Here is a 46,839-nt window from a genome sequence, read left to right as displayed (position 1 = left end):
CCCTGCAGAAAAAGGACGAGCGGCAACGCCCGCGAGTTTTTCTCATTTGAATTGATGATGATTGACTATGGATGCAGGAGATTGTCCGGCTGCTCCGGTGCAGCCGCATTTGGCTTTTCAATAGGAAAGGTTAATGTGATGGTGGTGCCTTCATTTTCCTCGCTTGTTATTTCAATTGTTCCATGAGCTCTCTCGATTAACCGTTTGGCGATGGAAAGTCCCAGCCCGTTTCCGCCCCGCTCCCGGCTTCTGTCCTTGTTGACTCTGTAGAACCGGTCAAAAATACGCGGCAGGTCTTCTGCAGGGATGCCAAGTCCAAAATCCTGAATGAGCAGATGTGCGCCCTCATCGGTTACTTTCCCTGTAACAACGACGCGTTTATCATCTTTGGAATATTTTACCGCATTGTCAAGCAGGATGATCAGAATCTGTTTTAAGTGCTCCGCGGAGACAGGAAGGGAGATGTCCTCAAGAGAAGCAAGGTGCTGTTCGAATACAAAGTCGGGATGAAGAGAGTGGAAATCGTGGCATACGCCCGAAATTACAGCCGCCGGATTTTGGGTTTGTTCGCTTTTAAATGATAAATCTTCTGTTCGGTTTAGGTGCAGCAGTTCTTCCACCAGTGAAGCCAGGCGGCGAATTTCCTCCAGGGAAGCTTCGAGAGATTCTTCCAGTACGCGCGGGTCCTTTTTCCCCCATCTCGCCAGAAGTGAGAGATGTCCTTCAATGATCGCTACCGGTGTGCGAAGTTCATGCGAGGCATCTTCCACAAACTGCTTTTGCTGGTGAAAGGACGCTTCCAGCCGGTTCATCATCTGATTAAAAATATGGCCAAGTCGTGACAGTTCATCACCGTTATCATAAAAAACAAACCGCTTGCTTAAATCTTCTTCATGAATGCGCTGCATCGTTTCCGTAATCGATTGTATCGGCATTAACAGTTGGCGCGAAAGAATGTATCCTCCCAGTCCGTTAAGAATGATGGCACTCAAGCTGGCGGCAAACAAAATTAATAGAATGTTATCCACGAGTTCGTCAGTAGGTGCCTGGTTTCGAACGATTTCAATCGTTCCCGTAAAATATGCGCTCTTTAGCGGGGCGCGAACAATAAGCAGATGGGTGTCGTCATCATTAATTACATTTTTTATTTTGTGGATTGGGCTGTATTCGGGCTTCACTACATTCAATGGCATCTGATTGGAAACTCTCACGATTGGGTTGGAATGTTCATCAACAATCCAGATAATCTGCCCTTTTTCGTTAATGTCTTTAAGAAAGCCGTGGCTGTGTCTGATGTCGGACTCGTTTAACCGGTTTCCTTTATCTGAGTAATAATCTTTGATATCATTGATGGTCTGCTCGATCTGGCTTTCTGCTTGTCCGTAAATCCAGCGGTTAATCACTATATATTGAAGGCTGTTATATAAGAAAAATAAGAGCGTAAGCAAGAAGGTAGACCAGATGGCGAGCTTCCATTTAATCGGCAGACGGAGAAAATGAGAATACAATTTCCTCATTTTCGAATCACATAGCCCATCCCGCGAACGGTTTGAATGAAGCTATCCTCGCCGGGTAAATCAAGTTTATTGCGTAAATATCGAATGTAGACATCGACCACGTTGGTCTCGACAGCACTATCATAGCCCCATACCTGATCCAGCAGCATGTCCCGTGTCATGACCCGGTTAATATTGCGGAGCAGAGTTGTGAGAAGCTCGTATTCGCGCCGGGTCAGCATCACATTCTCGCCGTTCCGTTTAACGGTCTGTGATTCCGTGTTGACCTCGATATGCTTGTACATAAGCAGAGGTGTTTCCTCGGCCTGATTTTCCACTCGGCGGAACAAGGCGCGCATCCGGGCAAGCAATTCTTCAATGGCGAAGGGTTTCGGTATATAGTCGTCTGCCCCGCTATCGAGCCCGGATACCCGGTCGAGCACACTTGTTCGCGCCGTGAGCATAATAATCGGAGTCTTCTTTACCGTGCGCACCCGGCGGCAGATTTCGATCCCGCTTAATCCGGGCAGCATTAAATCAAGCAGGATAATATCCCAGTTTTCTTTTAACGCTTTCTCTACCCCCTGGCGCCCGTCGTAACATACACTAACGTTAAACCCTTCATGTTCAAGTTCCAGTTCAATAAATCGCGCCAAATTTTTTTCATCCTCGATAACGAGTACCTTTTTCATGAATTCTCCTCCGAATGTATTTTCGCAAAAAATAAAAACCGATGGCTCCGGCAGCCGCAGCCCCAATGATTTCACATGTAGGTACAATCCGGCCGGCAATGATTGGCCATTCGCTGATAAAATGATGTGGAAAAACATTCATTATACTTAACATTATCATAAAAACAAAGGAAAAAATAACAAGTGACATTATTGTAATCAGAAAAAGGAATAGATTAGAACGTTTGGCAAGAAAGGAGTGTTTCATAAAGGTTCCCCTTTTCTACTCATGATATAAAAAAATACTAAATAAACATGAGAATACGTTAAATACCATCTCATGAAAATTTCATTTTTCTCACACTCCATCTTTAATGTTTTCCCCGTACGCTAATAACACATCATATTGAAACATTTCGGTGCAACAGCTTAGGGGGGAAACCATGAGAAAAAAATATACGGTTACTGCGCTGTTTGGTATGGTGCTCGCTCTGGGAACACTGGTTGCCGGATGTTCACCGCTTAACCATAAAGTGTCCGCTGCCGAGCAGGTTTCTATGCGGAAATTTCCTTATCCATACCGGGCCATGTTGTCTTTAACTTCAGATATTGACGGTACAACACCGGAAGAATTTGCCCAGTATCACAGATTTTTAAATACATTGGAACCCACTCCCGTCGGTAAAGGGCTGGGGTTGGATGTAGGGGACAGCTTCTGGATGTATAACGGCACGAAATACTCCCATCCTTATTTCGTAGATGATAAAAAAGATACAAACAAGGCGGTTATGACTTATTTTCAGGGAATGGATACCGCACAAAAGAAAGATGCGGCTAAAATTAAATATTACTGGAACGCCGGGTGGATCGATTCCATGCACGGATACGGAGATTTTAGCCAGCCCGATCACAGGCTGGCGTACTGCACCCGCCAGTATGCCGAGGCTGCGTGGCAGCATTTAAAGGCGGATGGAATTATGCCGGAGATCTGGATTAATCATGGAAACGAAGCGAATAAACAGAATTTTGGAGACTATAAACCGTATGGGTTTTCAAGCTACCAGGAAGGGGATAACCCCAAATCGCCTTATTATCATACCGACATTTTGCTTAAAAATGGGGTTCGGTTTGTCTGGAATTCCACTTCTGATTCGGCCTTTGGCGAGAATAATGCACTGTTTCCGATTCATTTGCGGGATGGCCGCTCAGTATGGGGATTTCACCGGTATGCTTTTGACAAAGGCAAGAAAAATCGGGCGAACTGGACATGGGGCCCGGGTGCCCTCTATATTCAGTTGACGAAAAACAGGCTGGATGAGTTGGTAGCCAAACGGCAGTACGCGATTGTCGCCCAGCACTTTGGCGGAGGGAACCGGGCGTTTCCTTTCTACGGGAAAAATGTAGCTGCACTCCGGCTGCTTGCCCGGTATAATGACGACGGAAAAATTCTCGTGGCGCGCACAAGCCGTCTGCTCCGTTACAATCTTGCGCAAAACTGCTTAAAATATCATACAAAGCAGGCTGGTGATGAAAAGCATATTATTTTGGATACAATAGATGATCCGATTTTCGGAAAGTCTCCTGTTACAATTGACGAAATTCGGGGAATAACTTTTTATGTAGGGAATTCACAAAAGGCGAAGATATTTATCGGTAATCAACCGGTTCCGGAAAATCAAATTCAGCGAAATCCTGCGGATGAGACAGGGAAGCAAAGCATTGGCATTAAATGGTTTGCCCCAAATGTGTATGACTATTCCCGGACCGCACCGTAAGTATTTTAACAAAGGGGGGGCACCTAAACGTTCGCAGATGCATCTCACCCGAATGTTTGGGCCCTCCCGTGTCTTTATTTCACCCCATAAAAATAAGCTAACGCCGCCGGCAACTGGCTCTGCCAGAATCCCCAGTCATGCCCCCCGTCCTGCTCGGTATATTCCACCTTTGCCCCCTTCTCTTCAAGCAGTTGCTTCATCTCACGGTTATACAGCAGAAAATCCGCTTTTTTTGTGCCTACTGCGACCTCTGTTTCCTTTCGCCCGACTACCATGTAGATATTCAGATGATCTAATGAGGTCTGCTGCAAAACATTTTTCATCGTATCAGGATAGAAGGCCCCGGATAATGAAAGAACATTAGGGAAAAGATCCGGCCTATCTATCGTCAGATCAAGGCTTACGGTTCCACCGAGTGAATCTCCTGCAAGGGTACGTTCCCCGGTGAGAAATTCATTCTCGACTGCGGGGAGCAGTTCTTCTATAAAAAAAGATTTGTAAGCAGCGTTGCGGGAGCGCCCGGTGCCGTATTCTTCGGTACGATTTTCGCGCGACACTGTAACAGCAGCAATAATAAAAGGGAACAGTTCCCCTTTTATGACCCGCTCATTGGCGATGGTGGCAATGCGTCCAAAGTTGAGGAACTGCTCACCATCCTGGGTATAAAGAATAGGATAGGGGCGTGTCAGGATGTGATTCGTTGGTAAATATACTTTGTAGGATCGCTTCTCGGCAAGATATTGACTGTCGATTTCGCGGCGAATAATGGTGCGTTTTCGGATATTGGCGTCCATCTGTGAAATTCCCTCCGTTTTTTTATGTATGTGCAAAAAAATTGGACATCATAATGATGAGGTGCTATACTCTTCGCGGGCAAGAAATGGCCAAACTGTACTTGTTGTGTAACAAAGGGTGTTCCATTTTAGGATTGTACTATTACAGTAGTGGAAACCTTCTCTATAATGTATATCTTATCAAAAAGGAGTTGTTATGATGTTACAAATTCTTTCTCCTGAAGGCAAGGTCGTCGATAAAAAACAAATGTCGGAGATTGCCGATGAAAAGCTGCAGGAATTAATGCGGAAAATGGTTTATACCCGTGTATGGGACCAGCGTGCGATTAGCCTAAACCGCCAGGGACGGCTCGGGTTTTATGCGCCGGTAGCCGGCCAGGAAGCAACGATGATAGGAAGCCAGAGCGCGCTCGATAAACAGGATTTTATCCTGCCAAGCTACCGTGATATTCCACAGATCGTGTGGCATGGATTGCCGCTTTATCAAGCTTTTTTATATTCAAAAGGGCATTTTCATGGCGGGCAAATCCCTGAAGATGTAAACGTACTCATGCCGCAGATTATTATTGCCGCTCAGATTACGCAGGCAATGGGTGTTGCCATGGGTTTTAAACTTAAGAATGAAAAGAGAGTCGCCATGACATACATAGGCGATGGCGGGACATCCCAGGGGGATTTCTACGAAGGGTTAAACTTTGCGGGCGTATATAAAGTACCGGCGATTTTCTTTGTACAAAACAACCAGTATGCGATCTCCACTCCGTTCACTAAACAAACAGCGGCTGAATCGATCGCAGCCAAGGCGCAGGCGGCTGGAATTAAGGGAGTTCGAATCGACGGGATGGATGTGCTGGCGGTATATCAAACCGTTCGTGAAGCGAAGCAGCGCGCGGAAGCCGGTGAAGGGCCTACTTTAATTGAAGCTATTACATTCCGCTACGGTCCGCATACGATGGCCGGTGACGACCCGACCCGCTATCGCAAACAGGAAGAAATGACGGAATGGGAGCAGAAGGACCCGCTTATTCGATTCCGTTCCTACATGGAAGAAAAAGGCCTCTGGTCTAAAGAACAGGAAGACAAAACCATCGAAGAGGCAAAAGCGGATATTGCGGAAGCTATCAAAAAAGCAGACGCTGTTCCTAAACAAAAAGTAACAGACTTAATTGAGATCATGTACGAAGAAATGCCTCCCACGCTGAAAGAGCAGTACAATGAGTACAAGCAGAAGGAGATGAAATAATCATGCCACAAATGACAATGATTCAAGCGATTACGGACGCATTACGCACAGAAATGAGAGCCGACGAAAAAGTTCTCGTCTTTGGTGAAGACGTCGGCGTTAACGGAGGGGTATTCCGTGCTACGGAAGGACTGCAAAAAGAATTCGGGGAAAATCGCGTGTTCGATACTCCACTTGCCGAATCCGCTATCGGCGGGATGGCGGTCGGTTTGGCTCTGCAGGGATTCCGCCCTGTGCCGGAAATCCAGTTCTTTGGATTCGTTTTCGAGACGATGGATGCGATTGCCTCGCAGGCTGCACGCTTGCGCTATCGTTCGGGAGGTAAATACCATGCCCCAATCACATTCCGCGCACCATTCGGAGGCGGGGTAAAAACACCAGAACTTCATGCGGACAGCCTGGAAGGCTTATTCCTGCAGACCCCAGGTTTAAAAGTCGTTATCCCTTCTAATCCATATGATGCAAAAGGTCTGCTCATCTCCGCTATCCGTGACAATGATCCGGTTATTTTCCTGGAGCATATGAAGCTGTACCGATCGTTCCGCGCCGAAGTTCCGGAAGGTTCCTATACGGTTCCGCTTGGCAAAGCGAATGTTGTGAAAGAAGGAAAGGACGTGACCATCATTACATATGGTGCTATGGTTCAAACCTCTCTGAAAGCGGCGGAACAAATTGAGAAAGACCGGGAGGTTAGCGTAGAAGTCATCGACCTTCGCACGATCAGCCCGATTGACTATGAAACAATTATCGCTTCCGTTGAGAAAACAAACCGGGCCATTGTCGTACAGGAAGCCCAGAAACAAGCCGGCGCCGCTGCCGAGATTATTGCACAGATTAATGAACGTGCCATCCTTTCCCTTGAAGCGCCGGTCCTTCGTGTAACGTCACCCGATACGGTATTTCCATTTGCCGCTGCGGAAGATGTATGGCTTCCTAATCCTGACCGCGTGATCGAAGCGCTTACTAAAGTACTAGATTTCTAATCAAGAGGAGGGTATGAGTATGGCATATCAGTTTAAGCTGCCGGATATCGGTGAAGGCATCCATGAAGGTGAAATTGTTAAATGGCACATTAAGGAGGGCGATCAGGTAGAAGAAGACCAGATTATCCTTGAAGTGCAAAACGATAAAGCTGTTGTTGAAATTCCCTCTCCCGTTAACGGGAAAGTTCTTTCCATTAAAGTAGAAGAAGGAACCGTCGCTGTCGTAGGCGATGTGCTTGTCGAGTTTGATGCAGAGGGGGCAGCAAATGAAACACCGGCTGAGGCTCCTGCTGAACCGTCTGCTCCCGCCCAGTTCCAGGCAACACCTGCACAGCAGCCGCAAGCTGAGTCAACTCCTGTTTCCCAGGCGCAGGCGCCTGTCCAGCAGAACAATCAACCTGTAGATGAAAATAAAAAAGTACTGGCGACGCCGTCTGTGCGGAAGTTTGCCCGCGAATTGGGCGTAAACATTCGGGCCGTGAACGGAACCGGCAAAAACGGCCGAATTACAAGAGAAGACGTGCAGCAATTCGCAAACGGCGGCCAGGCGGCCCCGCAGGCTCTACAGACTGGCGCTCAAGCTGCCCGGGAAACGCAAGCTGCACCTGCTGCACAGGCTGCAGTGACAACAGCTGCCGGCCTGGAAGAACGCAAGCCGCTCAAAGGCATTCGCAAAGCGATTGCTGCAGCGATGGTTAAATCCGCGTATACGGCTCCGCACGTAACGGTAATGGATGAAGTGGATGTAACGAAGCTTGTAGAAATGCGCGAGCGTTTCAAACCGATTGCGGCGAAGAAAGAAGTTAAATTAACGTATCTGCCATTCATTGTCAAAGCTGTCATCGCAGGTCTGCGTGAATTCCCGGAAATGAACGCAAGCATTGACGATGAGAAAAACGAAATCGTTTTGAAAAAATACTACAACATTGGCATTGCAACCGCCACAGACGAAGGGTTAATGGTTCCCGTTGTAAAAGAAGCCGACCGCAAACCTATCTGGAAGATCGCCAGCGATATTGCCGAACTTGCCGCGAAAGCACGCGACCGCAAAGCGAGCGCTGATGAATTAAAAGGCAGCACCTTCTCGATTACTAACATCGGGTCAGCCGGCGGAATGTTCTTTACTCCGGTTATCAATTATCCGGAAGTTGCTATTTTAGGGGTTGGACGCATTGCGAAGAAACCGGTTGTCAATGAGAACGATGAAGTTGTGGTGGCACCGGTATTGGCCCTGTCTCTCAGCTTTGACCACCGCTTGATCGATGGAGAAATGGCGCAACTGTTCATGAACTATATTAAGCAATTGCTGCAAAACCCGGAATTGCTTGTGATGGAGGTGTAAACCATGGTAGTAGGTGAATTTACCATCGAACTGGATGTTCTCGTTATTGGAGCGGGTCCGGGCGGCTATGTGGCCGCTATCCGGGCTGCACAGCTTGGGAAAAAAGTAGCCGTTGTTGATAAAGCGGAAGTGGGCGGCGTTTGTTTAAACCGCGGCTGTATCCCTTCCAAGTCTTTAATTTCCGCCGCTCACCGTTATGAAGAAGCAAAAGATGGCAGTGACATCGGGGTTAATGTACAGGGCGTCACGGTCGATATGAAAAAAGTGCAGGAATGGAAGCAGTCGGTCGTTAATAAATTAACCGGCGGTGTAGCGTCCCTTCTGAAAGGAAATAAGGTGGAAGTGATTGAAGGGGAAGCCCTCTTTGTCAATGAAAATGAAGTGCGCGTATTCCACGGGTATGAAGTAAACCGCTACCGTTTCAATCACTGCATTATTGCGACGGGTTCACGCCCGATTGAAATCCCGTCGCTTCCGTTTGGTGAACGCATTCTGTCTTCCACTGAAGCTCTTATGCTGGATCACATTCCCGAGAAACTGCTGGTTGTCGGCGGTGGATATATCGGGATTGAACTGGGGACCACGTTTGCAAAATTTGGGTCTAAGGTAACCATCCTGGAGGGTTCGCCTAACATTCTTCCAGGTTTTGAAAAAAATCTTACGGCAGCCGTTAAGAAAAAACTCAAAAATCTTGGTGTGGAAATTAAAACCGAAGCCTTTGCGTCGAAAAGTGAAGTAACCGCAAACGGTGTAAAAGTTACCGCCTCGATTAAAGGAACGGAAGAAACATTTGAAGCGGATTACTGCCTTGTGACGGTAGGTCGCCGTCCGAATACGGATAATCTCGGTTTGGAAGCCATCGAAATGAAGATGAATGAACGCGGCTTCATCGAGGTTGACAAACAATGTAAAACAAGTGTGCCGAATATTTATGCGATCGGGGATATTGTAGCAGGCCCTGCCCTAGCGCATAAAGCATCTTATGAAGGAAAAGTTGCCGCCGAAGTCATTGCCGGTCATCCGAGCCAAGTGGATTACCTGTGCATTCCGGCTGTTGTCTTCTCCGACCCAGAAATCGCGTCGGTTGGTCTGGATGAAACACAGGCAAAAGAACAGGGCTATAAGGTGAAAACAGGCCGCTTTTCGTTCGGTGCCAATGGGCGTGCGCTCAGCCTGAATCAGCCGGATGGTTTCTTAAAAATCGTAGCCAATGAAGAAGACGGCCGTGTACTTGGTGTCCAAATCGTTGGAGCAGGTGCCTCCGATTTGATTGCGGAAGCGGGTCTTGCAATCGAAATGGGCGCTACGTTAGAAGATATCGCCCTCACGATTCACGCGCATCCAACGCTTGGTGAAGTCGTAATGGAAGCTGCGGAAAATGCGCTCGGTCAGGGCATCCACTCGATGTAAGTGTAAAATCGGTATTTGAAAACCAAGGGGGCTGTCCCAAAGGGGCGTCCGATATTATCAAATCCCAAAAAGGATTCTTATCACTATAAAAAGTGGTAGGAGTCCTTTAATTTTTAAGGCTATTTTAAGGTAAAAGTGGGGCTGAAATTTTAGAACTTTTGGGTCAGCCCCGATTTTTACGCTTATTTATGTCTTTGTACAATAAAAGAATCGCTCTTTTTGTTATCATTGAGTTACCACACAACAATCAAACAAGGAGCGATTCTTTTATGAAACATGATCATATTTTCTTTATCGATTATACCATGAACCAGCTGATGCTTCCAATGGATATCAGCGAATGGATTCCGGCACATAGTGTGGCTCGTGTCGTAAATGAAAGGATCGAACGGATCCCCGACTCTCACTTCCTTTGTTATTATCCTGGCGGTGGTCGCAGTAGTTTTCACCCGAAAATGATGACCAAGATTCTTGTATACGCCTATACGCATAAATACAACTAAGGCTATAACCTGCGCCTTTGGCTTGGCTTATCCTACGCTTCCTTTAACAGCAGCGCGTTTGCTTTCCGCTCCCGTACCTGTCGTGCAGAGCCCTGGCAAAAAAGTCTTTCTTAGATAATGGGTTTTCACCGCCGGAAGAGTGAGAGGCATGCCAGTAATCCAGGTAACGTTCATAATCAGGAATCCCAAATATGAGGCGTAATCCGGAGCGGATTCGGCGAAGCAGGCTATAGCCAGCCTTTATTCTTTCCAGCTCCTCCGTAGAAACATGGACTTCATAGGAATGTGAACACTTTTCCAAAAAGATTCCCCCTTTCTTTCTCTTTTTCTTTTAAGCACTGTGGGAATGACCCCTTTCGTAATCAGCCATGTCTCCTTTGGATTCAATGTATGGAGACTCCTGCAGGGTACCCCGGTACGTTCCGCGCAGGATAGAGTTCCACAGGCGAATACAATCCAGTAAAAGCCCGATAACAATGAGCATGAAGATCGCTGTTAACACCGCATCTACCCGGTCGTTAAAAATCATCTGCCTGGCGGCTTCCACTGTCTTAGCCGGTTTTGGAAGCTGGCCTTTGGAAAGCATACCGGAAAATTTGGCAGCATGGGACAGGAAGCCAATATTTACGTTCGGGTCAAATAGTTTTTGCCATGAAGCGGCCATCGTTACGGTTGTCAACCATGCAAGCGGGACAAGGGTAACCCAGGCATATGCTTTTTTGCCCATCTTGAAAATAATCGTTGTCGCAACAGCAAGGGCGATGGCGGCGAGCATTTGATTGGCAATCCCGAACAGGGGCCATAATGTTTTAATGCCGCCAAGCGGGTCGATTACCCCGGCATAAAGAAAGTACCCCCAGCCTATACTAATGGCAGCGCTTGAGAAAATCGTTCCGGTCAGCCACGTGGTTTCTTTGAATTTTGGAATAAAATTGCCGATTAGGTCGCTGACCATAAAGCGCCCGACCCTCGTTCCGGCGTCAATTGTCGTAAGGATAAACACGGCTTCAAACAGGATGGCGAAGTGATACCAGAATGCCATGAGCGCGTGTCCGCCGACAAGCTGCGAGAGAATATGGGACATTCCAACCGCAAGAGAAGGAGCTCCTCCTGTCCGTGAGAGGATCGTGCTCTCCCCTACGTTTTTGGCAAGCTGATCAAGGTCGGTTGACGATACGGTAAAGCCCCATTCCGTAATCGCCTTCGCAGCGGAAACCGTATCGTTACCAATGGCGGCTGCGGGGCTGTTAATGGCAAAATACGTTCCCGGCGTTAAAATACAGGCGGCAATCAAAGCCATAATCGCCACAAAAGATTCCATAAGCATTCCGCCATACCCAATGACCCGGCTGTGGCTTTCTTTCGCAATCAACTTCGGCGTTGTTCCGCTGGATACAAGAGCATGAAAGCCGGAAATGGACCCGCACGCGATGGTAATAAAGAGGAACGGAAACAGATTACCTGTAAAAACCGGACCGCTGCCGTCGATAAATTTAGTTAACGCTGGTATGTGAAGGGCAGGCAGTGTTAAAACGATGCCGACTGCTAGTAAACCGATCGTTCCGATTTTTAAGAAAGAGCTCAAATAATCACGTGGAGCGAGCAGCATCCACACAGGCAAAATAGAAGCGATAAATCCGTATACGATCATCATAATCGCCAGCGTTTCCGGTTTTAATGTAAATAAAGGCGCCAATGCAGGTGATTGCGCCACACCCTGCCCGCCAATTAGAGCGGCCATCATCAGAACAAAACCGATAAGTGAAGCCTCGCCCACGTGGCCTGGACGAATATACCGCATATAAAATCCCATAAACAACGCAATTGGAATCGTCATCGCAATGGTAAATGTTCCCCACGGGCTTCCTGTAAGCGCATTCACAACAACGAGTGCGAGAACGGCTATGAGAATAATCATAATCGCCAATACACCAATTAAGGTAAGAAATCCACCTACAGGCCCGATTTCTTCTTTTGCGATTTGCCCTAAGCTTTTTCCGTTTCGGCGCATCGACGCAATAAGAATAATAAAATCCTGAACTGCCCCTGCGAGGATAACGCCGGCGACAATCCAGATCGTACCTGGCAAATACCCCATCTGCGCGGCCAGCGTCGGACCGACAAGCGGACCTGCCCCAGCGATCGCGGCGAAATGGTGTCCAAATACGATCCATTTATTTGTTGGAACAAAGTCTTTTCCGTCATTGTTGATCTCTGCCGGTGTGGCGCGCCTGTCGGTCAGTCCAAAAATTTTATGTGCGATAAAGCGGCTATAAAAACGATAAGCAACGGCATAGCTTGCAAGAGCGGCAAACAGAAGCCAGGCGGCATTGATTTCTTCCCCGCGGGCGAGAGCAAGCCACCCCCAGGCAACAGCGCCAAATATCGCGATGCCTGCCCAGATTAAAATCGACAGCATTCGATTTTTCACCTATATATCCCCCTTATTAAAATATTCTAATAATTGTATAGATTATAAATCAAGGGGGCCGATCTCTCCATACGTTGCGAATCAACTGTAGAAAGTTCTGCGTAAATGGTAAAAAACACAACATGAATGGAAACATCTAAAAACCGAGCCTTGTTTTTACCTCACGAACGAGATTTCTGCTTACAGGAAGAACTGTTTCATTTTTGTCGTTCATTTTTACCTGTACGCTACCTTTAAACCAGGGAATAAATTCGTTCACACAGTTAAGGTTGGCAATATACGTCCGGTGAATCCGAAAAAAATTAGGCGGCAGCTTTTTTTCTAATTCCTGCAGGCAAAAAGATGTGAGGTAGCTGGATGCATTTGTGTATACACGGGAGCTTCTTTCTTCTGCCGCCGCATATATAATCGTGTCGGTGTCGATAAAGGCAATGCTTGTGCCGTTGTCAACCGGCAGTCGTGCGTGTGATGATCTCGGCGCCTCTATATCTGTCAGCAGCTTTTTTAATGTGGATTCGAGAGAAGCAGCTGTTATTTTTTCTTCGTTTTTTAGCGCGGTTTGTTTGCGTATACGGTGTATTGTCCTTTCAAGCCGATCTTTGCTGAATGGTTTTAAAATATAGTCGACAGCCTCTGTTTCAAATGCCTGGATCCCGTAATTTTCATAGGCCGTAGCATAGACAATGATGGGAGGGGGAACTACCTTCCCTAAGTGAAACCCGATGTCAATACCATTTCCATCATGGAGATTAATATCAAGAAAAATAACATCCGGCTGCAGCCGGCTTGTAAGCTGAACGGTCTCTTCCCCACTATCCGCTTCACCCACAATTTGTAAATCGTCATATTGTTCAAGAAGAAAACGCAGCTCTGAACGGGCCGGTGCTTCATCATCGACAATCAATACCCGAATCATGAGGCCATCCTCCCTTCCCATGGAATAGTAATCGTACACAGTGTGCCGCTTCCCGGCTTGCTTTCAATAACAACGTTATAGGGAGTTCCATATATTGCCTGCAGTCGGCCGCGGACATTTTGTAACCCTATGCCGGAAAGCTTGTTTTGCATCGTTTTATTAAAGCCGATACCGTCATCTCTCACTTCGATGGTAAGGTTGTTTTCCTGTTTATATATTTTTATTTCAACCGTCCCCCCGCTTCGTTTGGGCAGTAAACCGTGTTTCACCGCATTTTCCACAAGCGGCTGCAAAATAAGCGAGGGCAGCGAATGGTCCCACGTCTCGGGAGAAATGTCTATTATTACGTTTAATTTGCTTCCGAATCTGGCCTGTTCTATTTCCAGATAGGCCTGTATATGCTGAATTTCCTCACGCACGGTTACCATCTGGCTGCCATTGTGCAGGTTTCGCCTGAAGAATTCCCCGAGTTTTACCGTTAATAAGCGCGCTTCTTCCGGTTTAGTACGAATGAAGGAAGAAATGGTATTGAGCGCATTAAATAAGAAGTGCGGGTTGATCTGGGCTTGAAGCGCACGGATTTCAGCGTCGGCCAAAAGGGACGCCTGTTTCTCCAGATCGGCAATCTCAAGCTGGGTAGAAAAAAGCTGAGCCAGACCCCGCGCCAGCTCCAAATCCACAACGGATACTTCACGCTGGCGTTTGAAATACAGTTTAAGGGTGCCGACACTCGTATCTTTTTTCATGAGCGGAACAATAATAGCGGAGTGAAGCGGACAGCTTTTGCTGCTGCAGCCAATTTCCTCCTTATTGCGGGCCCACAGAATTTTGTTTGTATGAAGTACCTCCTGGGTGGCTTCGGTCTGGAGATCATGCCCTTTTTGGTGGTGGTCGCTGCCCTGGCCGATATGAGCGAGGATTCGTTCTCTGTTTGTGATGGCGACCGCTGCAGCTTCGGTCATGTTGTAGATGACGAGTGCTGCCTGTTCCGCGGATGCTTCATTTAGCCCCTGCCGGAGGATAGGGAGAGTAATATCCGCGATTTGCAGGGCGCGTTGGGCCTGCATGGATCCGATCCGATCTTCTTCGGACTGAGCCGCCTGAACGATCATAATGAAAAGAGCGATACCCGTAGCATTGACCGCCATCATAGGAAATGAAATAATTTCTACAAGGTGTAAGGCACTTGAAAATGGTTTTGCCAGAGCGAGGATAATAAGCATTTGAATACCTTCGGCGATAAATCCGATGAGCCAGGCGGTTCCCCAATGCATCTCGCGTTCATGATAGCGCAGATAACACACGCCTGCCAGCAGCCCTTCAACGGTAGTGGAAACGGCACACGCGAGATCGGTAAATCCTCCAAGCATATACCGGTGCAGGCCTGCCAGTAAACCGGTAATTGTGCCAACAACCGGGCCGCCAAGCAAACCGGCCATAACCGGGCCGATGACCCGCGAGTTGGCCAATGCACCTTCAATCGGGATCGCCGCATATGTTCCATAGATTCCTATAAAAGTACATACAATAATGGTAATAAATTTATCGAAGGGTCCGTCTTTTCGGTGGAGCATTCTGCGAAAGAAACTGAAGCGGGACAGGAAGAAAGCAGCGACAACCAGCGTGGCGGTACGTTCCGTTAAAGAAAGGAACAGCGGATGTTGTGATACCATAATATTCCCCTTCCTCAACAATTTATGGTATAAAAAGTATAACATCCGCTGAAGATACGTCAATTTTTGAATTGAAAGAAACTAATGGGAAAAAGGAAGTATTTAAGATGATAAAAAATTTAACACTCAGTACAGATTTATATCAAATCAATATGATGTATGCGTACTATAAAAAAGGAATGGAAACGACCCGGGCTGTGTTTGATGTCTTTTTTAGGAAAACTCCGTGCGGCGCCGGTTACGCCATTTTTGCAGGATTGGAACAAGTTCTTGACTATATTACATCCATTCAATTTACAGAAGAGGACCTTGCTTACCTGAGAAGTGTATATCCTTATGAGGAAGATTTCCTTGACAAGCTGCGCCATTTTCGTTTTACAGGAAGTGTTATAGCTGCAGCGGAGGGCGAAATTGTTTTCCCGGGTGAGCCATTACTGATTGTAGAAGCTCCCATTTTTGAAGCGCAGATGATTGAGACCGCGATCCTTACTATCATTAACCATCAAACGCTTATTGCCACAAAGGCAGCAAGAATTGTAGGTGCGGCGAAGGGGGATGCGGTGCTTGAATTCGGCCTGCGCCGTGCTCAGGGAACGGAGGCCGGTTATTATGGTGCACGCGCCGCGTACATTGGTGGTGTGGCGGCTACGTCGAATGTGCTGGCTGGCCGGGATTTCGGCATTCCGGTTAAAGGGACGCACGCCCACAGCTTTGTCCAATTATTTGACAACGAACTGGAGGCGTTTGACGCTTATAGTGAGTCGTTTCCGGATGAAACTGTGCTTCTTGTCGATACATATGACACGCTGACGGTTGGTATTCCGCATGCAATTAAAATTGGCAAAACTTTAAAAGAACAGGGGAAGCGTCTGTTGGGTATTCGGCTCGATTCCGGCGATATCGCATATCTGTCCAAGCAGGCACGGACCATGCTGGACGAAGCGGGCCTTACAGATGTCCCGATTGTCGCTTCCAGCGATCTCGACGAATATTTAATCCAGGATTTAAAAAATCAAGGAGCCTGTATCTCTGCCTGGGGAGTCGGGACAAATTTAATCACGTCAAGCGATTGTCCGGCGCTGGGCGGGGTCTATAAACTGGCGGCGATTTACCAAGACGGGCGTTGGATTCCGCGCCTGAAAATCTCCGAAAATCCGGCTAAAATTACAAACCCTGGCTTTAAGAAAGTCATCCGGTTTTATGACGAGAACAGCGGAAGGCCGTTGGGAGATTTAATCACCCTTCAGGAAGAATCAATCCCGCGTGATAAAATTACAATGTTTGACCCGCTTTTCCCGCATAAACGAAAAACCATCCGGCATTACCGTGTTCGTGAGCTGCTCTCACCTGTTATCGTAAATGGACAGTGTACAGGGGCGGCTCCTGAACTCGAGCAAATTAGGCGGTATGCCCAGGACGAGTTGCAGCATTTTCCCCAGGAAATTCGCCGTCTCACAAATCCTCACATCTATCATGTTGATTTAAGCCAAACGCTGTGGGATTTGAAGCAAGAGCTGATTCACCAGGATCGCGAATAATAAGGATTTAAATTCGTCTTCGTTGCAACTTTTGCTCTTTCCATTACGTAATAATATATGAAAAAATTACTAAATGTACCGGAGGGGTAGAAATGAAGAAAAGACATATGGTTGCAGCGGGATTATTGAGCTTGTCCATGTTGATAGGGTCACCGGTTGCCAATGTTTTGGCCGCTGACGATGTTCCGGTTGTCGCATCACACAGCGATTTAATCACGCGCGGGGATTTCTTTACCATGCTTGTAAATGCAATAGATTTACCAAACACTAGCGCAGAGTATACATACAAAGATTTGAAAAAAAACAGTCCATACTACGGCGTGACAGAGAAACTTTTGGGGAATCACGTTATCGCAGGTTTTAAAGACAACACAATCCGTTTAAATCAGCCTGTTAAGCAGACGGAGGCACTGGCCTTTATCGGCCGTGCACTCGGCATGCCCAACACTGCGGCACCCGGCGGCCAATCACAACTGCCTGCCACTCATTGGGCCTACAATCTTTCCACATGGTTTGATGCGGCACATGTAAATATTGATTGGACAAAGCCCGATAAACTTCTGACGAAACAGGATGCGGAAACATTAATCAACCAATTGCTGACGACATCGGATGATACGAAAAAAGCACTGGAGGACAACTACACAAAACAGCAGGATGTTAAATCCGCTACGATGAAGCTGGATTTATCGGCAAAGGTAGAAGGAAATCCGCAGGGTATGGCCGGCCACGAAAATGACTGGAAACAAATTGAACAGATCGTGAATCAGTTGGCAGTCCATGGTGATGCAGCCTATATACTGCCCGATAAAATGAAATTAAATATTGCCGTCTCTTTGCCTGCGATTCCAAACATGCCGCCAATGCCGAATCCAATTCAAGTCGAAGAATATATGATGGGAAAAGATTTGTATGTAAAAGTTCCTGCTATGCCAGGTGCACAGAACGCTCCCCAGTGGATGAAGATGGAAAACGTTATGCCGGATATGAAGTCAATGATGCAGCAGCACGGCCAGGTTCTTCCGGAACAATTAGCCAAAAAGCTTTTCTATCGAAACCTCGGCAATGGGCAGTTTGCATTCCAGGGACGAATTGATCATCTATCTGATCTGATGGATATGTTTGGTGGCAACTTCCAGGGAGTAGCTGAAATGAAAAAAGCGCTAAGCCAGGCCGACGCCGCTATTGATGGTATGTATCTGCAGGGAACATTCAGCGTTGATCCAAAAACGAATTTATCGAAAGATGGGGATGCACAGATCGTGCTGACATTTAAAGATAAAATTCAGGGAGAAAACAACCCGCTAAAACGCATTATTTTGCATGAAAAAGTTCAAATGGCAGATTATAATACCGACATTAAAATTGACCTCCCTGCCGAAGCAAAAGACGCAAAATCAATACCTGGAATGCCGGGCATGATGGGCGTGCCCGCAGGAAACCCGGCACCTTCAACGAAATAGGCAGTAGGGCACGAAAAAGGGCGGACATTTTATATGTCCGCTTTTGCGTTTTCTTTTTGCCATGCTACATGGGTTAGGAGGAGCTAAGGAAGGTTTCTGTCGCTAGGTTACGCTCAGCGGGGAAGTTAGACTGCCCGCTCCAGTGGATAGCGGGCGCGCGCAAAAAGTCAAGTCGATGCGTATTCAAGATCTAAGTTTTGCGCGAAACCCCGCTCGCCATCCACTTCCGTTAGGTCATGCTCGCCGATATCAATTACGTTTCGGGAAATATAGTCCGTGGTCTATGACATTTAAACGCTTGTATACCTCGTTTTGCTAAGAATCCAAGAAAATAAGCAGTCACGGTTCCCTTATTTTGTAAATGCGGAATAGGGGTTACTTTGGTATTCTTTTAAAATCTAAAATGAATGTCGAATAATAGTATGAACAAAGGGGGACGTCTTTCTGCCCGACTGTCTCCATCTTCGAGATACCCAGATGTTTCGGGCCTGTCCCCAAACGGAAGAGGATCACGGACAGTGACACGGTGTGCCGAATGTGGTATAGTAAATTCCGGAATTTATGCCAGGATGTTTGGAGGGGTCTGATTGTTCTTGTCTCTACTCGTACCGGATTTACATGTTGAATCGGTATATGACATAGACCTAAAACAATTGAAAGCCCGCGGTGTGAGAGGGATTATTACGGATTTGGATAACACATTGATTGAATGGGACAGGCCTGATGCCACCCCTGAATTGGTTAGATGGATGAAGGAAGTCAAAGAACAGGGGTTCTCCGTAGTGATTGTTTCAAACAATAAACAGACCCGTGTTTCCAAGATAGCTGAACCTCTTGGCGTGCCATACATCCACCAGGCGAAGAAGCCTACACAGACCGCATTTCGTAAGGCAACCCGGCAGATGAAGCTTTCAGTCGAGGAAACTGTAGTCGTGGGGGATCAGTTATTTACCGATGTCTTGGGCGGCCGCCGTATGGGCTTTTATACGATCCTTGTCGTACCGGTTGCAAGAAGCGACGGCTTTTTTACCCGCGTCAATCGTGCGATGGAACGGTTGGCTCTTGGCTGGATGAGAAAACGGGGCATGATTCCGTGGGAGGATAACAATGGACAAACATGATATACATTGTGCCGGCTGCGGCATTGCTATACAGACAACAGAGAAAGAAAAGACCGGCTACGCGCCGGAAAGTTCACTGCAGCGGGAGGTCCCAATCTGTCAGCGCTGCTACCGGATTAAGCATTATAATGAAGCGTCGACCGTTACGCTTGGTGATGACGAATTCGTTCGCATTTTGAATGGAATCGGCCAGACGCACTCCCTTGTCGTTAAGGTTGTCGATATTTTTGATTTTAACGGCAGCTGGCTGCGCGGCTTGCCGCGTTTTGTAGGGAATAATCCCATTCTTTTGGTGGCAAACAAAGTCGATTTACTGCCGAAAAATGTAAACCGCAACCGGCTCATTAACTGGATTCGCAAATCGGCAAGCGACCTGGGGCTTAAGCCGGTTGATGTTATACTCGTCAGCGCCCGCACAGGTACGGGAATTGAACGCCTTGTGGAAGCGATGAACACCCATCGTAAGAAGCGCGATATTTATGTAGTTGGGGTTACCAATGTTGGAAAATCCTCGCTCATCAACCGTCTAATCAGACAGTTTGGCGAATCAGAAATGGACATTACGACGTCGCAGTTTCCGGGAACAACGCTCGATGTGATTGAAATTCCGCTCGATGACAAATCTTCGCTCTACGATACACCGGGAATTGTCAACCGTGATCAAATTGTCCACCGTGTGACACCGGCAGAGCTAAAGCTTGTTATGCCCGATAAACCGATTAAGCCTAAAGTGTATCAGCTAAAACAGGAACAGACCTTGTTCATTGCAGGGCTTGCGCGCGTTGATTTTGTTAAGGGAGAAAATCAGTCATTCGTCTTTTATGTCTCCAACGGTTTAAACATTCACCGGACCAAGCTTGAGCGGGCGGATGAGATTTATGCCAACCATCTCGGCGAAATGCTGTCACCCCCGGGGAAAGAGGCGGCGGAGTCCATGTCCAGGCTGGAAAAGTTCACGTTTAAAGTACCGCCGGGGGATTTTGACCTTGTGATCTCAGGTCTTGGCTGGGTTGCGCTGCATGGCAGCGGAGCCAATGTGGCCGTTTATGTACCAAAAGGTGTCACCGCATCCCTGCGGCCGTCATTAATTTAGCCGGTAAAGAAAACTTGGCTAACGCCAAGCCGATGGCGCTGGCAATGTCCTTAGGTGAACCCCTGCTTCCAGGGGTTTTTCAACTATGCGGAGAAGGAAAGTGTAAAATTTTCCAAATATATTGACTATGTTTACAGGGGGAACAGGTAGATGGAAATTAACAGCCGTACGATTTTTACGGGATTATTTGGCCATCCCGTCGGGCATTCATTATCCCCGCTTATGCACAACCGGGCATTTGAGGTACTGGGGTTAAATTATCGGTATGGTGCTTTCGATATCCATTCGTCACAACTGGAGAGTGCGGTTGCCGGAATACGGTCACTCGGATTGCGTGGCGTCAATGTTACCGTTCCATACAAGGTAGACGTCATTCCATACCTGGATGAAATAGATGAGGAAGCCCGGCTCATCGGTGCTGTCAACACGATCGTCAACGAGAATGGGCGTTTAATTGGGTATAATACAGATGGAAGAGGCTATGTCCGCTCTCTCATTGAAGAATGCGGGCTTCAGTTGGAACAGGAATCCGTTTTGCTGCTGGGGGCCGGCGGTGCTGCCCGCGGGGTCGCCGTTGCTCTGCTTCGTACAGGAGTAAAACGGCTCACCATTGCCAACCGCACGGTGAAGAAGGCCGAGCAACTGGCACTCGATTTATCGCGTGTTAGCGAACAAGCAACAGGGATCCGGGCCATATCAATGGAAGAGGTCGCGGGCGCCATTACGAAAAGTACGATTCTCGTACAAACGACATCGATCGGGATGCACCCAAACATAGAGGAAAGTCCAATCCCATCTTCACTGCTGCACCCCGATCTTCTCGTTAGTGATCTGATTTATAATCCTTTAAAAACAAAACTTCAACGGGATGCCGAAGCCATGGGGACACGAACCCATAGCGGTGTCGGCATGTTTATTTACCAAGGTGCGCTCAGTTTTGAATATTGGACGGGGCGGGAAGCACCTGTAGAAGTGATGCGTGATATAGTATATAAAGAGCTTGCCCGAACGAAAAAATAAGGAGGCAATGTGATGTTAACAGGAAAACAAAAGCGGTATTTACGTTCGATGGCCCACCATTTAACGCCAATCTTTCAGGTCGGCAAGGGCGGGGTCAATGAGAACTTAATCAGGCAAATCCAAGAAGCGCTGGAAGCGCGGGAGCTGCTGAAGGTATCGCTCCTTAACAATTACGATGGTGATAAGAATCAAACCGCGCAGGAAATTGCCGATTCGGCAGGTGCAGAACTTGTACAGCTTATAGGAAAAACGATTGTTTTATATAAAGAATCGAAGGAAAAGAAAACGATTGAACTCCCGCAATAATAAAAAAATCGGCATTATGGGAGGGACGTTTGACCCGGTTCATATTGTCCATCTCATCGTTGCGGAACAGGCAAAAAGTGCACTTGGTCTTGATGAAATTTGGTTCATGCCCGCGCACATTCCGCCGCATAAGCGCGATCAGGACATAACGGCCGATCATCACCGGCTGGCCATGCTGGAACGAGCGGTGGCGGGCAATGATTCATTTAGATTAACTACGGTAGAACTTGATATAGCACGGGAAGATCGACCATCCTATACATACGACACCATGCTGTATTTAACGAATGCTTTTCCGGATCATACCTTTTATTTTATTATTGGGGGAGATATGGTTGAATATCTGCCCCGGTGGTATAAAATTGATGAACTGGTGAACCTTGTCCAGTTTGCCGCACTGGCGCGTCCGGGATATACGATGAACCACCCTTACGGCCATCATGTTACAGCGATAGAAATGCCGCAGCTGGATATTTCCTCCAGTATGATTCGGGAAAAAATCGCGAAGGGACAGTCCGTTCGGTATTTAATCCCGGATAAGGTAAGACTATATATAGAGGAGAACAGGTTATATGGATCGTGAAAAGTTATTGGCTGCTGTAAGGGAGCAGGTGACGGAACACCGTTATCAGCACACCCTTGGGGTTATGGAAACAGCCATTGCACTGGCCAGAAAATATGGGGTCAATGAGAAGAAAGCGGAAACAGCGGCGATTCTCCATGATTATTGCAAATTCTGGCCGGAAGAAAAGATGAGAAAAATCATCAAAAGAACTCCGCATATTGAAAAGGATTTGCTCGATTATGATAAGGAACTGTGGCACGCCCCGGTTGGGGCCGAAGTCGTTAAACAAACGCTTGGCATCCAGGATGAAAAAATATTGAATGCGATCCGTTATCATACGTCCGGCAGGGAAAAGATGAAAAAACTCGAAAAAGTGGTTTGTCTCGCTGATTATATCGAACCAAACCGAATTTTTCCGGGAGTTGAGGAGATTCGCCAACTCGCGGAAAATGACATAGATGCGGCCTTAATTAAAGCGTTTGGCAACACGATTACTTTCCTGGTGAACAGAGGGAAAAAGGTGTATCCTTTAACGGTAATGGCCCGCAATTCGTTACTCGCCGAACAAAAAAACGTGCAGGAGGAGTTAAAATAGATGACAGAGCTTGAAATCGCCCAGCTGGCCGCCCATGCGGCAGAAGAAAAAAAGGCCCAAAATGTACTTATGCTTGACATTCAGGGATTATCTGTGATTGCTGATTATTTTGTTGTATGCCATGGAAATTCCGAAACACAGGTACAGGCGATTGTTGACAGCATTAAGAAAGAAATGGATGAAAAAGGGGTTCCCGTACGCGGCCGCGAAGGATATGAAGACGCCCGGTGGGTGCTTATTGACTTAGGGGATGTCGTTGTCCACGTATTCCACCGCGATGAGCGCGAATTTTATAATATAGAAAGATTGTGGAAAGATGCCCGAACTATCCCTGTCCAGTAGCTACCGGAGTCTTGCGTATGTGTATGACCATCTAATGGCGGATGCCCCGTATGACCAATGGATGCGGTTTGTGATGCAGGCATGGCGTGCAGCGGGAACGAATCCGAAGCGGGTAGCTGAGCTTGGCTGCGGGACAGGCGCGTTTACCCGCTTCCTTTTAGAAGCGGATGTTGACGTATGGGGGGTGGATTTATCAGCAGACATGCTCGCTGTAGCCAGGGAAAAAATCGCGGTAAGCCATCCCCGGGCCAGGGTTCATTTCATTCAGCAGGATATCCGACAGCTTCATTTAGATGAAACAATGGATAGCGTAGTAAGCTTTTGTGATACGTTGAATTACATTACCGATGAAGGAGGTATTCCCCGGGTGTTCAGCCGTGTGTATGAGGCTCTGAAAACGGGGGGGACGTTTCTGTTTGATGTACATACGCCGTATAAAATATGCGATGTTTTTGGCGACGAGACGTTTCATTGCGTTGACGATGAAGTCTCGTATATTTGGGAAAGCAGCTTCGACGAGAAAAAGCAAGCGGTACACCATGAATTGACGCTGTTCGTTCAGCAGGCGGATGGCCTTTACCGCCGGTTTCAGGAGACACATATACAGCAATCGTACAAGATCGGCCTCCTCGCCCGGTGGCTTAAAGAGGCCGGGTTTGAGATCGTTTCTATCACCGCGGATTTTACGTCCTCTCCTGTAGAAGAAGAAAGCGAACGAGCTTTTTTTGTTGCGCGAAAAACGGGTCAGCTCGCGCAAGGTTGACATTCCGCTGTCGAATTTCATATAATTCTAGATAATTATCTATATTTGTCGGTCTTGATGAGGATTAGTAATTGACCTTTGTGGTGTTGGCAGAGAGTTAACGGGTGGTGCGAGTTAACCACCGCAGGCAATGAACTCACCTCTGAACCGGTAACAGGAACACGCCTTGTGCGCCGCTACTGTTATCCGCATCATCCGCGTTATGGATGTAAAGTGAGCGCTGGTTCGGCAGCGCTAACTAGGGTGGTACCGCGGGAGATTAAAGAATCCTCTCGTCCCTGGAGCAATTCAGGGGCGGGAGGTTTTTGTATATTAGTTGTGCTGTGGAGAAGAATAGAAAGTTGGAGGTTATTCAAATGAAATCGTATAAGCCGCATGAGATTGAACAGAAGTGGCAGCAGTACTGGACAGAGCACCATGTAAACCGAACGAATGAGAACGATGGCAAAAATAAATTTTACTGCCTGGAACAATTTCCGTATCCTTCGGGCCGCCTGCATATGGGGCATATGCGCGTCTATTCGATTGGAGACGTGATGGCCCGTTATAACCGGATGAAAGGGTATCAGGTGCTCCATCCGATGGGGTGGGATGCATTCGGGATGCCGGCGGAAAATGCGGCGATTAAATTCGGGGCGCAGCCATCGAAATGGACCTATGAAAATATCGATTTCATGCGCGGCCAGCAAAAGCAGCTTGGTGTGAGCTATGACTGGGATCGGGAAATCGCCACCTGCAGTCCGGATTATTATAAAATGACACAGATGTTGTTCTTACTATTTTACGAAAGAGGGCTTGCTTACCGTAAAAAAGGTGCGGTTAACTGGTGTCCGCATGACCAGACCGTGCTGGCGAACGAGCAGGTGGAAGATGGCCGCTGTTGGCGGTGCGGTACGGAAGTAACAAAGATTGACCTGGAGCAGTGGTATTTCAAAATTACCGATTATGCGGATCGGTTGTTGAAGGACCTGGATCAATTGGACGGCTGGCCGGAAAAAGTGAAAACCATGCAGCGCAATTGGATCGGCCGCAGTGAAGGGGCTGAAATAACGTTTGAACTGCCCGATATTAATGAAAAGGTCACCGTTTTTACCACGCGGCCTGATACATTGTACGGTGTAACCTTTATGGTCCTTGCGCCTGAACACCCGCTCATTCCGCAGTTGATTAAAGGGAAAGAAACGGAAACAGATGTGCTCGCCTTTATTGAACAGATGAAAAAAGAGCCTGAGATGAACCGCACATCCGCTGATGCTCCAAAGGAAGGGCTGTTTACCGGGGCGTATGCACGCCATCCGCTGACCGGGGAACTGATTCCAATCTGGATTGCGAATTATGTGCTGATGGATTATGGTACAGGTGCTGTGATGGCTGTACCGGCCCACGATACGCGCGATTTTGCCTTTGCCCGCCAGTATAACCTTCCGATTAAACTTGTCATCCAGCCGGAAGATGAGCAGCTTACCGAAGATCAGATGACTGATGCGTATACCGGAGACGGTGTATTAATGAATTCCTTCTCCTTTAATGGAATTCCAAACCGTAAGGCGATTACAGTCGTGGGTGAGCATCTGGACAAAGAAGGCATTGGAGGGCCTGCCGTTTCATACCGTTTGCGCGATTGGCTTGTTTCCCGCCAGCGTTACTGGGGCTGCCCGATCCCGATGATTTACTGTGAGGATTGCGGTACGGTTCCTGTTCCGAAAGAACAACTGCCTGTTCTGCTTCCTGAAAATGTGGTGATTGACGGACAGGGGAATCCGCTTGCAAAAGCGGAGGAATTCATCCATACCACGTGCCCGTCGTGCGGGAACCCGGCGCGGCGTGAAACGGATACGATGGACACGTTTATCGATTCATCCTGGTACTATCTGCGGTTTACAGACCCGAAAAACGACCAAATCCCGTTTGCACCCGGGAAAGCAAACAAATGGCTTCCGGTTGATGAATATATTGGTGGGATTGAGCACGCGATTCTGCATTTGCTCTACTCCCGTTTCTTCACGAAAGTACTGAAGGATGCCGGAATGGTCGATTTTAACGAACCGTTCAAAAGTTTGCTCACCCAGGGAATGGTATTAAAAGACGGGGCTAAAATGTCGAAGTCAAAAGGAAACGTCGTAAGCCCGGATGAAATTATCGAGAAATACGGGGCCGATACCAGCCGACTGTTCATTTTGTTTGCTGCGCCGCCTGATCGCGACCTCGAATGGAGCGATAGCGGTGTGGAAGGAAGCTACCGTTTCTTAAATAGGGTATGGCGCATGGTGGATAGTCATGCGGAACCATTTGCCCGCGCAGAGGATCTGGCAAATAAACTGAGCGGCCTTGACCTGTCGGATGAAGCTGCGAAAGATTTAAATCGCACGCTGCATGCTACCATTAAAAAAGTAAGTGAAGACATTGGAGAGCGCCGCCAGTTTAACACGGCGATCAGCGCGATTATGGAACTCGTTAATAAGATTTATGCCTATCCTGAGACTGCGGACAACGGCATTCTTCTTGAGGCAATTGAAAAAGTTATCGTGCTGCTTGCCCCGTTCGCGCCCCATATTACAGAGGAAATGTGGCGCATGATTGGCCGCCAAGATAGCGTTCATCTTCAGGAGTGGCCGGCATTTGATGAAGCGGCGCTTGTGCGCGATGAAGTAGAGATTGTGGTGCAGATTAACGGCAAAGTGCGGGAAAAAATGATGATCAGCACGAAAGTGACCGGAGAGGAAATGGAAGCCAAGGCGCTTGCAGACGATAAAATCAAAGAACTCATTGCGGGCAAAACGATACGCAAAATCATTGCGGTACCGGGCAAGCTGGTTAACATAGTGGTTGGCTAATTTTTAGTAGTCTATCTGCACTATGTCGTGGTATAATCTTGAAAAGTTTTAAAATTTTTAGTTGAGAATGCTTGGAGGATAGAAAAGATGAGAAGAGCGATAGTAACGAGCGTGGCCCTTTCTTTGGTGATGTTGACAGCGGCGGGATGCAGTCCGGGTAAGAGTGCGGAGGCCACGTCGTCACAGGCGGCGGGAGGGAATTCCCAGGCGGCAGCAAAGGCTGAACATGTGGTAAAAGTGGGCATTACGCAAATTGTGGATCATCCGGCATTAAACTCGATTCGTAAAGGGATTATCGATGAGTTAGCGGATGAGGGTTTTAAGGATAAATCAACGATGCAGCTCGACTATCAGAATGCCCAGGGGGATATGAGCAACGTCACGACAATCGCGCAGCAGATGGCGCAAAATAAAGAGGATGTTATCATCCCGATCACAACGCCGTCCGCCCAGGCTGTTGCGAACCAGGCAAAAGGGATTCCGGTTGTATTCGCGGCGGTAACCGACCCGGTAGCGGCCAAGCTTGTGCCGGCACTCGACAGGCCTTCTGAATACGTGACAGGCACATCGGATGTGTCCCCAATGGATAAGCAGGTAGAGCTTATTACCGAGTTCGTGCCGTCCATTAAGAAGCTTGGTGTTATCTATAATACAGGGGAAGTGAATTCCGCTGTTCAGGTTGGCATGGTCGAGAAGGCCGCTAAGGCCAAAGGAATTGCGGTTGAAAGAATTGGTATTACGAATTCAAATGAAGTGAAGCAGGGAGCCGAATCTGCAGTGGGCAAAGTGGATGCTTTCCTTGTTCCGGTCGATAATACAGTCGTTTCTTCCTTTGAAGCTTTACTTTCGACAGCGAAGGCTTCTAAAAAGCCGGTATTTGCCTCGGATAGTGACACGGTCAAGCGCGGGGCTGTCGCAACATATGGGATCGACTACTACAAAATGGGCCGGCAAACCGGTGTTATGGCGGCAAAAATATTAAAAGGTGCTAAGCCGGGCTCTCTTCCTGTCGAAACAACAAAAGAAGTCCAACTTGTTATCAACAAAAAGACAGTTCAAAGTTTTGGCCTGCAAATTCCCGAAAAACTCAAAGCTTCGGCAACGATTGTGGAATAAACCAACGATTGTGGAATAAAGCATAAAAACTCCTTACTTAATGCAAGGAGTTTTTTTTATCGGCAAAGGATGCCTTTACGTTGCTTACATCCTCTGCAAATTTTCGGTGGGTCGCCTGAATCAGGTGATCGAAAACATCCGCTGTTTCCTTATCGAGAACATGCAGCCCGATCCCGGTTACCCCCCCAGGCACACACACTTTTTCCTGTAAGCTTGACAGTGTATATCGTTCTTCCTCGAACAGTTTTCCCATACCCACAATCATTTGCGTCATCATTTTTGTGGCCGCATCCTCGGAAATCCCGGTTTCCTGTACCGCACTATCGATAAATCGCTGCAGCAGGAAGCTAAAGAAAGCAGGTCCACAGCTTACGATATCCGACGATATTCGGGTATTCTCGTCATCGATTTCGACAGGTGTGCTTATTGCCGACATCAGGCGAAGCAGCAGGGACTTATCGGCAGCCTGCAGGCGGTTTCCGAAAGTGATAAGCGAAGCCCCGTGTCGTGCGGCATTCGTAATGCTGGGAATAACGCGCGCCGTTTTACAGTAACAAACCGATTCTAACAAATCAACGTTGACAGAACTGGTAATGGACACAAGGAATTTTTCGGGGCTTAGAAGATCTCTCACCTCATCTAAGACAGACCGATAATTCAGAGGCTTTACACAGATAAAGAGAAGCGCTGCGTTTTTGGCCACATCCCGGTTCGTTCCTGTCTGCAAACCAGGGTATTTCCAGGCAAGCTTTTGTATTTTTTCCCCCGTTCGATTGGATGCGATAATCTGTGAAGGGTGTATTCTTCCGGATTCAACGAAGGATTGTATTAAAATTGTTCCCATACTCCCTGTTCCAATAAAACCAATCTGCATGAGAATCCCCTCCCCTTTCTTTCGTGCTATACAAGCTGCCGTTTGCGGGCGGATTCGCCTCACTGGTTTCCGGCAATCTTATATATCTTTACTATGTATGCGTGGGAGAAGAATTTTAGTATACTTTTTTTCCCTGAGTATGTTAAAATGGTAAAAAAAGTAAATTGTTTATTTGTTTATCAACTGAATCATTTCAACGGTCACTTTCTTGCGGGGCGGCAGATGATGCTGCTGCGCAAGCTGATTGATTTGTTCGGTCACGTAATTAATGGCAGCGATATCGATTTCTTTTCCTTGTTTGCATTGTTCGACAGCCTGCTCGATTCTTACTTCCCGCATAGCATCAAGTTTACGGTAAAGAGTAATATATTCAGCCTGTCGTGAGACATGTTCGGAAATGGAGCGATGAACACTCATCATAAAACCCCCTTAGGTTACAATCATTTTTTAGTATATGAGAATTATATGGAATCAAAAACAAAATCACAAGTGAGGAACGATTTTGATGAAAGCACTCTGGATGGAGAAGAAAAGGTGGATTATTGTTATTATCGCGCTTTGCTTTCTGGGCTGCAGCGTGTATTACTACCAATCATCCCCCGATAATAATATGGTGCCTGTCACCGGAATACAGGGAAGCGGAAGCCCCCGCGAGAAAGACAACGGACAAAATATACATACAACCGGCGGTTCGGCTGTGTCTTCCTCTAAGAAAATCATCGTGGATATTAAGGGGGCGGTAGCACATCCCGGGGTCTATACGCTCAAAGAGAATGACCGTTTGTTTCAATTAATCGGCATGGCGGGTGGGTTTTTACCCGGTGCCGACCAAAAGATTGTAAATGGAGCTATGCCCCTGCAGGATGGTACCCTTATTTATATTCCTGCTAAAGGAGAAAAAACCGGCGCAGAGGGAGAAGGCCCCCCTGTTTTAACCAGTAAAGGAGATACGTCAACACCAGCAACGCCAGCTGCGGCATTACCCGCAACCGCTTCACGGCCGGTGGAGGGTTCACAACAGGACGAAAAAGTGGATATTAATCATGCGACGGCTGAACAACTGCAAACACTGCCGGGAATCGGTCCTGGAAAAGCGGCAGCTATCCTTCAATACCGGCAGGATCACGGGGCTTTTAAAGCGGAGGAGGACCTCAGGCAGATCAAAGGAATAGGAGAGAAAACGCTTGAAAAGATTCGTCCGAAAATTTTAGTACAATAAAATTTTCAAAGTAAGTTGACAGGTAGGAATAGTGTGGCTATAATTACTTTAACAGTAGCGGGTCAAACCGGTACTGCTTACGCAAGGATACCTAACTGAATAACATCTCTTATCGAGAGTGGCGGAGGGACTGGCCCTTTGAAGCCCGGCAACCGGCAGTATATCTGCAAGGTGCTAAATCCAGCAAAGCAAGAAAGCTTTGAAAGATGAGAGCGATGATACATACCGAGTATCGAGCCTCTTCTTTCCAGAAGAGGTTTTTATTTTGGTTTAACATCGCCCTACAAACAAAAAAATTAGGGAGGAAACAAAAAATGTCAGAAGAACGCCAATTGAAGTTTGAAACGATTTGCTTGCACGGGGGGCAGGAAGTAGATCCGACGACATTATCGCGTGCGGTTCCGATTTACCAAACAAGCTCTTATGTGTTTAAAGATACCGACCATGCTGCCAATTTGTTCGGATTGAAGGAGTTCGGAAATATCTACACGCGCATTATGAACCCAACACAGGACGCGTTTGAGAAGCGGATTGCCCAGCTGGAAGGTGGAGTAGGAGCGCTTGCCTTGGCATCCGGTTCGTCTGCTATTACCTACGCGATTTTGAATATTGCTGAAGCAGGAGATGAAATCGTTGCCTCCAGCAATTTGTACGGCGGTACGTACAACCTGTTTGTCCACACACTGGCTAAATTAGGGATTAAAGTAAAACTTGTAGATCCTTCAAATCCGGAGAATTTCCGCGCTGCCATTACGGATAAAACAAAAGCATTATACGCGGAAACGATCGGGAATCCGCGCATTGATGTTATCGATATTGAGGGGGTTGCTGCTGTGGCCCACGAGAATGGGGTTCCGTTAATTATCGATAACACGTTTGCCAGCCCTTACCTTTGCCGCCCGATTGAATTTGGTGCCGATATCGTGGTTCACTCCGCAACTAAGTTTATTGGCGGACATGGTACTTCCATCGGCGGCGTCATCGTTGACAGTGGAAACTTCGATTGGGAGAATGGAAAATTCCCGGGCCTGACCGAGCCGGATCCAAGTTACCACGGGGTGGTATACACGCAAGCAGTTGGAAACCTGGCCTATATTATCAAAGCACGTGTTCAATTGCTGCGTGATACGGGTGCTGCTATCTCTCCTTTCAATTCCTGGCTGTTCCTGCAGGGGCTTGAAACGCTGCACCTTCGCATGGAACGCCATGTGGAAAATGCAAATAAAGTGGCCCGTTATTTGGAAAACAACGAGCTTGTTACTTGGGTTAATTATCCTGGCCTTGAAAGCAGCCCGCATCATGCATTGGCACAAAAATATTTACCAAAAGGATCAGGCGCGATTTTAACGTTTGGCATCAAGGGCGGACTTGAGGAAGGCAAGAAGTTCATTAACAGCTTGACCCTGCTTTCTCATCTTGCCAACGTAGGGGATGCGAAATCGCTTGTGATCCACCCGGCAAGTACAACACACCAGCAGTTAACGGAAGAGCAGCAGCTTTCTGCAGGTGTATCGCCTGACATGATCCGCCTATCCGTTGGAATTGAGAACGCGGACGATATTATTGCCGATTTGGAGCACGCGTTAAAAGCCAGCCAGCTCGCAACGGTATAACGATAACGCATCATAAAAATTAAAATCGATGACTTAAGAAAGGATGCCCGCTTATGCAGGCATCCTTTCTTACCGTTAAAGAAAGTATATGTTGCTTTACAGTGTTAAAGCAACATATACTTTCCTCCATGGGTCACCTGAGAAAAACTCGCGGGGGTGTGCCGAACGTTTCTTTTTCGATGTGGAGCGTGTGGCCGGAAGGTCGATCAGACCGACAATTGTCTCCATCCTTGAGGTACCCGGATGTTTTGTCGGTCCGACCTTCCGGTCACTAAGCGGCCGTTTCGCTTCCCTGCAGAAAAAGGACGAGCGGCAACGCCCGCGAGTTTTTCTCAATACAGTAAGAAACGATAGCTTTCCGCCGCGAGGGGCTTTTGGACTCGTTTGGCTTATGAGATAATAACGTAAAGGCGCATGGAAAAAAGGAGAATCAACGTGGACAACCGAAAATCATGGGATGAATATTTTATGGATTTAGCTTATATGGCATCAACTAGAGCGACCTGCCCCCGCCGGTACGTAGGAGCGGTATTAATACGCGATCATAAAGTGCTGGGAACCGCTTATAACGGAAGCCCCAGCGGAACGCCCTCCTGTCTTGATGAAGGGTGCATGCTTCAGGATTATTATGAGGCAGACGGGGGCCGCAAACTCGTGCGGAAGCACCGCTGCATCCGGTCCATTCACGCCGAGCAAAATTTATTTTTGTTTACGGACCAGGCGGACAGGCAGGGGGCGACGATTTATGTCACCGATCAGCCGTGCTGGACATGTGCAAACTTAATTGCCAACAGCGGAATCCGAAGTGTCGTGTACCATCGGGCCTATGAAAAAGATTATGCGAAAGTAGCCAACCTTCTGGCGCAAAAAGGAATCAAGTTCTGGCAGCTTACTTCGTATGTTCCGCCCCACGGTGTAAAGATGGACGTTGTGGAATAAACCCTAAACTTCCGTAACGGAATTGAAAAAAGCATGGTATGGATTATAAAAAACGGGGTAATGATGTAGCAAGGAGGAAATTTCTTCTTAACTACGAACGAGGTGATTACAATGCAATCAAATGTAGCCACGATCCGAGGTGTATGTGATAATTTCCAGGCGCCCCAGGAACGGATTGATGACGTTTATCGTGTTGTAGAAGAAGCGAAATTGCGCAGTGATATAACCGTTGAAGAAAAGAAAACCATGCAGGGCACCTTACTCCTTGGATTCTATACTGAACACGGAGTATTTCGTCTCGTTGTTCAAGCGGGATTGCCGATTAAAGGAAGATTGTATATAAACGGGATTACGGAAGAAGAGATGGCGGCCAACCAATTGATTCGTTTATTTTATGGTTCGGTATATTTGATGGGTGCTTCCGGAATGCTTCGCCTTTATGAAGAAGGGTTTACAAAAGATATTTATTTCCGTGAAGGCAAAATTTTTGAAAACAATGGATTAGGCCAGGAAACGGAACTTTCGAATATTCTTGTGGAACAGCATATCGAACAGCAGATTGTAGAGGGACGTATCAATCTCCTTCTGGAAAAGCTGAATGAATGCATAGAAGAAGAGGAAGACCAGAGGCGTCTATCTATGATTAAACAGGAACTTAGTCATTTATCGGAACAATTACATGAACTGCAGGGGTATTAAAAGGGAGAATAATAAAATTCTTCCTTTTTACTTTTTTTTCCATAAAAAATGCTATAATAAATGCTAGAGGGGTGCTGTCCAGACGAGGGAGGAAAAAGAAATGATAGGAAGGCGGGAAAAATGAAGTGCCGTATATTATTTTGCTGCAGTGTATGCGCGCTGGGCGGCATGATCAGTGCTGCCGCGTATTATGAAAACAAGCGTTTCATACTTCTTTGTCTTTCTGTTTTTATCTTAGGAGCGGCGATTATACTATGGAAACAGCCGACCCTGCGCAGGCCGTTTATTGTGGGAGCTTGTTTTTTTCTCATAGGCGGCAGTAACTATATGTGGACAGAGGCTCATAATACGAGCCATTTGCCGCTCGGCAGGGTTTCCTTTGAAGGCATCATTCAAGATGCGCCTGATTTTGACGGCGACCGCAGCCGCTTTACGCTGCAAATTGCAAAAATCAATAACCGGAACATTCCGCAGGCCGAACGTGTATGGACCACCGTTTATTTTACAACAGAGGAACAAAAAAAGCGGGCAGAAGCCTGTTTTTTATACCACAGCCGCTTAAAAGGGGAAATGGAGCTCAACCTTCCCAAACCACCGACCAACCCGGGAGCCTTTAATTATCCGGTTTATTTGCATAGAGAACATATTCATCGTGTAGGGAGTATTAGGTCGCCTCAGTCCTTATCTTATCAAAAGCCCAACCGGAGTATAGAAGGGGCCATCCTTTCTTTACAAAAGTGGCTGGTCGGGCGGATTAATCGGATGTATTCCGCAGATACCGCCGGATTTATCTCAGGTCTGCTCATCGGATCGCTCGATGAAATGGACGCGGAGAATTATGTAAGGCTTTCTTCGCTTGGACTGGCTCATATTCTTGCTATTTCCGGCCACCATATTACATTGCTTGTCATTGGCCTGCTTTTTTTATTGCGCTGGCTGGGAATGACTAAGGAGAGAGCGGGTGTTCTCGCCATTATCCTTCTCCCCCTGTATGTTCTGCTTACAGGTGCCGGCGCTTCAGCCGTGCGGGCTCTTATTATGGGAGAGCTTGTGCTGCTCGCTGTTCTGTTGCACCGGTTTAAGGACGGATGGAATCTTATCGGTGCAGCTTTTCTAATGATGACCCTGTTTGATCCATACCAGATTCATTCTATCAGCTTTCAATTATCTTATCTTGTTACGTTTGGGCTGCTTGCCTTTGTACCGCTGCTTGATAGAAAAGTGGCTATCAAATGGAAGTTTCTCAGAGAAAATATAACAGTAACCGCGGCGGCAACGCTTGTATCTTTTCCTCTGAGTATTTTTTATTTTCATCTTTTTTCATTTTTATCACCCCTCGTTAATTTTATCTTTGTGCCATTTTCCAGTATTCTCATTATGCCGACGGCTGCTGTTTCGCTTATTCTTGGTAGTATTCATCCGGCATTTGGAATTTTGCTTGCCCGTATCGTTGATTTTATGCTGGCTCCGGTCCTGCAGCTTCTTTACAAAATAGAAAACTGGAAATGGCTTTCGTTTGCGTTTGTTTCTCCATCTTTTGTCTGGTTCGTCGTTTACGCCGGTTGGCTCGTCTTCCTTGCCTTTTTATTGTATGGTAAAATAGAAACAAATTGGAAAACGATAACGGCGTCTTTTTTATCCTGTTTTTTGCTGTTGTTGGCTTTGTTTATACCGCAGTGGATGAAAAAAGGAACGCAGATTACGTTTCTTGATGTCGGACAGGGAGATGCTATCGTCATCGAAACACCAAGAAGGGTAGTCCTCATTGACGGAGGAGGCAGCCCTGCCGAAAAAGAGGGGTGGAAGAGACAGCGCAACCCGTATCAGCCGATAAAAAATGTAGTGATTCCTTATCTTCTGTATCGCGGGATTAGCTCAGTTGATTTGTACGTCATGACGCATGGAGACAGCGACCATGTAGGAGGATCCCCTTATCTGCTGCTTCATATGCCGGTTAAACAAATACTGGCGAATGGATTACCCCCGAAAACACAGCTTGAGCAAGAAATTGCGAGAGTTATCAAAGAAAGGGGAATTCCTGTTGTTACAGCGCAATCCGGCCAGCGCTGGAGGGAAGAAGAAGGCATAAATCTGGACGTATTAAATCCGCCAATCTCTCACGAAAAAGATGAGGCCGCAAGCGATAACAATAATTCTGTCGTTCTGCTGCTGGATGCGTATCAGCATCACTTTCTTTTTACAGGGGATCTCGAAAAGGAACGGGAGGACCGCCTGCTTCAGGATGGTAGACTTCCATCTGTAGACGTCCTGAAAGTCGGTCATCACGGCAGCAAATCGTCCACGGGAGAGAATTGGGTTTCCCGATTGCACCCTTTGCTGTCCGTCATTTCGGTGGGAGAACGAAACCGCTACGGCCATCCTAATCCTGAGGTAATCCGCAGGCTTGAAGCTCATCATAGCACGGTGCTGAGGACGGACAAACAGGGTGCTGTTATTATTAATGTAAACAATCATGAATTTACATATACAACAGTAAAGTGAAGTAAAGTGGTAGTGTAGCTGGAACGATTCAAAGAATCGGTATTTTTCTGCAACATTTCTTATAAACCCTACGTCTAAATAGGGTAGAGAGGGGAGGCAAGGGCGTGGTTGAAGCAAATTTAATACGCTCCGCCCAGAATGGAGACCATGAATCTCTTGTTAAACTCCTGGAGATTATTGAGCATTCCGTTTATCGAACAGCTTACTATGTGCTGGGCAATGAGCAAGATGCACTGGATGCCTCTCAGGAAGCGTTAATCCGTATTTATACAAAGATTAATACATATCAGGAAAAAGCTAAATTCTCAACGTGGGTACAGCGTATTGTAACCAATGTGTGCATAGATAAGTTTCGCAAAAAGAAGGAAATGGTATCGATTGATGAGAATGAAACAACGCTATACGCCCCTTACAATGTTGAGCAGGAAGTAGAGCGATCCGGTATGGTAGAAGAAGTGCGCCGCGCCATTAACCAGCTCCCGGAGCATCACCGCACCGTTGTAACCTTGCGTTATATGCAGGATTTATCCTATAACGAAATAGCAGAAGTGATGAATATGCCGTTAAACACAGTAAAGTCCTATCTATTTAGGGCAAGGCAGCAGTTGCAGGAACTTTTAAAAGAATATCAGAAAGGTGGTGTATAGGGTGAGATGTGATGAAATCTATGATTGGATACAGCGGGATATGGATTACGACTTAGAAGACTCGGAGAAGGAACTTCTGCTTCAGCATCTCCGTAAATGTCCGGACTGTTCGCTGCTTTATAACCGTCTGAAAAGCTTATCCGGCCATCTCGAAGACCTCCCTATGGTTGAACCACCATTTAGTATTGTTGAATCCATTATGCCTGAACTCGATAAATTGGACAGGGCACGCGCGTCCGCTCTACACGATGAACAGGCCGCAGCATTGCGTGCGGTTGAGCCGGGTCGAACTTCCCGTAAGAGAATTATTCTCTACCGTTCACTTGGAAGTGTAGCGGCAGCCGGACTTTTGATTTCAGCCATTATGTATGGGATGGATAAGACAAAAACGTATATGAATGAATCGTCTTTCGGCGGAACGAGGGAACACGTAAATACAGGAAAAGCTGTTTTACCGCCGTCCTCATCGGAAACATCGGGCAATTCAGTGGCAAAAAACACCCCGCCTGCTCAAAAAACAGAAACGAATGGTGCCGATGCCCCCGCTGCTAATAGAGATAAGGCGACTGCAGGAGGGGGATCTTCTGCAGGAGGCACAGCACCGCAGGAGACAGCCAAAGCGGATACTTCAAATGGACACCAGCAGCCGAATGTGTCTGCCGGTAAAGAAGGCGGGACGAATTCTCCGTCTCCCCATTCCGTTCAGCAAAATACAGATCCGGCTTCTGTATCGCCTGGCAAGACCAATTCAACAGAACCATCAACAGATTCCTCCGTTGCGAAAAATACTGTCGTTGGACCATCTTTACCACAGGGAACAACGGTCGATCAGTCGGGTGCCCATCCGGCGCTCGAACAGGGAGATTCGGGGGCGGTAGCCGAGAGCGGAACATCTCCATCTCCGGGGGGGCCGGCGATTGCCTCTGCAGACAAGGACGGGCAAACGAAAGCCGCTTCTTCCGCAAGCGCCGTACAACCAAGCGATAAAGTGGCCACGATCGCCGGCATTGCAAACCCGGAACAAGGAAAGACGGGTGCTGAGTCGGACAGACAAGCCGCAGCAGGGAAATCTTCCTACACGCCTCCTGGTCTTCCGTCGCCTGGAGGGAACTATTTTGTCAGTGAAAGCAATAACAGGTTGCTTATTCGGGATAGACAGGGCAACATTGTTTTTGTCACGCATACCTGGCAGAATACGTACAAAGTAGATTACTACTGGGTGGATAATCAGAAAGTTACCTACTCTCTTGAATTTACGGGTACAGGTAATCAACCTGATTCCATGCCGCATTACTGGCTTATCGACATGGGAAAAAATATTGAACTGCCAATTTACAATAAATAATCACGCTTTTGTTCGTCGTGCGTATGATGTAGAAAAGAAGCTTACTCGTTCACTTTTCGGCAAGGGCCCTGTCGAGACTGAACGTTTACATATACGCACCTCTACAAAAAACCGTGGCGACACAAACCGTCATGGTTTTTTGTGTTCAAAAGCCTGATTTAGGTATAATGAGGAACGAGGTGAGAATCATGGATGTACGCCAGTTGGCCCGGGAGATTAAACAGGGGAAAGTCGCGCCTGTTTATTTATTTTATGGCAAAGAGCAGTATTTGATGGACGAAGTCATTACGATGATACAGCAGCAGGTCATCGATGAGGCAAGCCGGGACTTTAATTACAGCGTATACGATTTGCGCGAGACAGCGGTGCAGGCTGCGCTGCAGGATGCTGAGACATTTCCCTTTATGGGTGAGAAAAGATTGGTGCGTGCCACACAGGCTTTGTTTCTAACCGGTGGAAAAGTGAAAGAGTCATCAGAGCACAATCTTGATAGTCTGTTGAATTACCTAAACAATCCCCCGGACTATACTACATTTATTCTCGAAGTGCCGGAGGAAAAGCTGGACGAACGAAAAAAAACTGTAAAGGCATTGCTAAAAAACTCTGTTGTTGTTCCGTTCATGCCGCTGAAAGATGATGAACTGGTCCACTGGATTTCACGCCGCGCGGCCAAACATAACGCGAGTGTTATGCCAGAAGCCGCCCGCATGTTAATTACGATGACGGGAGGGGATCTTCGCCGCCTGAATCAGGAGATAGAGAAAATGGCGACGTATGTCGGGGAGGGGGAAACCATCACACCAGAGGTTGTCGGGCTTCTCGGCAGCCGGCAACTTGAACAGGATGTGTTTCGTCTCGTTGACCAGGTTGCCCGTCTCCAGCTGGAAAACGCCATGCGCATTTATTACGACCTGCAGATGAATAAAGAAGAACCGTTGAAAATTCTCACGCTGCTCGCCCGCCAGTTTCGCATTCTTCTTCAAATTAAAATTTTGCAGCCTAAAGGGTATTCCCCGCAGCAAATGGCTTCTATGCTTGGGGTTCACCCGTACGTTGCAAAGCTGGCGGCCGAACAATCACGTTTATTTAGTGAATTAGCGCTCAAGCGGATTATACAAAAACTTGCTGAAGAAGATTACAGAATAAAAACAGGGCAGATTGATAAAACGCTTGCCCTTGAGTTAATTATTATGGGGATGAAAGAAATGGTGAGCGTATAGGAAAAACGTGTACTACTTCGAATCGGATGGCAGTATTAAAACGTCAATTCAAACCTATATAGTAATAGTTATAAATAAACAATGATAGGTCGCTTTCACGCCGGTTTCATCCCGATAATTTGTTTCGTACGTATTGATTAATTCTCGGAAAAAAGAAGGGCGCTGGCAGGAGTTTTCTTCGTTGCTGTTATTTGCCCCAATCTTTTTAATTGATGCAAAAAATGCGCGTACCGTCTGAAAATACTCTAGCTCGAGCTGTTGTCTTCCTGTTATTTCAAATGGAAATGCCGCTGAAGAAATCAGTGCCTGTTCACAAACTTGATATAGCTCTTCAAGAGAGTAAAACGATTGTCCTGGTGAACTGCTTATTGGAAGCTGAAGCTTTTCTTTTGTACGTTCATAGGAAGTATGAAGCTCGTGAAAGGTTTTGTTTCCAAACGTTGAAAATAAAAGGCTCCCGTCCCGCTTTAATAATTGACATAACCGTTCAATGACTGTCTGAAGATTATTCAGCCATTGAAACGTTGCGTTGGAAACAATAAAATCATAACTTCCTTCAAGCGTCATTTCTTCAATATCACCGCATAAAAAAGTAATACGTTCCTCATTCATTTTCTCTTTTGCCATTTTAATCATTCCGGGTGCCAAATCAACAGCGGTAATTCTCGCCTTCGGAAATGCTTCACATAATAAATTCGTAAAATAACCAGTTCCACAGCCGATTTCAAGGATATTAATTTTTTCTTCACACCTCTTTTTAGAAAGCGAATGAATTAATTCCTTTGCCATCTTTTTTTGAACATTGGCATACTCATCATATGTTTTGGCATGTTCACTGAACCGCTTTCGTAAAAGCTGTTTATCGATCATGAGTACACTCCCTTTTGCGCAAACTTTTTAAACCTTCTTCCTTTCCGGTCCCAGAAAACATCGCTTCGTAAAAAACAGTAAGTGTCTTCTCCTTGTTCTGCTGCATTTGCTTTTTCATACGCTCAAGAATGCGCGGATGCCAGCCAAACGGATATTGTTCACCGCTCGTAAAACGACTCGTTCCGCCAATCAGTATAAGACCCTTTATGCTTTTGGGATATGTACTTGCAATTTCAAGTGCCGCAAGTGATCCTAATGACCAACCAAGTAAAAAAACAGGCTCCCCAACAGAAATGATTTTTTTTATGACCCGCTCTTTAAAATCACTTGGAGCTTTCACGCCTCTCCATTCTACAAATAAAAGCTGAAATACTTCAGAGAGTGGCTCGATTAACGGTTGAAACGCTGCCTTTTCCATTCTCCAACCAGGAAGCATCACTAGATGCAACTGTTTCATCCAATCACCCCCATCTCTTTTCCAACAAGAGCAATTTTTTTAATTGCCCAATCAAGATCTTGTTTCACATGGACAGCTGTCACGGTAAAACGAATTCTCCCTTCATTTTCAGGAACGGTAGGTGGCCTGACAGGAATAGCAGCAATTCCTTCTTTCTGCAGACACCCGGCAAACTTCATAGTTTTTTCGTTTTCTCCAATTATAATTGGCACAATTTGTGACTGACTTCCACAAATATTAAACCCGTAATCCATCAATGATTCTCTAAAATACTCGGCATGCGTTTGGAGCAGTGTACGACGTTCCGGTTCTTCTTGCACAATTTCAATCGCAGCTTTTGCAGCACCGAGTATGGCAGGAGGAAGTGCCGTTGAATAAATGAACCCGCGCATTCGGTTCGTTAAATAGTCTATGAGCCACTTTTTCCCGACAACATAGGCGCCGAATGAACCGAGCGCTTTGCTGAATGTTCCCATTTGAATATCTACTTTGTTCTGAAGATTGAGGTGATGGGCATAACCTTCCCCGTTTTTGCCATAGATGCCGCTTGCGTGTGCTTCATCAATCATTAAAATCGCGTTATACCTTTCCTTTAACACAACAATCTCTTTAAGATGAGCGAGATCACCATCCATGCTGAAGATAGTATCTGTCACGATTAGCTTTCGTTTTTCTGTCGGTGCTTTTTTTAATAGTGCTTCTAAATGATTTAAATCATGATGCCGATAGCGTTGGTGCTTCGCACGGCTTAAGACAGCGCCGTCGACAATGCTTGCGTGGTTCAGCTTATCGCTAAAAACAAAATCATCACGGCGCAGCAGTGCAGAAATAATCCCTAGATTCGCAGTATAGCCGTTGTTGATAATAATCCCTGCTTCTGCCTTCTTCCAATTAACGAGCGCTGTTTCCGCTTTCTCATAAAGCGGATGATTACCAACAATTAAGCGTGATGCTGTTGCTCCTGCACCGTATGTGTTTACCGCTTCAATCATTGATTTTTTCAATCGTTCATCCCCTGCATACCCTAGATAGTTATTAGAAGCAAGATTCAGCATCTTACGTCCATTTATCATAAGCCAGGGCTGCTCGGCAAATCTTGTTGTGATGAGATGGCGCTTTTGAGAAATTTCCTCTAAACGGTAAAGTTCTGCGTTGATTTCCTCTTCCCAGTTCAACTGCTTTCCAACTTTCATTACGCTCCCCCCCAACCGTTCCTTTACTATTTGATTTTTGTTAACCAAACTTATTATTAAGTTAACATATCGATTTTATCTAACCATGGCTCTATCCATCTGTCAAGAAAAAGGATACTGGTTCAAAAAAAACAATCATTTGCTGCGTGCAGAAAGACGCTCGATTTCTCTATACGCAGAGAAAAAGCGACCAATTAATTGGTCGCTTTTTCTTCATATGAATGCATTCATATATGATTAGGCGGACATGCCGTTAACCTTTTTAGCCAAACGAGACTTCTTGCGGGAAGCTGCGTTTTTGTGGATCAATCCCTTGGTTACTGCTTTGTCCAAACGCTTGCTCGCTTCTTTAAGAGCAGCTTTAGCCTCTTCCATGCTGCCGGAAAGAACTGCAGTTTCTACTCCTTTAACAGCTGTACGAAGAGCAGACTTTTGAGCGGCGCGGTGCGCACGGCGTTTTTCAATTGTTTTTGTACGCTTAATTGCAGATTTAATATTTGGCATTAGATTCACCTCCTTGGTGCATCCGAAACTTCTATAAAGTGAACAAAGGAAATTATACCATGAGGGACGTCATATTTGCAACCATGTTTTTTTAGTATAAAGCAATATTCAAGTGGAAACGATGAAAACGAGGTGATCGCATGGAAGAAAAGCTTGATTTAAGCAGGTATGGAGTACGAACCGATCTTGCGGTAGAAGCGAGAGAACTTACGAATGAATCCACAGGTGCGAAAGAAATCAACGGAGTCAGGTATGAGACGGAAGAGGATAACGGGATTACTGTGTCCCGGATTGAAATTCTCACGGCAGAAGGAGCCGAGGCCATCGGTAAATTGCCCGGGCGCTATGTTTCTCTTGAAATACCCGGACTTCGCACGCAGGATACGGAATTGCAGAACCGCGTGACCAGACGCTTTGCCCATGAGTTTCACCGGTTTTTAAAAGAACTGGGGATTCGGGAGGATGCAGGGGCACTTATTGTTGGTCTAGGAAACTGGAACGTAACTCCTGACGCTGTCGGTCCGATGGTCGTTGAAAATGTGCTGGTCACACGCCATCTTTTTAAATTAATGCCGGAGCAGGTGGAGGAAGGATACAGGCCGGTTAGCGCGATTTCACCGGGTGTGCTCGGGATTACCGGCATTGAGACGAGTGAAATCGTCTATGGAGTGATGGAGAAAGCTGAACCGGATTTTATTATTGCGATAGATGCACTCGCATCCAGGTCGCTGGATAGAGTGAACACTACGATTCAAATTGCTGATACCGGCATTAGTCCGGGTTCGGGGGTAGGAAATAAGCGGAAGCCGCTGAATAAGGAGACGCTTGGCATTCCGGTTATCGCTGTTGGCATCCCAACCGTAGTAGAGGCAGCAACCATCGTACACGATGCCATGACCTATCTGCTCGGCCATCTCGGACGGCAGGTAAACGAGGCCCGCCATCCAAAGGCCGCTGGCCGGCTTGTTCCCCAAGGTTTTCGCCTGACTGGAAATACAAGGAAAATCACGGAGGAAGATATGCCAAATGAACAGGACAGGAAATTGTTACTGGGTCTAGTCGGTGAGCTGGATGAACAGAAGAAACGTGCGCTCATTTACGAAGTATTGGCGCCGCTGGGCCATAATCTGATTGTGACGCCGAAAGAAGTGGACGATTACGTAGAGGACATTGCCAACATCGTAGCCAACGGCCTGAACGCCGCCCTTCACTCCGCGATCGACATGGATAACGTGTCGGCTTATACGCATTGAGCGGACGTTAAACTAAGCGGGTGCGCGCAATGGAATGGAGCGTTGTTATTTTTTGAGAGGTCTTCCCTGCAAGAGAAAACTCGCAAAAATAAAAGCAAATCGGATGCATCATCGCCCTTTCTCTCTCATATGGTTTTATAGAAGCGGAATAAAAGGACAAACCTCACAGCAGGAGAGAAAGGAAAGGATACAGTGCGTGGTAAAAATCGCGGCCTTATTATTAGTCTGAACAATGCAAACGTCGAACGAAGTTTTGTTATTTTGTCCCTCGGTACTGCGATTGTTTTTATTTTAATCGGATTTCTTTTTGCTTCCCCGTCCAGCCGGGGCCTGTCTTCCGAACAGGTTGGAAAAATCAGCGCTACGATGTCCAGCAGTGTGCTGGCGCGGGCCATGAGTTATGAAATTCCATACTTTCAGGCGAGCCCGCAGGATGAATTATCGCAAAGAAAACTATCCAGTTTTGCTTTTCAATTGGTCACAGGAATTAATGCGGGTGACCCGAGAACTTTTATCGGCGATGAACTGCCCGGGTTTAGTTTATTTGACACGGACGTCCTTGTTGCCGGCAAGGGGGTTGGCCTGGCGGATTTGCCGATTGAATCTCCGCCGCCGCCGCAGGCGCTTCAGGACGATTCGCCTCCTGACAATTCGCCGCCTACGATAACAACAAACGGAAAAAAAGTAATCTTTATTTATAATACGCATGATCGGGAATCGTTCCTGCCGGAACTGCCCAAAGACGAGGTTCAGAACAATCCGGATTTAGCGATGAGTGCAAAAATAAATGTCACGTATATCAGTAAGCACCTGGCGGCTCAGCTCGAAAAAGAAGGGATTGGGACGCAGGTAAGCACCATTGATTATGTGAAAATTTTAAAGGAAAAGAATCTTTCCTACAGCCTGTCATACGCGCAATCTATTCAGACTATCAGAGAGGCGATGGCCACGAACCATAATCTTACCTATTTTATCGATATCCACCGCGATTCCCTCAGACGAAATTCAACAACGACTACAATCAGGGGCCAAACGTATGCGCGGGTAAATTTTGTTATTGGGATGAGAAATAAAAATTGGGAGGAAAATGAGCAATTCGCAAAACAGATTAACGACAAACTTGAGAATCAATATCCTGGGCTCTCGAAGGGGATATTTGGCAAAAAATATGGCAATGCTGAATACAATCAATCCGTTTCTCCGCATGCCATTCTTATAGAGGTAGGTGGAGTGGATAATACGATGGAAGAGTGTTACCGGACGGCGGATGCCCTGGCGAAGGTAATTGCAGAGGTGTACCTCAACGCCGAGAAAGTGAACACAAAGGGTAAAGCAAAAACCGCGTGATTGGAGGAGCTGCCTTGAAATTCAGCGCTGTATTTTTCTCATTAGTCGTCGTCATGTTTGTTGGAATTATGACAGGAATCAATGTTGCGCAGAGCGGAATTGAGCGAATTGAAGGCGCACCTTATCAATCGACAAAAGCTTTTCAAATAAAAAAGGTAGACCAGGGCAAGATTGAGGTCGAGGTCTTTGGGAGACAAGTCAACGGGGAAAATAGAGTGCTTGCTGTCTACCCTGGCAACTTGCTCACCAATATCGGCAGCACGATGAGGGATTGGGTGACGACGAATACACGTCAAGCACTCGAATGGCTAATGAAAAAACTATAAGGACATAACGAAAGTGCAGGCAAAAGAAAGCCGTCCAGAATGCGCAAGGGGAAGATACATCTTCGCTATTCATAAAATGTTCTGTGGCAACTAACATCGTCCACAAATTTTCGAATGTGTTCATTAAATTTCATCAACCTTTAAATGGATTTAATAATGTGAATTGCAAATGGTTAATGTAATTATCCCCATTTATGTAGAAATTATTATCAATTAAAAATTAGTGCCCATTAGTTTCATGAGGAGACACATTTGTGACTTCTCATGAAACCATGAGTAATTCAATTGATCGTGTACAGGATTGGCGAAAGCATGAAAAAAGGACATTTTCCGGAGTGTAGGGAATTAAAGTACATACCCAACTGAAGATAGAGAGGAAGAACAAAAATGAAGGATCACACACAAATTACTAAAATCAAAGATGAAATCAGGAACAACGGATGGGATGCGGCGCTTTTGACTTCCCCTATATCCGTCGCGTTTAGCACCGGGTTTGTATGTGACCCGCATGAGCGGTTTTTGGGACTTTTACTGGATAAAGACGGTGCCGTGGCGCTGTATGTGCCGTCTCTTGAAAAAGATAATGCCGAAGCAGTGTTAGGTGCAAATTCGGGTAGTCAAAACCCGGATATAAAAGTTATCCCGGTAGCTGATACTGATAACCCTTACCAGATTCTGCAGAAAACAGGCGGGTCCTCTATTAAAAAATTGGCGGTGGAAAAAGACTACTTACGTTTAAGTCAGGCTGAGCAGTTGCACAATTCGTTTTCTGGCCTATCGCTTTTTAATATTGGAAACATGATAGCTGAACTGCGCAGCCGAAAAACCCCGGACCAAATAAGCCGGATAAAAATTGCCGTCCGGTTAATTGAGGAAGTGATGGCCGAAGGGTTAAAACGGGTCCGGGTTGGCATGACAGAGGTTGACCTGGTAGCTGAACTGGAGTATCTGATGAAGAAAAAAGGCGCGGATTATCCCGCTTTTGGCACGACTGTGCTGGCCGGCGCGAATTCGGCGCTGCCCCACGGAACCCCGGGGATGACGAAAATAAAAGAGGGAGAGTTCCTTTTAATCGACATGGGGGTATTTAAAGACGGATTTTGTTCCGATATTACGCGCACATTTGTAATCGGTGAACCGACGGCTGAAATGGAAAAGATTTATCATACAGTTCTTGCGGCGGAAGAAGCGGCCATCGCGGCCGTTCGCACTGGCGGGACACTGGCGGAGCTGGACCGCACGGCGCGGCGGATTATCGAAGACGCCGGGTACGGCCCGTATTTTACGCACCGTGTCGGGCACGGGCTGGGCCTTGAGGTGCATGAATATCCGTCCATACACGGCGAGAATATGGATAAGATTGTGCCCGGCATGACCTTTACGATCGAACCGGGTATTTACATCCCAGGGGTAGGCGGGGTGCGAATCGAAGACGACGTGCTTGCCACAGACAGCGGACCCGATGTTCTGACCTCTTTTCCGAAAACGCTAATGAGGCTGTAAAATGAAGAGTAGGCTATAGAGCTAATTGCGATGTCCTGCAAGCCGGACAGGACAAGGGCTGAAAGATACAGGAGAAAAATTTTTACCCCCAAAAAAAGCGGAAAAACTTCATTTTCATGTATAAAAGAAAGAGGCAGAGCGAAAATCCACCCCAGCCTCTTTATGGTAGTAAATAGTAAACAGGCGACTCCATCCATGGTAAAATTGAATTGTCGAAAACAATTTTAAGTATCGGAGGGTCGCCTGTTATGGCTATTATACCACAACTCAACCTGTTTCAGTGGAATGAGATTGCAGTGTTGGGAGATTTGGAACGTCTGCGCTTGGTTTTGGAG

At 46.7% G+C, this 46,839-nt stretch carries 45 protein-coding genes, 1 riboswitch and 1 other annotated feature; of the genes, 30 read left to right on the top strand and 15 right to left on the bottom strand.

Going from position 1 to position 46,839, the window contains the following annotated elements:
- Positions 1-65: 65 nt before the first annotated feature.
- The 3 genes from H525_RS24990 to H525_RS29770 are packed head-to-tail and all read right to left on the bottom strand — an operon-like array spanning position 66 to position 2,435.
- Positions 66-1,517 (bottom strand): HAMP domain-containing sensor histidine kinase, encoded by a 1,452-nt coding sequence (locus tag H525_RS24990; protein WP_051331200.1) that lies wholly within the window; start codon positions 1,515-1,517, stop codon positions 66-68.
- Positions 1,514-2,188 carry a response regulator transcription factor gene (locus H525_RS0120445; protein WP_027417723.1) on the bottom strand — a complete coding sequence of 225 codons (675 nt, stop codon included), beginning with the start codon at positions 2,186-2,188 and terminating at the stop codon, positions 1,514-1,516. The genes H525_RS24990 and H525_RS0120445 overlap by 4 nt, the downstream gene beginning before the upstream one ends.
- Entirely contained in the window at positions 2,160-2,435 is a 276-nt protein-coding gene (locus H525_RS29770) for a hypothetical protein (protein WP_027417722.1), read from the bottom strand. Before H525_RS29770 ends, H525_RS0120445 begins: the two co-directional genes overlap by 29 nt.
- A 175-nt stretch (positions 2,436-2,610) precedes the next feature.
- On the opposite strand from H525_RS29770, the gene H525_RS24985 reads away from it, so the two are divergent.
- Positions 2,611-3,942 (top strand): hypothetical protein, encoded by a 1,332-nt coding sequence (locus H525_RS24985; protein ID WP_051331199.1) that lies wholly within the window; start codon positions 2,611-2,613, stop codon positions 3,940-3,942.
- Positions 3,943-4,016: 74 nt separating this feature from the next.
- Here H525_RS24985 and H525_RS0120430 read toward each other — a convergent pair whose 3' ends face one another.
- Entirely contained in the window at positions 4,017-4,736 is a 720-nt protein-coding gene (locus H525_RS0120430; protein WP_027417721.1) for an alpha/beta hydrolase, read from the bottom strand.
- Between the two features lie 196 nt (positions 4,737-4,932).
- On the opposite strand from H525_RS0120430, the gene pdhA reads away from it, so the two are divergent.
- The 5 genes from pdhA to H525_RS0120405 all read left to right on the top strand — a co-directional run bounded on the left by pdhA (position 4,933) and on the right by H525_RS0120405 (position 10,217).
- The gene (gene pdhA, locus H525_RS0120425) at positions 4,933-5,979 is read left to right on the top strand and encodes a pyruvate dehydrogenase (acetyl-transferring) E1 component subunit alpha (RefSeq protein ID WP_051331198.1); all 1,047 of its coding nucleotides are present in this window, start codon (positions 4,933-4,935) and stop codon (positions 5,977-5,979) included.
- Between the two features lie 2 nt (positions 5,980-5,981).
- Positions 5,982-6,962, top strand: coding sequence for an alpha-ketoacid dehydrogenase subunit beta (locus H525_RS0120420; protein WP_027417719.1), 981 nt, complete (start codon positions 5,982-5,984; stop codon positions 6,960-6,962).
- Between the two features lie 19 nt (positions 6,963-6,981).
- Positions 6,982-8,304 (top strand): dihydrolipoamide acetyltransferase family protein, encoded by a 1,323-nt coding sequence (locus H525_RS0120415; protein WP_027417718.1) that lies wholly within the window; start codon positions 6,982-6,984, stop codon positions 8,302-8,304.
- Positions 8,305-8,307: 3 nt separating this feature from the next.
- The gene (gene lpdA / locus H525_RS0120410) at positions 8,308-9,714 is read left to right on the top strand and encodes a dihydrolipoyl dehydrogenase (protein ID WP_027417717.1); all 1,407 of its coding nucleotides are present in this window, start codon (positions 8,308-8,310) and stop codon (positions 9,712-9,714) included.
- Between the two features lie 269 nt (positions 9,715-9,983).
- Positions 9,984-10,217 carry a transposase gene (locus H525_RS0120405; RefSeq protein WP_027417716.1) on the top strand — a complete coding sequence of 78 codons (234 nt, stop codon included), beginning with the start codon at positions 9,984-9,986 and terminating at the stop codon, positions 10,215-10,217.
- A 43-nt stretch (positions 10,218-10,260) separates the two neighbouring features.
- Here the strand turns inward: H525_RS0120405 and H525_RS0120400 are convergent, their stop codons facing one another.
- The 4 genes from H525_RS0120400 to H525_RS0120385 form a co-directional block, all read right to left on the bottom strand.
- Complete coding sequence (locus H525_RS0120400; protein ID WP_051331197.1) at positions 10,261-10,518, bottom strand: CstA-like transporter-associated (seleno)protein; 258 nt, start codon at positions 10,516-10,518, stop codon at positions 10,261-10,263.
- A gap of 30 nt (positions 10,519-10,548) precedes the next feature.
- The gene (locus H525_RS0120395) at positions 10,549-12,648 is read right to left on the bottom strand and encodes a carbon starvation CstA family protein (protein WP_027417714.1); all 2,100 of its coding nucleotides are present in this window, start codon (positions 12,646-12,648) and stop codon (positions 10,549-10,551) included.
- Positions 12,649-12,784: 136 nt separating this feature from the next.
- Positions 12,785-13,564: a LytR/AlgR family response regulator transcription factor gene (locus H525_RS0120390; RefSeq protein WP_027417713.1), complete on the bottom strand. Its 780-nt coding sequence runs from the start codon at positions 13,562-13,564 to the stop codon at positions 12,785-12,787.
- Positions 13,561-15,237: a sensor histidine kinase gene (locus H525_RS0120385; protein WP_027417712.1), complete on the bottom strand. Its 1,677-nt coding sequence runs from the start codon at positions 15,235-15,237 to the stop codon at positions 13,561-13,563. Before H525_RS0120385 ends, H525_RS0120390 begins: the two co-directional genes overlap by 4 nt.
- A 107-nt stretch (positions 15,238-15,344) precedes the next feature.
- On the opposite strand from H525_RS0120385, the gene H525_RS0120380 reads away from it, so the two are divergent.
- The 12 genes from H525_RS0120380 to H525_RS0120325 all read left to right on the top strand — a co-directional run bounded on the left by H525_RS0120380 (position 15,345) and on the right by H525_RS0120325 (position 27,993).
- Positions 15,345-16,775: a nicotinate phosphoribosyltransferase gene (locus H525_RS0120380; RefSeq protein WP_081413535.1), complete on the top strand. Its 1,431-nt coding sequence runs from the start codon at positions 15,345-15,347 to the stop codon at positions 16,773-16,775.
- 92 nt (positions 16,776-16,867) lie between these two features.
- On the top strand, positions 16,868-18,238 hold the full coding sequence (locus H525_RS0120375; protein WP_027417710.1) for an S-layer homology domain-containing protein: 1,371 nt from the start codon (positions 16,868-16,870) through the stop codon (positions 18,236-18,238).
- 593 nt (positions 18,239-18,831) lie between these two features.
- Positions 18,832-19,359, top strand: coding sequence for a YqeG family HAD IIIA-type phosphatase (locus tag H525_RS0120370; protein WP_027417709.1), 528 nt, complete (start codon positions 18,832-18,834; stop codon positions 19,357-19,359).
- Positions 19,346-20,452: a ribosome biogenesis GTPase YqeH gene (yqeH, locus tag H525_RS0120365; RefSeq protein WP_027417708.1), complete on the top strand. Its 1,107-nt coding sequence runs from the start codon at positions 19,346-19,348 to the stop codon at positions 20,450-20,452. The genes H525_RS0120370 and yqeH overlap by 14 nt, the downstream gene beginning before the upstream one ends.
- Before the next feature lie 150 nt (positions 20,453-20,602).
- Positions 20,603-21,472 carry a shikimate dehydrogenase gene (locus tag H525_RS0120360; protein WP_027417707.1) on the top strand — a complete coding sequence of 290 codons (870 nt, stop codon included), beginning with the start codon at positions 20,603-20,605 and terminating at the stop codon, positions 21,470-21,472.
- 12 nt (positions 21,473-21,484) lie between these two features.
- Positions 21,485-21,778 carry a ribosome assembly RNA-binding protein YhbY gene (gene yhbY / locus H525_RS0120355; RefSeq protein ID WP_027417706.1) on the top strand — a complete coding sequence of 98 codons (294 nt, stop codon included), beginning with the start codon at positions 21,485-21,487 and terminating at the stop codon, positions 21,776-21,778.
- 16 nt (positions 21,779-21,794) lie between these two features.
- On the top strand, positions 21,795-22,361 hold the full coding sequence (locus H525_RS0120350; protein WP_035102189.1) for a nicotinate-nucleotide adenylyltransferase: 567 nt from the start codon (positions 21,795-21,797) through the stop codon (positions 22,359-22,361).
- The gene (yqeK, locus tag H525_RS0120345) at positions 22,351-22,938 is read left to right on the top strand and encodes a bis(5'-nucleosyl)-tetraphosphatase (symmetrical) YqeK (RefSeq protein ID WP_027417704.1); all 588 of its coding nucleotides are present in this window, start codon (positions 22,351-22,353) and stop codon (positions 22,936-22,938) included. The genes H525_RS0120350 and yqeK overlap by 11 nt, the downstream gene beginning before the upstream one ends.
- Complete coding sequence (gene rsfS / locus H525_RS0120340) at positions 22,939-23,280, top strand: ribosome silencing factor (RefSeq protein WP_027417703.1); 342 nt, start codon at positions 22,939-22,941, stop codon at positions 23,278-23,280.
- A complete protein-coding gene (locus H525_RS0120335; RefSeq protein WP_035102177.1) occupies positions 23,255-24,043 on the top strand; it encodes a class I SAM-dependent DNA methyltransferase in 789 nt (262 codons plus the stop codon). Before rsfS ends, H525_RS0120335 begins: the two co-directional genes overlap by 26 nt.
- A gap of 45 nt (positions 24,044-24,088) precedes the next feature.
- Positions 24,089-24,326 (top strand) — a binding site (T-box leader).
- A 73-nt stretch (positions 24,327-24,399) separates the two neighbouring features.
- Entirely contained in the window at positions 24,400-26,877 is a 2,478-nt protein-coding gene (gene leuS, locus H525_RS0120330; protein ID WP_027417701.1) for a leucine--tRNA ligase, read from the top strand.
- Positions 26,878-26,964: 87 nt separating this feature from the next.
- The gene (locus H525_RS0120325; RefSeq protein ID WP_027417700.1) at positions 26,965-27,993 is read left to right on the top strand and encodes an ABC transporter substrate-binding protein; all 1,029 of its coding nucleotides are present in this window, start codon (positions 26,965-26,967) and stop codon (positions 27,991-27,993) included.
- Between the two features lie 37 nt (positions 27,994-28,030).
- Here H525_RS0120325 and comER read toward each other — a convergent pair whose 3' ends face one another.
- A complete protein-coding gene (gene comER / locus H525_RS24980; protein ID WP_035102175.1) occupies positions 28,031-28,867 on the bottom strand; it encodes a late competence protein ComER in 837 nt (278 codons plus the stop codon).
- 168 nt (positions 28,868-29,035) lie between these two features.
- Entirely contained in the window at positions 29,036-29,287 is a 252-nt protein-coding gene (locus tag H525_RS0120315) for a DUF2533 family protein (RefSeq protein WP_027417699.1), read from the bottom strand.
- Positions 29,288-29,372: 85 nt separating this feature from the next.
- Here H525_RS0120315 and H525_RS24975 point away from each other — a divergent pair, with 85 nt between their 5' ends.
- Positions 29,373-30,086: a ComEA family DNA-binding protein gene (locus H525_RS24975; RefSeq protein ID WP_035102171.1), complete on the top strand. Its 714-nt coding sequence runs from the start codon at positions 29,373-29,375 to the stop codon at positions 30,084-30,086.
- A gap of 106 nt (positions 30,087-30,192) precedes the next feature.
- Positions 30,193-30,299, top strand: a riboswitch (SAM riboswitch).
- 101 nt (positions 30,300-30,400) lie between these two features.
- A complete protein-coding gene (locus H525_RS0120305; RefSeq protein WP_027417698.1) occupies positions 30,401-31,699 on the top strand; it encodes a homocysteine synthase in 1,299 nt (432 codons plus the stop codon).
- 96 nt (positions 31,700-31,795) lie between these two features.
- Here H525_RS0120305 and H525_RS27665 read toward each other — a convergent pair whose 3' ends face one another.
- Positions 31,796-32,035 (bottom strand): hypothetical protein, encoded by a 240-nt coding sequence (locus tag H525_RS27665; protein ID WP_155837477.1) that lies wholly within the window; start codon positions 32,033-32,035, stop codon positions 31,796-31,798.
- A gap of 93 nt (positions 32,036-32,128) precedes the next feature.
- Between H525_RS27665 and H525_RS0120300 the strand changes: the two genes are divergently transcribed.
- From H525_RS0120300 to holA, 6 genes are all read left to right on the top strand, one after another.
- Positions 32,129-32,638 carry a deoxycytidylate deaminase gene (locus H525_RS0120300; RefSeq protein WP_027417697.1) on the top strand — a complete coding sequence of 170 codons (510 nt, stop codon included), beginning with the start codon at positions 32,129-32,131 and terminating at the stop codon, positions 32,636-32,638.
- Positions 32,639-32,749: 111 nt separating this feature from the next.
- A complete protein-coding gene (locus H525_RS0120295; RefSeq protein WP_027417696.1) occupies positions 32,750-33,337 on the top strand; it encodes a hypothetical protein in 588 nt (195 codons plus the stop codon).
- Between the two features lie 120 nt (positions 33,338-33,457).
- Entirely contained in the window at positions 33,458-35,839 is a 2,382-nt protein-coding gene (locus H525_RS0120290) for a DNA internalization-related competence protein ComEC/Rec2 (RefSeq protein WP_027417695.1), read from the top strand.
- 104 nt (positions 35,840-35,943) lie between these two features.
- A complete protein-coding gene (locus tag H525_RS0120285) occupies positions 35,944-36,486 on the top strand; it encodes an RNA polymerase sigma factor (RefSeq protein WP_027417694.1) in 543 nt (180 codons plus the stop codon).
- Position 36,487: 1 nt separating this feature from the next.
- Positions 36,488-37,831 carry a hypothetical protein gene (locus H525_RS0120280; protein ID WP_027417693.1) on the top strand — a complete coding sequence of 448 codons (1,344 nt, stop codon included), beginning with the start codon at positions 36,488-36,490 and terminating at the stop codon, positions 37,829-37,831.
- A 188-nt stretch (positions 37,832-38,019) separates the two neighbouring features.
- Complete coding sequence (gene holA / locus H525_RS0120275; protein WP_027417692.1) at positions 38,020-39,051, top strand: DNA polymerase III subunit delta; 1,032 nt, start codon at positions 38,020-38,022, stop codon at positions 39,049-39,051.
- 54 nt (positions 39,052-39,105) lie between these two features.
- Here holA and bioC read toward each other — a convergent pair whose 3' ends face one another.
- The 4 genes from bioC to rpsT form a co-directional block, all read right to left on the bottom strand.
- The gene (bioC, locus tag H525_RS0120270; protein WP_027417691.1) at positions 39,106-39,921 is read right to left on the bottom strand and encodes a malonyl-ACP O-methyltransferase BioC; all 816 of its coding nucleotides are present in this window, start codon (positions 39,919-39,921) and stop codon (positions 39,106-39,108) included.
- The gene (locus tag H525_RS24970) at positions 39,911-40,378 is read right to left on the bottom strand and encodes an alpha/beta fold hydrolase (protein WP_155837475.1); all 468 of its coding nucleotides are present in this window, start codon (positions 40,376-40,378) and stop codon (positions 39,911-39,913) included. Before H525_RS24970 ends, bioC begins: the two co-directional genes overlap by 11 nt.
- Positions 40,375-41,571, bottom strand: a complete 1,197-nt coding sequence (bioF, locus tag H525_RS0120260) for an 8-amino-7-oxononanoate synthase (protein WP_051331196.1) — start codon at positions 41,569-41,571, stop codon at positions 40,375-40,377. Before bioF ends, H525_RS24970 begins: the two co-directional genes overlap by 4 nt.
- A gap of 237 nt (positions 41,572-41,808) precedes the next feature.
- Complete coding sequence (rpsT, locus tag H525_RS0120255; RefSeq protein WP_027417689.1) at positions 41,809-42,075, bottom strand: 30S ribosomal protein S20; 267 nt, start codon at positions 42,073-42,075, stop codon at positions 41,809-41,811.
- Between the two features lie 140 nt (positions 42,076-42,215).
- Between rpsT and gpr the strand changes: the two genes are divergently transcribed.
- The 4 genes from gpr (at position 42,216) to H525_RS0120235 (ending at position 46,504) form a co-directional block, all read left to right on the top strand.
- Positions 42,216-43,328, top strand: coding sequence for a GPR endopeptidase (gene gpr / locus H525_RS0120250; RefSeq protein ID WP_027417688.1), 1,113 nt, complete (start codon positions 42,216-42,218; stop codon positions 43,326-43,328).
- Positions 43,329-43,520: 192 nt separating this feature from the next.
- On the top strand, positions 43,521-44,675 hold the full coding sequence (gene spoIIP / locus H525_RS0120245; RefSeq protein ID WP_051331195.1) for a stage II sporulation protein P: 1,155 nt from the start codon (positions 43,521-43,523) through the stop codon (positions 44,673-44,675).
- Positions 44,676-44,689: 14 nt separating this feature from the next.
- Positions 44,690-45,001 (top strand): DUF3679 domain-containing protein, encoded by a 312-nt coding sequence (locus H525_RS0120240; RefSeq protein ID WP_027417686.1) that lies wholly within the window; start codon positions 44,690-44,692, stop codon positions 44,999-45,001.
- A 387-nt stretch (positions 45,002-45,388) separates the two neighbouring features.
- Positions 45,389-46,504, top strand: coding sequence for a M24 family metallopeptidase (locus H525_RS0120235; RefSeq protein ID WP_027417685.1), 1,116 nt, complete (start codon positions 45,389-45,391; stop codon positions 46,502-46,504).
- Positions 46,505-46,839 lie beyond the last annotated feature (335 nt).

Origin of the sequence: Aneurinibacillus terranovensis DSM 18919 (assembly GCF_000430625.1) — a bacterium.
GTDB classification, from domain to species: domain Bacteria; phylum Bacillota; class Bacilli; order Aneurinibacillales; family Aneurinibacillaceae; genus Aneurinibacillus_B; species Aneurinibacillus_B terranovensis.
This window is presented reverse-complemented; position numbering and strand designations above follow the sequence as displayed.

What these genes read in the sequence shown, in the direction of transcription:
- H525_RS24970 (WP_155837475.1), bottom strand. Translation starts at nt 40,378, where the DNA reads ATGAAACAGTTGCATCTAGTGATGCTTCCTGGTTGGAGAATGGAAAAG.
- H525_RS24985 (WP_051331199.1), top strand. Translation starts at nt 2,611, where the DNA reads ATGAGAAAAAAATATACGGTTACTGCGCTGTTTGGTATGGTGCTCGCT.
- H525_RS0120415 (WP_027417718.1), top strand. Translation starts at nt 6,982, where the DNA reads ATGGCATATCAGTTTAAGCTGCCGGATATCGGTGAAGGCATCCATGAA.
- H525_RS0120375 (WP_027417710.1), top strand. Translation starts at nt 16,868, where the DNA reads ATGAAGAAAAGACATATGGTTGCAGCGGGATTATTGAGCTTGTCCATG.
- leuS (WP_027417701.1), top strand. Translation starts at nt 24,400, where the DNA reads ATGAAATCGTATAAGCCGCATGAGATTGAACAGAAGTGGCAGCAGTAC.
- yhbY (WP_027417706.1), top strand. Translation starts at nt 21,485, where the DNA reads ATGTTAACAGGAAAACAAAAGCGGTATTTACGTTCGATGGCCCACCAT.
- pdhA (WP_051331198.1), top strand. Translation starts at nt 4,933, where the DNA reads ATGATGTTACAAATTCTTTCTCCTGAAGGCAAGGTCGTCGATAAAAAA.
- H525_RS0120420 (WP_027417719.1), top strand. Translation starts at nt 5,982, where the DNA reads ATGCCACAAATGACAATGATTCAAGCGATTACGGACGCATTACGCACA.
- H525_RS0120325 (WP_027417700.1), top strand. Translation starts at nt 26,965, where the DNA reads ATGAGAAGAGCGATAGTAACGAGCGTGGCCCTTTCTTTGGTGATGTTG.
- H525_RS0120295 (WP_027417696.1), top strand. Translation starts at nt 32,750, where the DNA reads ATGCAATCAAATGTAGCCACGATCCGAGGTGTATGTGATAATTTCCAG.
- comER (WP_035102175.1), bottom strand. Translation starts at nt 28,867, where the DNA reads ATGCAGATTGGTTTTATTGGAACAGGGAGTATGGGAACAATTTTAATA.
- H525_RS0120385 (WP_027417712.1), bottom strand. Translation starts at nt 15,237, where the DNA reads ATGGTATCACAACATCCGCTGTTCCTTTCTTTAACGGAACGTACCGCC.
- H525_RS0120405 (WP_027417716.1), top strand. Translation starts at nt 9,984, where the DNA reads ATGAAACATGATCATATTTTCTTTATCGATTATACCATGAACCAGCTG.
- H525_RS0120380 (WP_081413535.1), top strand. Translation starts at nt 15,345, where the DNA reads ATGATAAAAAATTTAACACTCAGTACAGATTTATATCAAATCAATATG.
- H525_RS0120430 (WP_027417721.1), bottom strand. Translation starts at nt 4,736, where the DNA reads ATGGACGCCAATATCCGAAAACGCACCATTATTCGCCGCGAAATCGAC.
- H525_RS0120235 (WP_027417685.1), top strand. Translation starts at nt 45,389, where the DNA reads ATGAAGGATCACACACAAATTACTAAAATCAAAGATGAAATCAGGAAC.
- H525_RS29770 (WP_027417722.1), bottom strand. Translation starts at nt 2,435, where the DNA reads ATGAAACACTCCTTTCTTGCCAAACGTTCTAATCTATTCCTTTTTCTG.
- yqeH (WP_027417708.1), top strand. Translation starts at nt 19,346, where the DNA reads ATGGACAAACATGATATACATTGTGCCGGCTGCGGCATTGCTATACAG.
- H525_RS0120290 (WP_027417695.1), top strand. Translation starts at nt 33,458, where the DNA reads ATGAAGTGCCGTATATTATTTTGCTGCAGTGTATGCGCGCTGGGCGGC.
- rpsT (WP_027417689.1), bottom strand. Translation starts at nt 42,075, where the DNA reads ATGCCAAATATTAAATCTGCAATTAAGCGTACAAAAACAATTGAAAAA.
- bioC (WP_027417691.1), bottom strand. Translation starts at nt 39,921, where the DNA reads ATGATCGATAAACAGCTTTTACGAAAGCGGTTCAGTGAACATGCCAAA.
- H525_RS0120360 (WP_027417707.1), top strand. Translation starts at nt 20,603, where the DNA reads ATGGAAATTAACAGCCGTACGATTTTTACGGGATTATTTGGCCATCCC.
- H525_RS0120445 (WP_027417723.1), bottom strand. Translation starts at nt 2,188, where the DNA reads ATGAAAAAGGTACTCGTTATCGAGGATGAAAAAAATTTGGCGCGATTT.
- yqeK (WP_027417704.1), top strand. Translation starts at nt 22,351, where the DNA reads ATGGATCGTGAAAAGTTATTGGCTGCTGTAAGGGAGCAGGTGACGGAA.
- bioF (WP_051331196.1), bottom strand. Translation starts at nt 41,571, where the DNA reads ATGAAAGTTGGAAAGCAGTTGAACTGGGAAGAGGAAATCAACGCAGAA.
- gpr (WP_027417688.1), top strand. Translation starts at nt 42,216, where the DNA reads ATGGAAGAAAAGCTTGATTTAAGCAGGTATGGAGTACGAACCGATCTT.
- H525_RS0120390 (WP_027417713.1), bottom strand. Translation starts at nt 13,564, where the DNA reads ATGATTCGGGTATTGATTGTCGATGATGAAGCACCGGCCCGTTCAGAG.
- lpdA (WP_027417717.1), top strand. Translation starts at nt 8,308, where the DNA reads ATGGTAGTAGGTGAATTTACCATCGAACTGGATGTTCTCGTTATTGGA.
- H525_RS0120305 (WP_027417698.1), top strand. Translation starts at nt 30,401, where the DNA reads ATGTCAGAAGAACGCCAATTGAAGTTTGAAACGATTTGCTTGCACGGG.
- H525_RS24990 (WP_051331200.1), bottom strand. Translation starts at nt 1,517, where the DNA reads ATGAGGAAATTGTATTCTCATTTTCTCCGTCTGCCGATTAAATGGAAG.
- holA (WP_027417692.1), top strand. Translation starts at nt 38,020, where the DNA reads ATGGATGTACGCCAGTTGGCCCGGGAGATTAAACAGGGGAAAGTCGCG.
- H525_RS0120350 (WP_035102189.1), top strand. Translation starts at nt 21,795, where the DNA reads ATGGGAGGGACGTTTGACCCGGTTCATATTGTCCATCTCATCGTTGCG.
- H525_RS0120335 (WP_035102177.1), top strand. Translation starts at nt 23,255, where the DNA reads ATGCCCGAACTATCCCTGTCCAGTAGCTACCGGAGTCTTGCGTATGTG.
- rsfS (WP_027417703.1), top strand. Translation starts at nt 22,939, where the DNA reads ATGACAGAGCTTGAAATCGCCCAGCTGGCCGCCCATGCGGCAGAAGAA.
- H525_RS0120315 (WP_027417699.1), bottom strand. Translation starts at nt 29,287, where the DNA reads ATGATGAGTGTTCATCGCTCCATTTCCGAACATGTCTCACGACAGGCT.
- H525_RS24975 (WP_035102171.1), top strand. Translation starts at nt 29,373, where the DNA reads ATGAAAGCACTCTGGATGGAGAAGAAAAGGTGGATTATTGTTATTATC.